This is a genomic window from Streptomyces sp. NPDC111656, from assembly GCF_055656965.1.
This window is the reverse complement of record NZ_JBVKCA010000009.1, coordinates 56,097-112,670: the sequence shown is the minus strand read 5'-3', so window position 1 is coordinate 112,670 and position 56,574 is coordinate 56,097. Positions and strand designations below refer to the sequence as shown.

Annotated in this window: 51 protein-coding genes and 2 pseudogenes (2 of these 53 running past the window's edge); 27 read left to right on the top strand and 26 right to left on the bottom strand. The window is 71.2% G+C overall.

Annotation, left to right across the window (positions count from 1 at the left end; translation table 11 throughout):
* From ACZ7M3_RS26415 to ACZ7M3_RS26405, 3 genes are all read left to right on the top strand, one after another.
* Positions 1-209, top strand: the 3' end of a protein-coding gene (locus ACZ7M3_RS26415) for a hypothetical protein (protein ID WP_472066103.1). The gene continues 2,002 nt to the left of window position 1, outside the view; 209 of the gene's 2,211 nt are visible here — the last part of the coding sequence; the start codon falls outside the window, past its left edge; it ends in the stop codon at positions 207-209.
* Positions 210-523: 314 nt separating this feature from the next.
* Positions 524-1,243, top strand: coding sequence for a hypothetical protein (locus ACZ7M3_RS26410; protein WP_472066101.1), 720 nt, complete (start codon positions 524-526; stop codon positions 1,241-1,243).
* Positions 1,244-1,469: 226 nt separating this feature from the next.
* Entirely contained in the window at positions 1,470-2,546 is a 1,077-nt protein-coding gene (locus ACZ7M3_RS26405; RefSeq protein ID WP_472066099.1) for a LacI family DNA-binding transcriptional regulator, read from the top strand.
* Here the strand turns inward: ACZ7M3_RS26405 and ACZ7M3_RS26400 are convergent.
* The 3 genes from ACZ7M3_RS26400 to ACZ7M3_RS26390 all read right to left on the bottom strand — a co-directional run bounded on the left by ACZ7M3_RS26400 (position 2,524) and on the right by ACZ7M3_RS26390 (position 4,453).
* On the bottom strand, positions 2,524-3,177 hold the full coding sequence (locus ACZ7M3_RS26400; protein ID WP_472066097.1) for a ThuA domain-containing protein: 654 nt from the start codon (positions 3,175-3,177) through the stop codon (positions 2,524-2,526). The genes ACZ7M3_RS26405 and ACZ7M3_RS26400 overlap by 23 nt on opposite strands.
* A gap of 243 nt (positions 3,178-3,420) precedes the next feature.
* On the bottom strand, positions 3,421-3,990 hold the full coding sequence (locus ACZ7M3_RS26395; RefSeq protein WP_472066095.1) for a hypothetical protein: 570 nt from the start codon (positions 3,988-3,990) through the stop codon (positions 3,421-3,423).
* Between the two features lie 61 nt (positions 3,991-4,051).
* Positions 4,052-4,453, bottom strand: a complete 402-nt coding sequence (locus ACZ7M3_RS26390) for a DUF3592 domain-containing protein (RefSeq protein WP_472066093.1) — start codon at positions 4,451-4,453, stop codon at positions 4,052-4,054.
* 158 nt (positions 4,454-4,611) lie between these two features.
* Here ACZ7M3_RS26390 and ACZ7M3_RS26385 point away from each other — a divergent pair, with 158 nt between their 5' ends.
* Positions 4,612-5,016, top strand: coding sequence for a VOC family protein (locus ACZ7M3_RS26385; RefSeq protein WP_095852022.1), 405 nt, complete (start codon positions 4,612-4,614; stop codon positions 5,014-5,016).
* Here ACZ7M3_RS26385 and ACZ7M3_RS26380 read toward each other — a convergent pair.
* Together ACZ7M3_RS26380 and ACZ7M3_RS26375 are read right to left on the bottom strand one after the other, a co-directional pair.
* Positions 4,999-5,685, bottom strand: a complete 687-nt coding sequence (locus ACZ7M3_RS26380; RefSeq protein ID WP_472066091.1) for a helix-turn-helix domain-containing protein — start codon at positions 5,683-5,685, stop codon at positions 4,999-5,001. The two genes, ACZ7M3_RS26385 and ACZ7M3_RS26380, sit on opposite strands and share 18 nt — an antisense overlap.
* 10 nt (positions 5,686-5,695) lie before the next feature.
* Entirely contained in the window at positions 5,696-6,631 is a 936-nt protein-coding gene (locus ACZ7M3_RS26375) for an AraC family transcriptional regulator (protein WP_472066089.1), read from the bottom strand.
* A gap of 103 nt (positions 6,632-6,734) precedes the next feature.
* On the opposite strand from ACZ7M3_RS26375, the gene ACZ7M3_RS26370 reads away from it, so the two are divergent.
* A complete protein-coding gene (locus ACZ7M3_RS26370; protein WP_472066087.1) occupies positions 6,735-7,586 on the top strand; it encodes an NAD(P)H-binding protein in 852 nt (283 codons plus the stop codon).
* A gap of 105 nt (positions 7,587-7,691) precedes the next feature.
* Here ACZ7M3_RS26370 and ACZ7M3_RS26365 read toward each other — a convergent pair whose 3' ends face one another.
* The gene (locus ACZ7M3_RS26365; RefSeq protein ID WP_351313356.1) at positions 7,692-8,855 is read right to left on the bottom strand and encodes a YihY/virulence factor BrkB family protein; all 1,164 of its coding nucleotides are present in this window, start codon (positions 8,853-8,855) and stop codon (positions 7,692-7,694) included.
* A 17-nt stretch (positions 8,856-8,872) separates the two neighbouring features.
* On the opposite strand from ACZ7M3_RS26365, the gene ACZ7M3_RS26360 reads away from it, so the two are divergent.
* From ACZ7M3_RS26360 to ACZ7M3_RS26290, 15 genes are all read left to right on the top strand, one after another.
* Entirely contained in the window at positions 8,873-10,507 is a 1,635-nt protein-coding gene (locus ACZ7M3_RS26360; protein ID WP_472066085.1) for an acyl-CoA dehydrogenase family protein, read from the top strand.
* Between the two features lie 381 nt (positions 10,508-10,888).
* Positions 10,889-12,295: a GAF domain-containing protein gene (locus ACZ7M3_RS26355; protein ID WP_472066083.1), complete on the top strand. Its 1,407-nt coding sequence runs from the start codon at positions 10,889-10,891 to the stop codon at positions 12,293-12,295.
* Between the two features lie 81 nt (positions 12,296-12,376).
* Positions 12,377-13,756 (top strand): hypothetical protein, encoded by a 1,380-nt coding sequence (locus tag ACZ7M3_RS26350; RefSeq protein WP_472066081.1) that lies wholly within the window; start codon positions 12,377-12,379, stop codon positions 13,754-13,756.
* A gap of 279 nt (positions 13,757-14,035) precedes the next feature.
* The gene (locus ACZ7M3_RS26345; protein WP_472066079.1) at positions 14,036-14,608 is read left to right on the top strand and encodes a GNAT family N-acetyltransferase; all 573 of its coding nucleotides are present in this window, start codon (positions 14,036-14,038) and stop codon (positions 14,606-14,608) included.
* A 161-nt stretch (positions 14,609-14,769) separates the two neighbouring features.
* Positions 14,770-14,853: a putative leader peptide gene (locus ACZ7M3_RS26340; protein ID WP_309486338.1), complete on the top strand. Its 84-nt coding sequence runs from the start codon at positions 14,770-14,772 to the stop codon at positions 14,851-14,853.
* Between the two features lie 136 nt (positions 14,854-14,989).
* Positions 14,990-16,684 (top strand): nitrite/sulfite reductase, encoded by a 1,695-nt coding sequence (locus ACZ7M3_RS26335; RefSeq protein WP_190174467.1) that lies wholly within the window; start codon positions 14,990-14,992, stop codon positions 16,682-16,684.
* On the top strand, positions 16,681-16,860 hold the full coding sequence (locus tag ACZ7M3_RS26330; protein ID WP_452965255.1) for a hypothetical protein: 180 nt from the start codon (positions 16,681-16,683) through the stop codon (positions 16,858-16,860). Before ACZ7M3_RS26335 ends, ACZ7M3_RS26330 begins: the two co-directional genes overlap by 4 nt.
* Entirely contained in the window at positions 16,857-17,585 is a 729-nt protein-coding gene (locus tag ACZ7M3_RS26325; RefSeq protein ID WP_472066076.1) for a phosphoadenylyl-sulfate reductase, read from the top strand. The genes ACZ7M3_RS26330 and ACZ7M3_RS26325 overlap by 4 nt, the downstream gene beginning before the upstream one ends.
* The gene (gene cysC, locus ACZ7M3_RS26320) at positions 17,582-18,154 is read left to right on the top strand and encodes an adenylyl-sulfate kinase (protein ID WP_402038271.1); all 573 of its coding nucleotides are present in this window, start codon (positions 17,582-17,584) and stop codon (positions 18,152-18,154) included. Before ACZ7M3_RS26325 ends, cysC begins: the two co-directional genes overlap by 4 nt.
* Positions 18,151-19,089, top strand: coding sequence for a sulfate adenylyltransferase subunit CysD (cysD, locus tag ACZ7M3_RS26315; RefSeq protein WP_355422233.1), 939 nt, complete (start codon positions 18,151-18,153; stop codon positions 19,087-19,089). The genes cysC and cysD overlap by 4 nt, the downstream gene beginning before the upstream one ends.
* 2 nt (positions 19,090-19,091) lie before the next feature.
* Complete coding sequence (locus tag ACZ7M3_RS26310) at positions 19,092-20,447, top strand: sulfate adenylyltransferase subunit 1 (RefSeq protein ID WP_472066074.1); 1,356 nt, start codon at positions 19,092-19,094, stop codon at positions 20,445-20,447.
* Between the two features lie 232 nt (positions 20,448-20,679).
* Positions 20,680-21,795 carry an aliphatic sulfonate ABC transporter substrate-binding protein gene (locus ACZ7M3_RS26305; protein ID WP_472066072.1) on the top strand — a complete coding sequence of 372 codons (1,116 nt, stop codon included), beginning with the start codon at positions 20,680-20,682 and terminating at the stop codon, positions 21,793-21,795.
* Positions 21,796-21,831: 36 nt separating this feature from the next.
* On the top strand, positions 21,832-22,620 hold the full coding sequence (locus ACZ7M3_RS26300) for an ABC transporter ATP-binding protein (protein WP_067376000.1): 789 nt from the start codon (positions 21,832-21,834) through the stop codon (positions 22,618-22,620).
* On the top strand, positions 22,607-23,527 hold the full coding sequence (locus ACZ7M3_RS26295; RefSeq protein ID WP_472066070.1) for an ABC transporter permease: 921 nt from the start codon (positions 22,607-22,609) through the stop codon (positions 23,525-23,527). Before ACZ7M3_RS26300 ends, ACZ7M3_RS26295 begins: the two co-directional genes overlap by 14 nt.
* A gap of 7 nt (positions 23,528-23,534) precedes the next feature.
* Positions 23,535-24,275, top strand: a complete 741-nt coding sequence (locus tag ACZ7M3_RS26290) for a sirohydrochlorin chelatase (protein WP_351700936.1) — start codon at positions 23,535-23,537, stop codon at positions 24,273-24,275.
* Positions 24,276-24,279: 4 nt separating this feature from the next.
* Here the strand turns inward: ACZ7M3_RS26290 and ACZ7M3_RS26285 are convergent, their stop codons facing one another.
* From ACZ7M3_RS26285 to ACZ7M3_RS26270, 4 genes and pseudogenes are all read right to left on the bottom strand, one after another.
* Positions 24,280-26,880, bottom strand: coding sequence for a fibronectin type III domain-containing protein (locus ACZ7M3_RS26285; RefSeq protein ID WP_472066067.1), 2,601 nt, complete (start codon positions 26,878-26,880; stop codon positions 24,280-24,282).
* Positions 26,881-27,016: 136 nt separating this feature from the next.
* Positions 27,017-27,643, bottom strand: coding sequence for a TIGR03086 family metal-binding protein (locus ACZ7M3_RS26280; RefSeq protein ID WP_472066065.1), 627 nt, complete (start codon positions 27,641-27,643; stop codon positions 27,017-27,019).
* Between the two features lie 10 nt (positions 27,644-27,653).
* Positions 27,654-27,866: pseudogene (locus tag ACZ7M3_RS26275) on the bottom strand (ketopantoate reductase C-terminal domain-containing protein); the annotation flags it as partial.
* 44 nt (positions 27,867-27,910) lie between these two features.
* Positions 27,911-28,612, bottom strand: a pseudogene (locus ACZ7M3_RS26270) (RNA-guided endonuclease TnpB family protein); the annotation flags it as partial.
* Between ACZ7M3_RS26270 and ACZ7M3_RS26265 the strand changes: the two are divergent.
* Complete coding sequence (locus ACZ7M3_RS26265; protein ID WP_472066063.1) at positions 28,525-29,091, top strand: aldo/keto reductase; 567 nt, start codon at positions 28,525-28,527, stop codon at positions 29,089-29,091. The pseudogene ACZ7M3_RS26270 and the gene ACZ7M3_RS26265 sit on opposite strands and share 88 nt — an antisense overlap.
* 61 nt (positions 29,092-29,152) lie before the next feature.
* Here ACZ7M3_RS26265 and ACZ7M3_RS26260 read toward each other — a convergent pair whose 3' ends face one another.
* Positions 29,153-29,530: a nuclear transport factor 2 family protein gene (locus tag ACZ7M3_RS26260; protein ID WP_472066061.1), complete on the bottom strand. Its 378-nt coding sequence runs from the start codon at positions 29,528-29,530 to the stop codon at positions 29,153-29,155.
* Positions 29,523-30,071 carry a DUF1697 domain-containing protein gene (locus ACZ7M3_RS26255; RefSeq protein WP_472066059.1) on the bottom strand — a complete coding sequence of 183 codons (549 nt, stop codon included), beginning with the start codon at positions 30,069-30,071 and terminating at the stop codon, positions 29,523-29,525. Before ACZ7M3_RS26255 ends, ACZ7M3_RS26260 begins: the two co-directional genes overlap by 8 nt.
* Before the next feature lie 276 nt (positions 30,072-30,347).
* Here ACZ7M3_RS26255 and ACZ7M3_RS26250 point away from each other — a divergent pair, with 276 nt between their 5' ends.
* Positions 30,348-32,612 (top strand): MMPL family transporter, encoded by a 2,265-nt coding sequence (locus tag ACZ7M3_RS26250; protein ID WP_472066057.1) that lies wholly within the window; start codon positions 30,348-30,350, stop codon positions 32,610-32,612.
* 78 nt (positions 32,613-32,690) lie between these two features.
* Here the strand turns inward: ACZ7M3_RS26250 and mgt are convergent, their stop codons facing one another.
* From mgt to ACZ7M3_RS26230, 4 genes are read right to left on the bottom strand one after another with little or no spacing between them, the layout of a single operon-like run.
* Entirely contained in the window at positions 32,691-33,890 is a 1,200-nt protein-coding gene (mgt, locus tag ACZ7M3_RS26245) for a macrolide-inactivating glycosyltransferase (RefSeq protein WP_472066055.1), read from the bottom strand.
* Positions 33,891-33,936: 46 nt separating this feature from the next.
* Positions 33,937-35,241, bottom strand: a complete 1,305-nt coding sequence (locus ACZ7M3_RS26240; protein WP_472066053.1) for an ABC transporter substrate-binding protein — start codon at positions 35,239-35,241, stop codon at positions 33,937-33,939.
* A gap of 44 nt (positions 35,242-35,285) precedes the next feature.
* A complete protein-coding gene (locus ACZ7M3_RS26235; protein ID WP_472066051.1) occupies positions 35,286-36,119 on the bottom strand; it encodes a carbohydrate ABC transporter permease in 834 nt (277 codons plus the stop codon).
* Positions 36,116-37,051 carry a carbohydrate ABC transporter permease gene (locus ACZ7M3_RS26230; RefSeq protein ID WP_472066049.1) on the bottom strand — a complete coding sequence of 312 codons (936 nt, stop codon included), beginning with the start codon at positions 37,049-37,051 and terminating at the stop codon, positions 36,116-36,118. Before ACZ7M3_RS26230 ends, ACZ7M3_RS26235 begins: the two co-directional genes overlap by 4 nt.
* A gap of 215 nt (positions 37,052-37,266) precedes the next feature.
* Here ACZ7M3_RS26230 and ACZ7M3_RS26225 point away from each other — a divergent pair, with 215 nt between their 5' ends.
* Positions 37,267-38,130, top strand: coding sequence for a phosphotransferase enzyme family protein (locus ACZ7M3_RS26225; protein WP_472066048.1), 864 nt, complete (start codon positions 37,267-37,269; stop codon positions 38,128-38,130).
* Position 38,131: 1 nt separating this feature from the next.
* On the opposite strand, the gene ACZ7M3_RS26220 is transcribed toward ACZ7M3_RS26225, so the two are convergent.
* The 4 genes from ACZ7M3_RS26220 to ACZ7M3_RS26205 form a co-directional block, all read right to left on the bottom strand.
* Entirely contained in the window at positions 38,132-38,854 is a 723-nt protein-coding gene (locus ACZ7M3_RS26220; RefSeq protein WP_472066046.1) for an exonuclease domain-containing protein, read from the bottom strand.
* 130 nt (positions 38,855-38,984) lie between these two features.
* Positions 38,985-40,223 (bottom strand): SAV2148 family HEPN domain-containing protein, encoded by a 1,239-nt coding sequence (locus ACZ7M3_RS26215; RefSeq protein WP_190173009.1) that lies wholly within the window; start codon positions 40,221-40,223, stop codon positions 38,985-38,987.
* Positions 40,224-40,336: 113 nt separating this feature from the next.
* Positions 40,337-41,656 (bottom strand): copper amine oxidase, encoded by a 1,320-nt coding sequence (locus tag ACZ7M3_RS26210; RefSeq protein WP_472066044.1) that lies wholly within the window; start codon positions 41,654-41,656, stop codon positions 40,337-40,339.
* A 96-nt stretch (positions 41,657-41,752) separates the two neighbouring features.
* On the bottom strand, positions 41,753-42,568 hold the full coding sequence (locus ACZ7M3_RS26205) for a Tat pathway signal sequence domain protein (RefSeq protein ID WP_388516525.1): 816 nt from the start codon (positions 42,566-42,568) through the stop codon (positions 41,753-41,755).
* 180 nt (positions 42,569-42,748) lie between these two features.
* On the opposite strand from ACZ7M3_RS26205, the gene glgX reads away from it, so the two are divergent.
* Together glgX and treY are read left to right on the top strand one after the other, a co-directional pair.
* On the top strand, positions 42,749-44,857 hold the full coding sequence (gene glgX / locus ACZ7M3_RS26200) for a glycogen debranching protein GlgX (protein WP_472066042.1): 2,109 nt from the start codon (positions 42,749-42,751) through the stop codon (positions 44,855-44,857).
* Between the two features lie 60 nt (positions 44,858-44,917).
* Entirely contained in the window at positions 44,918-47,320 is a 2,403-nt protein-coding gene (gene treY, locus ACZ7M3_RS26195) for a malto-oligosyltrehalose synthase (protein WP_472066040.1), read from the top strand.
* Here treY and ACZ7M3_RS26190 read toward each other — a convergent pair.
* Positions 47,280-48,473 carry a cytochrome P450 gene (locus ACZ7M3_RS26190; RefSeq protein WP_472066038.1) on the bottom strand — a complete coding sequence of 398 codons (1,194 nt, stop codon included), beginning with the start codon at positions 48,471-48,473 and terminating at the stop codon, positions 47,280-47,282. The two genes, treY and ACZ7M3_RS26190, sit on opposite strands and share 41 nt — an antisense overlap.
* A gap of 406 nt (positions 48,474-48,879) precedes the next feature.
* On the opposite strand from ACZ7M3_RS26190, the gene ACZ7M3_RS26185 reads away from it, so the two are divergent.
* Positions 48,880-50,130, top strand: a complete 1,251-nt coding sequence (locus tag ACZ7M3_RS26185; protein WP_261689190.1) for a M14 family zinc carboxypeptidase — start codon at positions 48,880-48,882, stop codon at positions 50,128-50,130.
* 98 nt (positions 50,131-50,228) lie between these two features.
* Here ACZ7M3_RS26185 and ACZ7M3_RS26180 read toward each other — a convergent pair whose 3' ends face one another.
* The 3 genes from ACZ7M3_RS26180 to ACZ7M3_RS26170 form a co-directional block, all read right to left on the bottom strand.
* Positions 50,229-50,645, bottom strand: a complete 417-nt coding sequence (locus ACZ7M3_RS26180) for an SSI family serine proteinase inhibitor (RefSeq protein WP_472066036.1) — start codon at positions 50,643-50,645, stop codon at positions 50,229-50,231.
* On the bottom strand, positions 50,642-52,009 hold the full coding sequence (locus tag ACZ7M3_RS26175; protein WP_472066034.1) for a M14 family zinc carboxypeptidase: 1,368 nt from the start codon (positions 52,007-52,009) through the stop codon (positions 50,642-50,644). The genes ACZ7M3_RS26180 and ACZ7M3_RS26175 overlap by 4 nt, the downstream gene beginning before the upstream one ends.
* Positions 52,010-52,159: 150 nt before the next feature.
* The gene (locus ACZ7M3_RS26170; protein WP_472066032.1) at positions 52,160-52,711 is read right to left on the bottom strand and encodes an FHA domain-containing protein; all 552 of its coding nucleotides are present in this window, start codon (positions 52,709-52,711) and stop codon (positions 52,160-52,162) included.
* 260 nt (positions 52,712-52,971) lie between these two features.
* Between ACZ7M3_RS26170 and treZ the strand changes: the two genes are divergently transcribed.
* Positions 52,972-54,717: a malto-oligosyltrehalose trehalohydrolase gene (gene treZ / locus ACZ7M3_RS26165; RefSeq protein ID WP_472066030.1), complete on the top strand. Its 1,746-nt coding sequence runs from the start codon at positions 52,972-52,974 to the stop codon at positions 54,715-54,717.
* 27 nt (positions 54,718-54,744) lie between these two features.
* Here the strand turns inward: treZ and ACZ7M3_RS26160 are convergent, their stop codons facing one another.
* Both ACZ7M3_RS26160 and ACZ7M3_RS26155 read right to left on the bottom strand, forming a co-directional pair.
* A complete protein-coding gene (locus ACZ7M3_RS26160; RefSeq protein WP_472066028.1) occupies positions 54,745-55,674 on the bottom strand; it encodes an aminoglycoside phosphotransferase family protein in 930 nt (309 codons plus the stop codon).
* Between the two features lie 67 nt (positions 55,675-55,741).
* On the bottom strand, positions 55,742-56,574 hold the 3' portion of the coding sequence (locus ACZ7M3_RS26155; protein WP_472066026.1) for an aminopeptidase P family protein. It continues 307 nt past the right edge of the window; the window shows 833 of its 1,140 coding nt (coding positions 308-1,140); its start codon lies beyond the right edge, outside the window — the gene reads right to left on this strand; the stop codon is at positions 55,742-55,744.

The following is a 56,574-nucleotide window of genomic DNA, read 5'->3' as shown; positions in this document are numbered from 1 at the left end:
GACTCGGTGCGGCACAGATGCGTCTGGTGTGTACGGACACGGGCACCCTGCTCTGGCTCAAGCGCGGTCGGCTCGTGTGCCCCACCGTCGGACCGGCCGGGACCCAGCTTCAACAGTCCGGCTACTACAACGACTTCGCCGCCACCCGTGACGGACGGCGGATCGCGACGCTCGACACCGCGGGCCGACTCGACGTGTGGGAGACATGACGACGACCGGGGCACGGAGACGTGCGGGAACGGCCTCCGAAGGGACGCCTGGGCGTGCCGGAACGGCCTCCGAAGGGGGCGCGCGGTGGCACACGTCCTCCCCAGCACGCGCCCCTTGTGAAACGCACTCCGATTGCCGGAGCGGAAGTGCCGAGCGTGCCCACACGCGGCCTTTCGGCTGACTAGCGTGACCGTCACATTTTGTATCCGGGCGGGCCGACCTGGCCTGCCCGGACGCATGTCACCAGCACACGAACCGGGACGCGACCGGTCCCGGCCGGTCCGCCGGTCCGCCGCTCCACAGAGGGACAACTGTGAATCTCGACAAGCAACAACGGGGCGCCCCCGAGCCGCCGCCCGCTCCACGCCGTCAGCGGGGCATTCCGCGGTGGGTCGAACTGCTCGTCCTCGCCGCGACGGCCGTGGGTGGCTTCTTCGGCGGGCAGGTGGTCGTGGTCAACAAGGATTCCGGCGGTGACGCGAAGCCGTCGGCCGAGGCCACCGTGACCGCGACCGTGACAGCCACCTCGACCGTCACGGCGAGCCCCTCCGCGACCACGCTCGCCGGGGGCGAGACACCCACCGACGACCCGAGCGACCCCTCCGGGAGCCCCGCCCCGGGCCGACGAACCTTTCTCGCGGATCTGGGCGTGGTGGACGGCGGGGGCTCGGTGAACGCCTCCCCCGCCACGCTGCTCGGCCGGAGTTACCCGAAGGCCGTCCGGCTCAACTGCGACGAGGCCGGAAAGAGCGCCGTGTACAACGTCAGCGGCTACAAGACCCTCCAGGCCTCGGTGGGCATCGCCTCCGATTCGTACAACGCCATCGGGTCGGTCGGCTCCGTCTCCCTGACCAGCGCCTCCGGGAACCCGATCGGCCGCCCCGTGGAGACCCGCTCCAGCTCCGTCACGAAGCTCTCCGTCGACATCTCCGGGCAGGACCAGGTGAAGATCACCTGCGTCATGACGAAGACCGGCTCGGAGGGCATGTCCTACTTCACCACGGCGCTGGGAGACGCCGTCCTGATCGCCTGACCGTGCCCGGTCGCACGGCCGGCACGACCCGGCGCACGTTCGGTATTTCGAGAGTTTCAGCCCGCGAGGAGTCCCGTGGACTTCCGTCAATCCTTTCCTCTTCACGCCGTATTGAGGCGGGCTTAGTGTAGAAAGCGGTTGCTACGCGATCGCGGTGCCGGTCGCGCGAGCAGTGCTGTTCGAAACTTTCGACGGGCCCTCGGGCGGGCCGGGGAGGCGGGCTCTCATGGTGCGTACGGGAAGCGTGGCCGGGCCGACGCTGGCGGTCGTCGCCCGTGCGGCGGGGGTGTCGGTGCCGACGGCGTCGAAGGTGGTCAACGGCCGGGAGGACGTGGCACCGGAGACCCGCCGCCGGGTGACCGAAGCGCTCGACCGGCTCGGCTACGTCCGCAGACCCCGCTTCGAGGCGGCAAAGCCGCCGGGGCTGGTCGACCTCGTGGTGCACTCGCTGGAGAGCTCCTGGTCGGGCGCGGTGCTGCACGGGGTGGAGGGCGCGGCGCACGACGCGGGCCTGGAGGTGGTCGTCTCGGCCGGCCTGCCCCGGACCGGGGGCGGGCGCCCGGAGCGCGACTGGCTGGACAAGCTCACCACGCGGGGCTCGGCGGGCGTGCTGTTCCACCTGGCCGAGCTCACCTCGTCCCAGTACGCCTGGCTGGAGCAGCACCGCATCCCGTTCGTGATGATCGACCCGGTGCTCGAACCGCCGCCCGGTGTGGTGTCGGTGGGCGCGGCCAACTGGCAGGGCGGGGTGCTGGCGACGGAACACCTCCTCTCCCTCGGCCACGAACGCATCGGCGTCATCGGCGGCTTCCGCCGCAGGATGTGGGGCGGCGCCCGGGTCGCCGGCTACCGCTCGGCCCTCGCCTCGGCCGGGATCGGGCACCGTCCCGAGTACGTCCGTTACGGCGGCTTCACCGAGACCGGCGCCCACCGCCGCATGCGGGAACTCCTCGACCTCCCCGAGCCGCCCACCGCCGTCTTCGTCTGCTCCGACCGGATGGCCCTCGGCGCCTACCAGGCCTTGGCCGAACGGGAGTTGAGCGTCCCGGACGATTTCAGTGTGGTCGGCTTCGACGACCTTCCCGAGTCACGCTGGGCCACCCCGGCTCTCACCACCGTGCGCCAGCCGCTCTCCGAGATGGCCGCGACGGCACTGCGCCTGCTCGTGCGGATGATGGCGGGCGAGCAACCCGAGGGCACACGGACGGAGTTGTCGACGCGTCTGGTGGAACGGGCGAGTACGGGGCCGGTACCGACCGGTCGGAGGGCGGCCGAATCGCTCAGAGGGCGGCCGCCCAGGTGATGCCGCCGAGCAGATGCGCACGGAAGTCGGGGTCCTCGTACGCCTCCGAGGCGTGCCCGAGCGCGGTGTAGAAGACCCGGCCCGCGCCCTGTTCCCGGCACCACACGAGGGGATGGTCCCGGCCCATGCCGCCGCCCTCGTACGAGGATTCGTCGGCGGAGGCGAGGACGCGGACCGCACCGCGCGGGTTGGCGCGGAAGTCATACCACTCGTCGGTGAACTCCCAGACGGCCGCGAGGTGTTCGGTCGCGGGATGTCCGCGGTCCTCGACGACGGCCTTGCCCGGCTGGCACTCGGGGTGCCGGTCGAAGCGCGCGCCGAGGAGTTCGCCGTAGTACGGCCAGTCGTACTCGGTGCAGGCGGCGGCGTGCACTCCGACGAACCCGCCGCCACCCTCGACGTACGCCGCGAGCCGGGTCCGTCCGGGCGGGGTGAGTACGTCCCCGCTGGTGGAGAGGAAGACGACCGCCGCGTACGGGTCGAGGGGCGTCTCGAACGCGGCCGGGTCCTCGGTGGCGTCGACGTCGAAGCCGTGGGTCGCGCCCAGGGAGCGTACGGCGGCGACGGCGGCCGGGATGGAGTCGTGCCGGTAGTCGGTGGTGCGGGTGTAGACGAGAACGCGGGTGGTCATGGGCGCGAGCCTATGTCCGGGGATCGTCTTCGGCTGCGGGGTGGGGGCCGGTCCTCGGACGCCGGACGGGCTCAAGGCCTTCGGGGGCGCGGGGCTGTGTATATATGCGGCTCCGCCGCGGGGCGCGATCAGCCCCCAGCGGCCCGCAGGCCGCGATGCTCAACCCGAGGTCCCCACCTCGTTGTCGGGTGCCCCGTCCCCCGTCGACGGCACGTCGCCCCGCTCCACGGGCGCCGTGGCTGTTCACGCCGGTGGCAGGACGGCGGCGAGTTCGGCGTCGCTCGGGCGGTGGGCGGAGTGGAGGGCGGAGCGAAGGACGGCCCGCGTCACCTTCGTCGCGTCACCGCTCACTTTCAGCACATGGCCCTTCTCGACGAGCGCGTACTCGTGGCGGCCCCCACCGGCGCGGTACCACGCGTCGCCGTCCCGCTCACACACCGTCCGCTCGCCCGCCATGCCGCCGACCGGCTGCTTCGGGCAGGACCGCGCCGTCATCGTGCCCCGTTCCACGGACAGTTGGATCTGGGCGTTGGTCTCCTTCGCCCAGTACACGCCGGAGAAACCGTCGTCGCCGTACACGCCGACCGACTGCTGGGCGAGGGTGAAGCCGGGCGCCTTCGTGACATACACGAGTTCCGGTGCGATCCCCAACGCACTCACATGTGCGTCGAGTTCGGCCCGGCTCGGCACGGCGACCGACGCCGACGCGTCCACCCCGCTCCCGGCCCCCGCCTTCTCCGTCCCGCACCCCGCGAGCAGTACGGGAAACAGCAGCACCACCGGGAGCAACAGCACGCGCACGGATCGGATCATGACGCCCATCCTGCCGCACAGGCGTTCCACAGGTGTTCCTCAGTGCGCATACACGTACACCTCAATGCACGACGATGAAGACGCCCACCGCGAGGAAGACCGCTGCCGCGCACGCCATGACGACCACCGGCCCCGTCATGTGCCGCCACATCCGCACCCTGGCCCGCTGCGGGTTGTGCGGCGGGTAGATCACGGGCACGGTCAGCCCGGTGGCGAGCCCCATTCCGGATCCGCGCATCCGGGGCTTGAACTCCACTCGGTGGCCCCGGTGGTCCAGGAACTCGATGACCGGCACCCATTCCGGCCCGTCCTCACTGTTGACGCGGACGTTGTCGACCACGACGCCGTGGGTGTGGCGTCCGTGACGGCGCAACCGGCGCATCTGGACGCCTTCCGAGAGCGCGCAGCCGAGGAGGAGCACGCCGGCTCCCCCGCACATGACGGCCCCGAGTGTGCCTGACATGCCTTGGCCTTCCCTCCGCACCGGTAACCCGTACTTGATCTGTCCCGGCCACAGGAGACGCGCTCCTTCGTGAGTTCGGTTCCCGTCCCTCCGCCCGCGGAGGGACTCTGTCCGATTCGTTCAAGACCCGTTTCCCGCGCCCTGCCTACGGTGTCCCCATGACTCCACGATTCGCCGTGATCGGCCTGGTCGCCTCCGACATGGCCGCCACGCTCGCCTTCTACCGCCGCCTCGGGCTCGTCTTCCCCGAGGGCGCCGAGGACCAGCCGCATGTCGAGGCCGAACTGCCCGGCGGGTCCCGGCTGGCGATCGACACCGAGGAGACGGTCCGTTCGTTCCATGCGGGGTGGCGGCCGCCGGCCGACGGGGGCGGCCGGATGTCGCTCGCCTTCGGCTGCGACGGCCCGGCGGAGGTCGACTCGGTCTACGAGGACCTGGTCGGCGCCGGGTACCACGGCGAGCTCAAGCCGTGGGACGCCTTCTGGGGGATGCGGTACGCGGTCGTGCACGACCCGGACGGCAATGGCGTCGACCTGTTCGCGCCGCTACCCGCGCCCGAGTAGTTCCCCCAGCAGCATGCCCGCCAACTCCCGTACGTCCCGCGCCAGATGGGCCTGGTCGGCGAAGCCGGAGCGGGCCGCCGTCTCCGCGAAGGGGACCCCGGCGCGGGCGAGGGCGAGCGCCCGTTGCAGGCGCAGGACGCGGGCGAGGGTCTTGGGGCCGTAGCCGAAGGCGGTCAGTGAGCGGCGGTGCAACTGGCGTGCGCCCAGGCCGAGTCGGTCGGCCGTCGCCGCGATCGACCGGCCCGCGTCCAGGGCCGCCACGACCTCCCGCAGCAGCGGGTCGGGGGGATCGGTGACAGCCGCCCGGTCCAGTGCCACCTGCTCCAGCGCGGTCACCGGGTCGGCGGCCGCGGCGACCCGCGCGGTGCGGCGCCGTACCTCCGAGGCCGGCCACAGGTCCGCCAAGTCGACGCGCAGGTCGCGCAGTTCATGGGCGGGTACGCCGAGGAACGTCGGCCCCGTGCCGGGGTAGAAGCGGATGCCCGCCCAGTGCCCGGCCGCGCCCTCGGGAACGTACGCCCGGGTGTCGGGCCCGGCGACGAGCAGTCGCCCCTCGTGCCAGAGCAGGTCCATACAGCCGTCGGGAAGTACGGCCCCCGCCGTGGAACCGGACGTTCCACGGGACCACACGACGGCGCCCGGCAACCGGGCAGGCCGCTCCATGTACATGCACGTCAGGTTACGCCGCCCGCGTCCGGTGCTCCTGCGGGCTGACCCCGTACACCCGTTTGAAGGCGCTGGACAGGGCGAACGCGCTGCCGTAACCGACGTGGCGGGCGATCGCCTCAAGGGTGTCGTCCGTTTCGCGCAGCCGGTCGGCGGCCAGGGCGAGGCGCCAGCCGGTGAGGTACGTCATCGGGGGCTCGCCCACGAGTTCGCTGAAGCGGCGGGCCAACGCGGCCCGGGACACCCCGGCCTTCGCGGCGAGCGTCGCCACCGTCCAGGGGTGTGCCGGGTCGTCCTGGACGAGCCGCAGCACCCGGCCGACGACGGGGTCCGCGAGCGCCCGGTACCAGGCGGGGGCGGCGGCCTCCGGACGGGAGAACCAGGCGCGCAGCGCGGCGATCATGAGGAGGTCGAGGAGCCGGTCAAGGACCACCTCCTGGCCGGGCTCGTCACGGACGATCTCCTCGGTGAGGATCGCGGTGAGCGGGCAGTCCCACACGTCCTGGGTCAGGGAGAGCAGCGGCGGCAGGGCGTCGAGCAGCCTGCCGTTGATCTCGCCCCGCATCAGGTACGTCCCGATCAGCAGCACCGTGGAGCCGTCGAGCCGATCGCCCCAGGTGCGAACGTCCAGGTCCCACTGGCCCTTCAGGGACCGCCCGTCGGGGTAGGTGCACTCGCCGCCCGGCAGGATCACCGCCTGCGGCAGGGTCCCCGGGCCGTCCGCGCAGGTGTACGGGTCAGGGCCGCGGGCGATCGCGAGGTCACCGGCCCGCAGGAACACGCGCTCCCCCGCGTCCGGCACGACCCAGGCCTCGCCGCGCACCACGAGCATGATCGTGAGGGGGGCGCGGTCCTCGACGCGCACGCACCAGGGCGGGTCGAAGCACGCACGGATCATGAAGGCGCCGCGTGCCCGGGGGCCCTCCAGCAGACCGGCGAGTGCGTCCATGGCGTCAGCGTAGACGTCCGAGGGGAAGGGACGTAGACGTCCGCTTATGGGAATGAGTTCCTCGGCGATGGGAGTCCTGCGCGGGCGGCGATTCACTGTCGGTATGACGCAGAACAGGGCACGCGAAGAGCACGTAGGGGACATGACGGTGCTGGTGACGGGCGCCACGGGGCGTACCGGGCGGCGGGTGGCCGAGGCCGCGCGGGCGGCGGGGCTGAAGGTGCGGGCGGCGTCCCGTGCGGCGGGGTTCGACTGGACGGACCGGTCGACGTGGGCGGACACCCTGCGGGGTGCCGACGCGGCGTATCTCGTCCACCCCACGGACGTCGGCTCGCCCGACGCGGCCGAGATGGTCGGGGGTCTGGCACGGGAGGCGGTCGGGCTGGGGGTGCGGCGGCTGGTGCTGCTGTCCTCGCGGGGTGAGGAGCGGGCGCGCCCGGCCGAGGAGGCGCTGCGGGCGTCGGGCGCGGACTGGACGGTCGTACGGGCCGCGTGGTTCGCGCAGAACTTCAGCGAGGGGCCGTTGGTGGAGGGGCTGCTCCGCGGAGAACTGGTGTTTCCCGCCGGTGAGGTGCGGGAGCCGTTCATCGATGTGCGGGACATCGCGGACGTCGTGGTGGCCGTGCTCACGGGGGGCGACCGGTATGTCGGGCAGGAGCTCGCCGTCTCCGGGCCCCGGCTGCTGAGTTTTCGGGAAGCGGTGGGGGAGATCGCGGCGGCGACGGGGGGTGAGCTGACGTATCTCCCGGTGACGGCGCGCCAGTACGGCGATCAGCTGGCCGGGTTCGGGGTGCCGGCACAGGAGGTCGAGTTCCTCGTCGAGCTCTTCGAGAGCCTGCTCGACGGGCGTAACTCCTACCTGTCGGAGGGTGTGCGGGAGGTCCTGGGGCGGGAGCCGCGCGATTTCACCGCGTTCGCTCGGGAGGCGGCGGGGGCGGGGGCCTGGAAGGGGTAAGGCTCCGCGCCCGGAGCCCCGCGGTGCGTTCTTCGGGTGCGGGTCGGTGGCTGGGCGCGCAGTTCCCCGCGCCCCTCGGGCGGGGGGTTCGCCCCGCCTCCCGTCCTACTCGTCCGCGCAGTGGTCGTCGTCGTTGCTCTTGCGGGGGTGGTGGGAGCTCTTGACGTGGGTGCGGAGGCGGGAGGTCACATCCTCCGGGGGGAGGAAGCGGGACCAGCGTTCCGGGAACTCGGAGGGCATGTCCGGGTCGTCGGGATCGGGGTCGGCGGCGCGGTGGGCGGCGGCGCGGGCGACGTACTCGGCGGCCTGCTCCTGGCGCAGGCGCTCGTTCGCGGCGCGGGCCGCGGCCGTGGCGGCGGCCGGCCAGACCCGGTCGATGGCCGCGTTGACGGCGGCGCCGACGAGGACGGCGAACGCGGACACACCGATCCACAGCAGGACGGCCACGGGGGCGGCGAGTGAGCCGTAGATCGTCGGGCCCTCGACCGTGCTCGTCAGGTAGATACGGAGCAGGAAGCTCCCGAAGACCCACATGGCGAGGGCGACCAGGGCGCCGGGCACGTCCTCCACCCAGGGTGAGCGCACGGGCACCGACACGTGGTACAGCGTGGTCAGGAAGACGACCGAGAGCACGATGACGACAGGCCAGTACAGGACCTGTACGAGCGTCGCCGACCACGGCACGATCTGCACCACCGCGTCCGGGCCCGCGACCATCAGCGGCAGCGCGATCGAGCCGATCAGCAGCGCCACGATGAACAGCAGGAACGACATCACGCGGGTCGCCACGATCCCCCGGGTGCCGTCGAGGCCGTACATCACGGTGATGGTGTCGACGAAGACGTTCACCGCGCGCGAGCCCGACCACAGGGCGAAGAGGAAGCCGAGGGAGATGATGTCGGGCCGGCCGCCCTTCATCACGTCGTGAAGGATCGGTTCGGCGATCTGGTGGACGCCCTTGTCCGTGAGGACCGTGCGGGATGCCTCCAGGATGTTGGACTCCAGGCTCGCGATCGAGTGCGCGCCGGTCCAGTCGTCCACGTAGCCGAGCAGTCCGATCATGCTCAGCAGCAGGGGCGGCACGGACAGGAGTGTGAAGAAGGCGGCCTCGGCCGCCAGCCCCAGGATCCGGTACTCCATGCAGGAGTTGACGGTGTCCTTGAGCAACAGCCAGGCGGTCCTGCGCTTCGACACGTTCCTGTACAGCGCGCGAGCGCGGTGAAAGCGGCCCACGGGAGACCGTTCAGGTGTTTCTTTTGCCTGGTGCACGTCCTTACCGTATCCGTATGGCAGCCAGCACCCACACCGTGACCAACCAGGCTCCGCCCCTGGTCGGATATGACGTCTTTGCCGCCGACCGGGCCCTCGTGGAGGCGGTCGAGCGGCACCTGGATCCAGGACTTCTCGACGAGGCACGCGAGGAGCTGTCGCTGCTCGGGCGCACGACGGGCTCCGCGCAGGTACAGGAATGGGGGGTGCTGGCCAACGAGAACCCGCCGAAGCTGCGCACCCACGACCGCTACGGCAACCGCATCGACGAGGTCGATTTCCATCCCGCCTGGCACCGACTGCTCGGCAAGGGGGTCTCGGCGGGGCTGACGGCGGCCTGGAGCCGTCCCGGCGGTCACCTCAGGCGCGCGGCCGGCTTCGTCGTGTGGTCGCAGGCCGAGGCGGGCCACGGCTGCCCGCTGTCGATGACCCACGCGGCGGTGCCCGCCCTGCGCACCGACCCGGCTCTCGCCGCCCTCTGGGAACCACTGCTCACGTCCACCGTCTACGACCAGGGGCTGCGGCCCGCCTCCCAGAAGGCCGGTGTGCTCTTCGGGATGGGCATGACGGAGAAGCAGGGCGGCAGTGACGTACGGGCGAACAGGACCGAGGCGCGACCGCTCGCCGAGGACGGGACCTACGAGCTGACCGGGCACAAGTGGTTCTGTTCGGCGCCGATGTCGGACGGGTTCCTGGTGCTGGCGCAGGCACCGGGCGGGCTCACCTGTTTTCTGGTGCCGAGGGTGCTGGAGGACGGGACCCGCAACGTGTTCCGCATCCAGCGGCTCAAGGACAAGCTCGGCAACAAGTCGAACGCGTCGAGCGAGGTCGAGTTCGACGGGACCTGGGCGCGCCGGGTCGGGGACGAGGGGCGCGGGGTGCGCACCATCATCGAGATGGTCGCGGTGACCCGGCTGGACTGTGTGCTCGGCGCCGCCGCCGTCATGCGGCAGGCCGTGGCGCAGGCCGTGCACCACTGCACCTACCGGGAGGCCTTCGGCGGCAAGCTGATCGACAAGCCGCTGATGCGCAACGTGCTGGCGGACCTGGCGCTGGAGTCGGAGGCGGCGACGACGCTGGCGATGCGTCTGGCGGCGGCGTACGACGACGGCGGCGAGGACGAGCGGGCCTTCCTGCGGCTCGCGGTGCCGGCCGCCAAGTACTGGGTGACCAAGCGCTGCACCCCGGTGGCGGTGGAGGCACTGGAGTGCCTGGGCGGCAACGGGTACGTCGAGGAGTCCGGCATGCCGAGGCTGCTGCGCGAGTCGCCGCTCAACTCCATCTGGGAGGGAGCGGGCAATGTGCAGGCCCTCGACCTGCTGCGCGCGATCCAGCGGGAGCCGCAGGCGCTGAACGCGTTCCTGCAGGAGGTGGGCCGGGCCCGCGGCGCCGACCACCGGCTCGACGGCGCGATCAAGAACCTGCTGGGCGAACTCGCCGACCTGGACGGTATCGAGGGTCGCGGCCGCAGGCTCGCGGAGCGGGTCGCGCTGGTGCTGCAGGGGTCGCTGCTCGTCCAGTACGCGCCCCCGGAGGTCGCCGACGCGTTCTGCGCCTCACGGCTGGGCGGCGACTGGGGCTCGGCCTTCGGCACCCTGCCGCACAGTCTCGATCTGGCCACGGTGGTGGAACGGGCCCGACCGGTTTCCTGAGCAGTTTGCTGAGGAGCTTCCTGAGCTGTTCCTGAGCCGGTCTCCGCACCGGGCGCGGGGGTGGTGCTGCGCCGACACGGCACCACCCCCGCTCTCTGGCCCCGTTGTGAGGAGCGCGAACGCCGCACGGGCGGCGTTGCTCAAGTTTCCGACCCCGTACGGCTGTTCGCCAGGGTTGCAGGGGGTTGCAACTTTTCCGGCCTCTGTGGCCGGACTGTGTCCCTCCGTCGACGCCGCGCGGCACTATGAGAACAGCAGTCAGTACGGGCCCGGGTGACCGTGGCCGAAAAAAGGCCGGGCAGTGGTGGGCCACAGGTGCCCCGAACCCGTCGGTCCTTCGGTCCGTCGGCCCGTCCGTCCGGGGAGGATGGGGAGGATTCCGTGGCGCACTCGCCGATCGACGTGACGCGGCTCGCCGCCCTGGACGCCGCCCAGGCGGCCCGTGTCCTGCGCGAGGTGCGCGACGCCACGCTCTCCGGACAGCCCGCCCGCCTCGCGCCACGCCCGGTGATCGAGCAGTCCTGGGAGCGCATGCTGCGCAGCGGAGTCGACCCCGACCACGACTTCCGGGCCGGGCTGCTGGTCCGCGACGAGGTCGAGCGGCGGCGCCAGACCTCACCGCTGCGGCATGTCCTGCCGGTGCTGCGCGAGGGCCTGCTCACGGTCGCGGACGTCGCACACCACATCATGGTGGTCGCGGACGCGGAGGGCCGGGTGCTGTGGCGGGAGGGCAGCGCGTCCGTGCTGCGCAAGGCCGACGGGTTCGGCTTCGAACTCGGGGCGGACTGGCGCGAAGGCGTGGTCGGTACGAACGGTGTGGGCACCCCGCTGGTCGCCCGGCGCCCCGTGCAGGTCTTCTCCGCCGAGCACTTCGTGCGCACCCACCACTCGTGGACCTGCACCGGCGCTCCGATCACCGACCCGCGCGACGGCAGTCTGATCGGCGTCGTGGACGTGAGCGGGCCGCTGGACACCCTGCACCCGGCGACGCTCGCCCTGGTCGGCTCGGTGGCCAAACTCGCCGAGGCGCGCCTGCGCGAGCTGCACCTGACCTCGTTGGAGGGGCTGCGCGCGGTGGCGGCGCCGGTGCTCGCCCGGCTCGGCGGGCGCGCCCTCGCCGTGGACCAGGACGGCTGGACGGCCGCGGTCACCGGGATGCCGTACACCGGACGGCTCGCGCTGCCCAAGGCGCTCGCTCCCGGGCGGAGTTGGCTGCCGACGCTCGGACTGTGCGTGGTGGAACCGCTACCCGGCGGTTGGCTGCTGCGGGCCGCCGACGAGCCGGTGCCCCGGCGGGCCGCGCGGATCGTCCTGGACCTGGCGCACCCGCGGCGCTCCTCGGTGACCGTCTCCTCCGAAGCGGGCTCCTGGTGCCACGAACTGAGCCCCCGCCATGCCGAGTTGCTGTACCTGCTGGCCGTCCGACCCGCCGGGCGCAGCGCCTCCGGGCTCGCCGACGACCTGTTCGACGACCCCGGTCGTACGGTGACGGTGCGGGCCGAGATGTCGCGCGTACGGCGGTATCTCGGGGCTTTTCTGGAACACCGGCCGTATCGTTTCTGCGAGGCCGCGGAGGTCGAGTTGGTACTCCCGGAGGACCCCCGGGACCTGCTCCCCCACTCGACGGCGCCGGCGGTGCGCAAGGCGCGGAAACACGGGCCCCCTTGTACCGCACCGGGGCCCGACGCGTCACCCGACCGGCCGAATATGCCCCCTGCGAGAGGCAAGGAGCGTATTTCGGGACCGTCTTCCGGGGTCCTCGACCAGGCACATGGCTCTCTGACGTAGCATCCCTCCACAGGCCACCCCACCCGTCTCTCCGTCAATGTTCTGATCATGAGGGGCAGTTGGCCTTCCTCGGGAGGACGCATGAAGCACCGCGGCAGACACCGTCGTAGGCGAAGGGGACAGGCGCTGCGCGCCACCCTGGCCGGAACCGCCCTCGCGCTCACCGCGGCCGCCACGCTGATCAGCACCTCCCAGGCCACGGGCAGCAACAGTCCGGGCGCGCTGACGCCGCTCACGTCGACCGCCGAGACCAGCAGGCTCCAACTGCACGAGAATCTGGTCGCCGGGGACACTCTCAGCACGCTCAGCCGGAACATGGGCGGGAACGTCGGGGTCTCCGGCGTGCTGGCGAGCGCCGACCACACGATGCGCGACGAGGCCGACTGCTCCGGGACCGAGCGGGCCGCGCTGCCGCTCGAACCGGTCGCCACCCGCGCGTACTGCTGGGCCGCGGACGACGCGCGGAGCGTGCAGTGGGCGCCCGCCTCCGTCACCACCTCCGGTGACGCCGACCTGGACGGCCGGTGGGGCGACCAGCGGGTCATCCTGGCGGGCTGGAACCACGACGACCGGGCCGCGGGCGCCTCCGCCACCGACCGGGGTCTGGCCCGGGTCGCCTTCATCGACGCGAGCGACCCGGCGGCGCTCAGGTACCGCTGGGTGCTGCTGGTCGCGCCGCGCGACGGCGGCAGGGACTTCGGCGCGGTCCGTTCCCGGCTGGGCGGCATGGTCTGGTACCAGGGCAAGCTGATCGTCACCGCGCAGAACGGCGCGGGGCAGGACGACTCCTTGCTCGTCTTCGACCTGCACCACCTCCTGAAGGCGGGCGTGGACAGCGGGGCGATCGGCAGGGTGCGGGGCGGCTACTCCGCGGACGGCTACCGGTACGTGCTGCCGGCCGTCGGCTCGTACAGCCCGGCGGGCGGCACGTGCGGCTCGGGCGAGGCCCGGGCGAACCCCTGTTTCGGTTCCCTGTCGCTGGACCGCACCTCGACGCCGGACAGCCTGGTCGCCACCGAGGCGGCGCCGGCCGACGGCACGGAGCGGACCCGGATCTGGCGGTACTCGTACAGCACCGTCGCCGGCCGGGCGGGGTTGCTCGGCAGCGACTCCCTGGGGCGGGTCGATGCGCGCGAGGCCTACACGACCAAGGCCGCGGGGCTCTCGGGTGTCCTCTCCTATACGCCGGCCGGGGCGCGCAAGGCCGACTGGTACGTCGGTCACGCTCCCGCCAGCGGTGGTCGGCACGGCACGCTGTGGCGGCAGAGCGGACACACCGCCGAGGCGGTCCAGTGCACCGGTGACCAGTCCTACGCTTGTTGGGGCCAGCACACCGCCTCCCTGTCCTACTGGCAGGAGACCGGCGAACTGTGGACCCTCACCGGCGCCGACCCCGACACGACACCGGAGCGCGTCCTGTACGCGGTCCCGTTGACCGCGGTGAACAAGTCCCTGGGCTAGAGCCCCGGGGGGTTCTTCGCCCCCGCCGCCCCTACCCGTCCCATCCTTCTGGGACTCCGCCCCAGCCCCCGCCAGGGGCGCTGCGCCCCCTGGACCTCCGCAGGGGTTCTTCAGGGGCGCGAGGAACTGCGCGAACGGCCCCCACCGGCCCGCGGCCGAAGAACACACCCGGGGGCTCTGGGGGCGGAGCCCCCAGGGATGGGACGGGTAGGGGCGGCGGGGGCGAAAACATCTGGCCCACTTTGGAGCGCGGCGCAGCCCCGTGGTTCCCTGGCCTTCATGAGCAACGTCACTGTGACCACCTGGTCCCTGGAGCAGAGCGCGTCGAGCGACCTGCTCCCCGCGATCACACCCGACGGCGACGTCCGGATCGTGCGCTCCGAAGTCCCCTCGCCCGAGTTCAACCGCTTCCTGTACGCCTCCGTGGGCGGAGACATCCGCTGGACCGACCGCCTGAGCTGGACGTACGCGCAGTGGCAGGAGGTCCTGGACCGCCCCGGCGGGGAGACCTGGGTCGCCTACGACCGGGGAACGCCCGCGGGCTATGTCGAGCTGGACCCGCAGGACGACGGCGTCGTGGAGGTCGCGTACTTCGGGTTGATCCCCGCCTTCCGGGGCCGGCGGATCGGCGGGCACCTGCTCTCGTACGGGGTGGCGCGGGCCTGGGACCTGGCGGAGCGCTGGCCGGGGCGGCCCGAGACGAAGCGTGTCTGGCTGCATACATGCAGCAAGGACGGGGAGCACGCGATGGACAACTACCTGCGCCGCGGCTTCAAGCTCTTCGACACCAAGGTGGAGGAGGAGCCGGAGGTCGCCACGCCCGGACCCTGGCCGGGCGCGCGAGCGGTCTGACCTGCCGCGGGCCGCCCCTCGGGCGGTCACCGGGCCGCCGGATCGTCCATTCCTGCCCAGCCGTGTGACCGACGACACCTTTGTCTCGCCCTTCGGGACAAGGGTGTCCACATGATGGATGACGGTGGACTGGCCCGAGATCCCCGTGACACGCTTCCGTCATGTCTGGAACTGGAATTGCCTTGGTGAGTCGGCGGCACGTCGACCTCGGCCGCATGTCCAGCGCCATCTGTCCGGCGAGCTGACAGCCCCGGCCCAGCCGACATTCTCCCTTTTGCCCCTCTCTGCGCAATGACGCGCGCGTACTTTCCGTATGCGCCCATATGCGCTGTCGAGAGCCGCTCTCCTTCCTGTCCCGCAGTCCCGAAGGACGTATCAACCATGGCCGCCACCCCGCAGAATCCCGCCGCCGCGCCCCGCCGCAAGGTGAGTCGTCACCGCGGCGAGGGTCAGTGGGCCGTGGGTCACTTCACCCCGCTCAACGGAAACGAACAGTTCAAGAAGGACGACGACGGTCTCAATGTGCGGACACGCATTGAGACGATCTACTCGAAGCGCGGCTTCGACTCGATCGACCCCAACGACCTTCGTGGACGTATGCGCTGGTGGGGGCTGTACACCCAGCGCAAGCCCGGGATCGACGGCGGCAAGACCGCGATCCTGGAGCCGGAGGAGCTGGACGACAAGTACTTCATGCTGCGCGTCCGCATCGACGGCGGCCGGCTGACCACCGACCAGCTGCGCGTCATCGGCGAGATCTCGCAGGAGTTCGCGCGCGGCACCGCCGACCTCACCGACCGCCAGAACGTGCAGTACCACTGGATCCGCATCGAGGACGTCCCCGAGATCTGGAACCGGCTCGAGGCCGTCGGGCTGTCCACCACCGAGGCCTGCGGTGACACGCCCCGCGTCATCCTCGGCTCGCCCGTCGCCGGCATCGCCGAGGACGAGATCATCGACGGCACCCCGGCCATCGACGAGATCCACCGCCGGATCATCGGCAACAAGGACTTCTCGAACCTGCCCCGCAAGTTCAAGTCCGCGATCTCCGGCTCGCCGCTGCTCGACGTGGCGCACGAGATCAACGACATCGCCTTCGTCGGCGTGAACCACCCGGAGCACGGCCCCGGCTTCGACCTCTGGGTCGGCGGTGGCCTCTCCACCAACCCGAAGATCGGCCAGCGCCTCGGCGCCTGGGTCCCGCTGGACGAGGTCCCGGACGTCTACGAGGGCGTCATCTCGATCTTCCGCGACTACGGCTACCGGCGCCTGCGCACCCGCGCCCGGCTGAAGTTCCTGGTCGCCGACTGGGGTGTGGAGAAGTTCCGCCAGATCCTGGAGGACGAGTACCTCGAGCGGAAGCTCGTCGACGGTCCGGCCCCCGACCAGCCGGTCGCCCGCTGGCGCGACCACGTCGGTGTGCACCGCCAGCAGGACGGCCGCTTCTACGTCGGCTTTGCGCCGCGCGTCGGCCGCGTGGACGGCACCACCCTCACGAAGATCGCCGAGCTGGCCGCGGCGCACGGCTCGGGCCGGCTGCGCACCACCGTCGAGCAGAAGATGGTCGTGCTCGACGTGACGGAGGACCAGGTCGACTCGCTGGTGGAGGGCCTCGAAGCCCTCGACCTGACCGTCAGGCCATCCACCTTCCGGCGCGGCACCATGGCCTGCACCGGCATCGAGTACTGCAAGCTCGCGATCGTCGAGACCAAGGCGCGCGGTGCTTCCCTGATCGACGAACTCGAGCGCCGCATCCCCGAGTTCGAAGAGCCCATCACCATCAACATCAACGGCTGCCCGAACGCCTGCGCCCGCATCCAGGTCGCGGACATCGGTCTCAAGGGCCAGCTGGTCCTGAACGACCAGGGCGAGCAGGTCGAGGGCTTCCAGGTGCACCTGGGCGGCGCGCTCGGCCTGGAGGCCGGCTTCGGCCGCAAGGTCCGTGGCCTGAAGGTCACCTCGGACGAACTCCCCGACTACATCGAGCGGGTCCTCAAGCGCTTCCAGGCGGAGCGCGAGGACGACGAGCGCTTCGCCACGTGGGCCGCCCGTGCGAGCGAGGAGTCGCTGTCGTGAGCGAGCGAGCGGCTCCCTTCTACTGCCCCTACTGCGGCGACGAAGACCTCCGTCCGAGCGAGCAGGGCCACGGCGCGTGGGAATGCGCGGCGTGCAACCGAGCCTTCCAGTTGAAGTTCCTCGGGCTGCTCTCCCGTGGGATTCAGCGCAACGAAGGTGGAGGGGACGAGACATGACGACGATTCAGAAGGATCGGGAAGATCGGGAAGGCCGTACGGCCGCGGACCTGCAGCGCCTCGCCGAGCAGGCGGGGCGCGACCTCGAGGACGCGTCGGCCCTGGAGATCCTCCAGTGGGCCGTCGAGACCTTCGGCAAGACGTTCTGCGTGACCTCCTCCATGGAGGACGCGGTCGTTGCCCACCTCGCCTCCCGCGCCCAGCCGGGGGTCGACGTCGTGTTCCTCGACACCGGTTACCACTTCCCCGAGACCATCGGCACCCGGGACGCGGTCGAGGCCGTGATGGACGTCAACGTCATCACCCTCACCCCGCGTCAGACCGTCGCCGAGCAGGACGCCGAGTACGGCCCGAAACTGCACGACCGCGACCCCGACCTGTGCTGCGCCCTGCGCAAGGTCAAGCCCCTGGAAGAGGGCCTGACCAGGTACGACGCCTGGGCGACCGGACTGCGCCGCGACGAGTCCCCGACCCGGGCGAACACCCCGGTCGTCGGCTGGGACGAGAAGCGGCAGAAGGTCAAGATCTCGCCGATCGCCCGCTGGACGCAGGACGACGTGGACGCGTACGTCGCCGAGCACGGCGTCCTCACCAACCCGCTGCTGATGGACGGCTACGCGTCCGTCGGCTGCGCGCCCTGCACCCGCCGTGTGCTGGAGGGCGAGGACGCCCGCGCCGGCCGCTGGGCGGGACGGTCCAAGACCGAGTGCGGGCTGCACGGATGACCACGACCACCCAGATCTCCCAGGAGCAGCAAGTGACGACCGGAGCCACCATCTGGCTCACGGGTCTGCCGAGCGCCGGCAAGACCACCATCGCGTACGAGCTGGCAGGCCGGCTGCGCGCCGAGGGCCACCGTGTCGAGGTGCTCGACGGCGACGAGATCCGCGAGTTCCTCTCGTCGGGCCTCGGTTTCTCGCGCGAGGACCGCGACACGAACGTGCAGCGGATCGGCTTCCTCGCCGAGCTGCTCTCCCGCAACGGCGTCAAGGCGCTCGTCCCGGTGATCGCGCCCTACGCCGACAGCCGCGAGGCGGTCCGGGGGCGTCACCAGACCGGCGGCACCCCGTACCTGGAGGTGCACGTGGCGACGCCGGTCGAGGTCTGCTCCGTACGCGATGTGAAGGGGCTGTACGCCAAGCAGGCCGCGGGGGAGATCTCGGGGCTGACCGGCGTCGACGACCCGTACGAGGAGCCCGCGTCACCCGATCTGCGCATCGAGTCGCACACCCAGTCCGTGCAGGAGTCCGCGGCCGCGCTCCATGCGCTGCTCACCGAAAGGGGTCTCGCATGACGACCGTCGCCAGTGTCTCCGAGGAGACGGACAGCAGCCCGTACGCGCTCTCGCACCTGGACGCCCTGGAGTCGGAGGCCGTCCACATCTTCCGTGAGGTCGCGGGCGAGTTCGAACGGCCGGTGATCCTCTTCTCCGGCGGCAAGGACTCCATCGTCATGCTGCACCTCGCCCTGAAGGCCTTCGCCCCCGCCGCGATCCCCTTCACCCTGCTCCACGTCGACACCGGACACAACTTCCCCGAAGTCCTCGAATACCGCGACCGCACTGTCGAGAAGCACGGACTGCGGCTGCACATCGCCTCCGTACAGGACTACATCGACCGCGGAGTCCTGCGCGAACGCCCCGACGGCACCCGCAACCCCCTGCAGACCGTGCCCCTCACCGAGAAGATCCAGTCCGAGCGCTTCGACGCCGTCTTCGGCGGCGGACGCCGCGACGAAGAAAAGGCCCGCGCGAAAGAACGCGTGTTCTCACTGCGCGACGAGTTCTCCCAGTGGGACCCCCGACGCCAGCGCCCCGAACTGTGGCAGCTCTACAACGGCCGCCACGCCCCCGGCGAACACGTCCGCGTCTTCCCCCTGTCCAACTGGACCGAACTGGACGTCTGGCAGTACATCGCCCGCGAAGGCATCGAACTGCCCGAGATCTACTTCGCGCACGAGCGCGAGGTCTTCCAGCGGTCGAACATGTGGCTGACCGCCGGCGAGTGGGGCGGCCCGAAGGACGGCGAGACGGTCGAGAAGCGGCTCGTCCGCTACCGGACCGTCGGCGACATGTCCTGCACGGGCGCCGTCGACTCCGACGCGACCACGCTGGACGCCGTGATCACCGAGATCGCCGCCTCCCGGCTCACCGAGCGGGGCGCCACCCGCGCCGACGACAAGATGTCCGAGGCCGCGATGGAAGACCGCAAGCGCGAGGGGTACTTCTAGACATGACCAGCACCACCGAACCCACCGAGCCGCTGTCGGTCGAGCAGTTGTCGGCGACCACGCTCCTGCGCTTCGCCACCGCCGGTTCCGTCGACGACGGCAAGTCCACGCTGGTCGGACGACTGCTGCACGACTCCAAGTCGGTCCTGACGGACCAGCTGGAGGCCGTGGAGCGCGCCTCGGCGAGCCGCGGCCAAGACACCCCCGACCTCGCCCTCCTCACCGACGGCCTGCGCGCCGAACGCGAGCAGGGCATCACCATCGACGTCGCCTACCGCTACTTCGCGACGGCGCGCCGCCGGTTCATCCTCGCCGACACCCCCGGGCATGTGCAGTACACCCGGAACATGGTCACCGGCGCCTCGACCGCCGACCTGGCCGTCGTCCTCGTCGACGCCCGCAACGGCGTCATCGAGCAGACCCGCCGGCACGCCGCCGTCGCCGCGCTGCTGCGCGTCCCGCACGTGGTCCTCGCCGTCAACAAGATGGACCTCGTCGAGTACAAGGAGTCCGTCTTCGCGGCGATCGCCGAGGAGTTCACGGCGTACGCCTCCGAGCTGGGCGTTCCCGAGATCACCGCGATCCCGATCTCGGCGCTCGCCGGTGACAACGTGGTGGACGCCTCCGCGAACATGGACTGGTACGGCGGCCCGACGGTCCTGGAACACCTGGAGACGGTCCCGGTCAGCCACGACCTGGGGCACTGCCACGCCCGTCTGCCCGTGCAGTACGTGATCCGCCCGCAGACCGCCGAGTACCCCGACTACCGGGGGTACGCCGGTCAGATCGCCGCCGGCAGCTTCCGGGTCGGCGAGAGCGTGACCGTGCTGCCCTCCGGGCGCACCACGAAGGTCGCCGGGATCGATCTGCTGGGCAAGCCGGTCGACGTGGCATGGACCCCGCAGTCGGTGACCCTCCTGCTGGAGGACGACATCGACGTCTCGCGCGGCGACCTGATCGTGCCGAGCAAGGACGCGCCCCCGACCACGCAGGACGTCGAGGCGACCGTCTGCCACGTGGCCGACCAGCCGCTCACCGTCGGCCACCGGGTGCTGCTCAAGCACGGCACCCGCACGGTGAAGGCGATCGTCAAGGACATCCCGTCCCGGCTGACGCTCGACGACCTGTCGCTGCACCCGCACCCGGGCCAGCTGGTCGCCAACGACATAGGCCGCGTCAAGATCCGTGCCGCCGAACCGCTTCCGCTCGACTCGTACGCCGACTCCCGGCGCACCGGCGCGTTCATCCTGATCGACCCGGCGGACGGCACCACGCTGACCGCGGGCATGGTCGGCGAGTCGTTCGCCGCGCCGCAGCCGGTCAAGGACGAGGGCGACGACGACGGGTGGGACTTCTGACATGACGTCCACCGACTTCTACTCCACGTTCGCCAAGGAGGGCGGCCGCGTCGGCAGCGGCGCCCTCGGCAGCGGGCAGGGCGGAGTGGCGCGATGTGCGCAATGACGTACGCGCACTGCCTGCGCGCCCTGTCCCCCCACCCGACGTCCCGGATGCGACGACGAAGACCTGCCGACCTCCCGGCCACGACCTGAAAACGTGACCGCCGGGCCAACGAGAGGAACACCTCCCGTGCCTGCCATCCGCTCGAACCTTGTACGCCGTGGCATAGCCGCCGCCGTCGCACTCCCCCTGCTCGCGCTCGCCGCCTGCAGCTACGGCTCCGAGTCGAAGAGCGACTCCTCCTCCAAGGAGAAGGTCGCCGCCGGATCCTCGAAGATCGACGGCCTCGACACCGTGAAGATCGGCTACTTCGGCAACCTCACGCACGCGACCGCGCTGGTCGGCCGCCAGGAAGGCCTCTTCCAGAAGGCGCTGGGCGGCACGAAGGCGGAGTACTCCATCTTCAACGCGGGCCCCTCCGAGATCGAGGCGCTCAACTCGGGCTCGATCGACATCGGTTGGATCGGCCCGTCGCCCGCGATCAACGGCTTCACCAAGTCCCAGGGCAAGAGCCTGCGCATCATCGGCGGTTCGACGTCCGGTGGCGTGAAGCTCGTGGTGAACCCGAAGAAGATCAAGTCCCTGAAGGACGTCAAGGGCAAGAAGATCGCGACCCCGCAGCTCGGCAACACGCAGGACGTGGCGTTCCTCAACTGGATCGCGGACCAGGGCTGGAAGGTCGACGCGCAGAGCGGCAAGGGCGACGTCTCGGTCGTCCGAACGGACAACAAGATCACCCCGGACGCCTACAAGTCCGGCTCCATCGACGGCGCCTGGGTGCCGGAGCCGACCGCGTCCAAGCTGGTCGCCGAGGGCGGCAAGGTCCTGCTCGACGAGGCCTCGCTGTGGCCCGACAAGAAGTTCGTGATCACGAACATCATCGTGTCGCAGAAGTTCCTCAAGGAGCACCCGAAGGTCGTCGAGGCCGTGCTGACGGGCTCGGTCGACACCAACAAGTGGATCAACGCCAACCCCGACCAGGCGAAGGCGGCGGCCAACGCCCAGCTGAAGGTCGACTCCGGCAAGGAGCTCCCGGCGAAGGTGCTCGACCCGGCCTGGAAGTCCATCCAGATCACCAATGACCCGCTGGCCGCCACCCTCAACACCGAGGCGGAGCACGCGGTCAAGGCGGGCCTGCTGGAGAAGCCGGACCTGAACGGGATCTACGACCTCACGCTCCTGAACAAGGTCCTGGGGGCCGCGGGCGAGAGCACGGTCGCCGACGCCGGTCTCGGCGTCAAGTAAGGACCCACACCGATGAGTTCCCAGGAGGTGACGACCATGGCCACGACCCTCGCCAAGGCCGCCGACGGCGCCGAAGTGGTGGAGCACGCCGCCCGGATCGAGCATGTCTCGAAGTCCTTCGCCGGACCCGCGGGGCCCCAGCTCGTCCTCGACGACATCACCCTCGATGTCGCGCCGGGCGAGTTCGTCACCCTCCTGGGGGCCTCGGGGTGTGGGAAGTCGACGCTGCTCAACCTGGTCGCGGGCCTCGACGCCCCGACCGCGGGCAACATCACGACCAACGGGCGTCCGGCCCTGATGTTCCAGGAGCACGCCCTCTTCCCGTGGCTGACCGCGGGCAAGAACATCGAGCTCGCGCTGCGGCTGCGCGGCGTCGCGAAGTCCGAACGCCGCGACCGTGCGGAGGAGTTGCTCGAACTCGTCCGGCTGAAGGGCGCGTACGGGAAGCGGGTGCACGAGCTGTCCGGCGGTATGCGCCAGCGCGTCGCGCTGGCCCGCGCGCTCGCCCAGGACAGCCAGATCCTGCTGATGGACGAGCCCTTCGCGGCGCTGGACGCCATCACACGGGACGTCCTGCACGACGAACTGACCAGGATCTGGCGCGAGACCCAGCTGTCCGTCCTCTTCGTCACCCACAACGTGCGTGAGGCGGTGCGGCTGGCCGAGCGGGTCGTCCTGCTGTCCTCGCGCCCCGGCCGGGTGGCCCACGAGTGGCGGGTCGACATCCCGCAGCCGCGTCGTATCGAGGACGCGGCCGTGGCGGAGCTGTCCGTCGAGATCACCGAACAACTGCGTGGGGAGATCCGCCGCCATGGCCAGCACTGAGACGAAGGCCGACGCGGCCGGCCAGCCCGTCAAGGACAGCACGGGCAGCGACATGGCGGGCCTGGAAGCGGGCCTCGACGCCCTGGAGACGACCGCGCATTCGGGTCGGCCGGGCTTCCGCCAGACCTTCGTCGAGAAGATACTGCCGCCGCTCGTCGCCATCGCCCTGGTGCTGGTGGTGTGGCAGGCGCTGATCTCGTTCAAGGTCGTCACCGACCCGAGCAAGCTGCCCTCCCCGTCCGACGTCTGGGACGAGGTCAAGAACGCCTGGCTCGAGGGCACGCTGCTCGGTTACATCTGGACGAGTGTCTCGCGCGGTCTGGTCGGGTTCCTGTTCGCCCTGGTGATCGGTACCCCGCTGGGTCTGCTGGTGGCCCGGGTGAAGTTCGTCCGCGCCGCGATCGGCCCCATCCTCTCCGGCCTCCAGTCGCTGCCGTCCGTGGCCTGGGTGCCGCCGGCCGTCATCTGGCTGGGCCTGAACAACTCGATGATGTTCGCGGTGATCCTGCTCGGTGCCGTCCCGTCCATCGCCAACGGCCTGGTGTCGGGCGTGGACCAGGTGCCGCCGCTGTTCCTGCGGGCGGGCCGCACGATGGGCGCGACGGGCCTGCGCGGGACCTGGCACATCGTGATGCCGGCCGCGCTGCCCGGCTATCTCGCCGGTCTGAAGCAGGGCTGGGCGTTCTCCTGGCGCTCCCTGATGGCGGCGGAGATCATCGCCTCCTCCCCCGACCTGGGCATCGGCCTCGGTCAGCTGCTGGAGAACGGCCGCACCGCCAGTTCCATGTCGATGGTCTTCCTCGCCATCTTCCTCATCCTGTTCGTCGGTATCGCCATCGACCTGCTGATCTTCAGCCCGCTGGAGCGGTGGGTGCTGCGCAGCCGCGGTCTCCTGGTGAAGAGCTGAGCCCGTCATGACGAGTCGTCCGGTCCTCCTGGTCATCGCCCACGGCAGCCGCGATCCGCGTCATGCCGCGACGGTGCACGCCCTCGTACGGCGTGTGCGGGCCCGGCGTCCGGGCCTGCGCGTGGAGACCGGCTTCCTCGACTTCAACATCCCCTCGGTGCCGGCGGTGCTGGAGTCCCTGGCGGCGGAGGGCGTACGCGATGTGGTCGCCCTCCCCCTTCTCCTCACCCGCGCTTTCCACGCGAAGGCGGACATCCCGGCGGTCCTGCGGGAGGCTCCGGCGCGGCTGCGCATCCGCCAGGCGGAGGTGCTCGGCCCCTCCCCCCTGCTGACGGCGGCGCTCGAACGCCGGCTGTACGAGGCGGGGCTGACCCCCGCCGACAAGTCCTCGACGGGGGTCGTGCTGGCCTCCGCGGGGTCCACCGACCCGGAGGCGATCGCGGTGATCGCAGAAATCGCGCGGGAGTGGCGGCACACCGGTTGGTGCGCCGTGCGGCCCGCGTTCGCCTCCGCATCCCTTCCGCGCACCGAGGACGCGGTGCGCGAACTGCGCGCCCTCGGTTGCGCACATGTCGCCGTCGCCCCCTACGTCCTCGCCCCCGGCTTCCTCCCGGACCGCATCGCCCGCGGGGCCGCCGAGGCGGACGTACTGGCCGACGTACTGGGCCCGGCGCCGGAGGTGGCACGGGTCCTGCTGGAGCGGTACGACGAGGCACGCGTCCCGGTGCTGGCGGCGCTCGGCGCCTGAACTCTCACGCCTTGGTGGTGGCCGTCACGGTGGCCGCCGGTCCCGTGCCCGCCGCCGTCACCGTCGCGATCGTGACGGTGTACGAGGTCCCAGGACTGAGGCCTGCGATCACCCGGAACATGCCCTTCGCGGAGGGCTGGCCGACCAACACGTCCCGGCCCGTGACGTCGATCGGGGCGCGGCCGTCGGAGACGGTGACGCGGTAGCCGACGACCTTGGCGTCGCCGGTCGCCGTCGGCGGGGTCCAGGCCACGGTGGCCACGGTGGACGCCGTACGCAGCTTGGGGCCGGTCGGTGCGCCCGGCAGCGCGGTCACGGCGGTCGGGGTCAGCGGGAGCGAGGCGAGCGACGGGGCACTGGTGCCGTGGGCGTTGCTCGCGGTGACGGTGACCGTGAGCGGGCCGGCCGACGCGGGCAGTCCACCGATCCGTACGACCGCCGTGCGCTTGAACTCGGCCGCACCGACGGCCTGTTCACCCACCTGGCGTCCGGACGCGTCGTACGCCCGCGCCGTGTAGCCCGTCACCGGTGAACCGCCGTCCACGAAACTCGGGTTGAAGGTCACGTACAGAGCGTCGACGCCCACCGTGCTCGTACCGACACGGGAGGGTGCCTCCGGGGTGGAGACGGCGCCGACGCGGCGGGTCAGCAGTCCACGGTGGGCGGGTTCGAGTCCCGCGTTGCCGATGATCTGCGACGGTACGTCGGACGGAGCCGCCATGATCTTGTTGCCGGTCGTCACCAGTCCCTTGTTGTCGCCGTCGGCGGTTCCCTCCTCCCACCAGTTGTCCTTGACGAGGGTCGGGTCGTTGTTGCCGAGGGTGTCGCGGTAGTCGGTGTGACGGGAGGCGACGTTGGCGTAGGAGGCGTTGTAGAGGACGTTGCCCTCGACCGTCTCGTAGGTGCAGCCGTTGTCGGTGTAGACGTTCTTGCCCAGGCCCCACTGGTCGTGGATGACGTTGCCGGTGACCTTCTCGCCGTCGGCCAGGGAGGTGCCCGTCAGTCCCTGGGTGTAGATGCCGCCGCCGTCGTCGAGCATCTGCATGTAGTCGAAGATCAGGTTGTCGCGGACCGTGTTGTCGTGGCTGGGGTTGGGGGTCGCCGGGTCGCCGATCTTGTCGGGCCAGCCGCCCCAGCCGAGCGAGACGGCACTGTAGCCGACGTGGTCGATCTGGTTGTGGGCGATCGTGGTGCTCTGGGTCCAGCCGTTGAGGATCGCCACGCCGCCGTGGAACTCGCGGGGCAGGCCGTAGAGGTGATTGTCCGTCACCTGCACCCCGGAGGCCGGGGTTTGCCCGTCCACTCCACCGATCTCCAGTCCATTGCCGGAGATGTCGGTGAAGACGCTGCCGCTGACCGTGGAGTCCTTCGAGCCGGTGCCCAGGTCGAGGCCGGCGGCGCCGAGATGGGCGAAGACGTCGTCGCTGAACGCGATGCGCTGCCCGTGGGTGAAGGAGACGTTGCCCGGCATCTTGGTCCAGGACGCGAAGGGGCAGGTGCCGCCCTCGACGTACTGGCACAGGCCCTGGGTCGCCCAGCCCTTCTCGCCGGTGATGGTGTAGCCCGCCTGGATCTCGGAGAAGCCCTCGGGCCCCGAGGGGGTGAGCCAGGTGGCGTAGCTGAACTGCAGGCCGCGGAAGGCGAGATCGTGGACGGGCGCGGTGGCCGTGCCCCGTCCGTCGATCAGTTTCTCGGCCTGTGCCGCCTCGACGTCGGCGCGCGCGAGGTTCTCGCCCTTGCGGGGCAGGTAGTAGACCCGGTGCGCGGTGCGGTCGAGGTACCACTCGCCGGGCTGGTCCAGGAGTTCGTAGGCGTTCTCGATGTACGTCGCCCTGCCGCCGTTGGTGAGGTGGCCGGGCCCGACCATGCTGACCGTGCGGCCGGGGATGTCCGGGAACTCGACTCGCTTGTTGGAGTTGTCCCAGCACGGCTGGACCATCGTGATCGTGGTGCCCTCGGCGGCAGCGATGCGGCAGCGCGGCTCGGTCCACTGGCCCAGGCCGTTGCGCTCGACGTTCCACAGGGACTCGCCGCTGGTGTAGACGAACTCGGCGTCGGAGGGGTGCTTCCAGTGCGCGAGGGTGTCGGAGGACGCCGTGTATCCGGTGGCGGTCTGGGTGAGGGTCACCGGCACGGCCCCGCGGGCGCGCTGGGCGCGCACCCCGTCGACGTACAACTGCCGGGTGTCGGTGAGGCCTTGGGGAGCGGGCGCGGACCACAGGCCCGGCCTCCCGGCGACCGGGCGCCAGCCCTGGACCTGCCGGCCACCGCTGACGACGGTGTTCCCGGTGCCCTGCCAGATCACCTGGTGGCCGCCGGTGCCCGAGTCCCGGGCGTCGAGGGTGAGGGGTGTGGTCCGCCGGTAGGTACCCGAGGCGAGGTGGACCGTCAGGTCGCCCTTCATCCCCGTGACGCGCTCGCGGACGAGGTCGCGGGCGCGTTCCAGGGTGCGTACGGGGTGGTGGGCGGTGCCGTTCGCGTGGTCGTTCCCGCTCGGGGAGACGTAGAGGTCGGAGGTCGCGGGCTGGGCGGAGGACACGGCACCCGGAATTCCGAGGGCCAGGACCGTGGAGATCAGGGTGACTAGGGCGGCTCTTCGGCGCATGGGCATGTTCCCCTCCCGTGGGATCAGCCTGTACCCAACGCCGAGAAAGGTAGGATCTATGATGCGTCACCGTCAATGAATGCGACAGGAACGGCGTAACTCCCTTCTGCCGGGCATCGATTCATCCGAGCAGCGTTCATGTCCCCGACCGCTGTTCAGTCGAAGGACGTCGGTCCTGCCGCGGATCCCGGCCGCTGTGCGCCAGGGCCCGATCGAACAGGGGTGCGTCGTCGGGAACCGGCACCGGGTCGGCGAAGCCGTCGTACTGGCGGTACAGGTCGGCGTGCGTGTCGACGACGTCCAGAACGAACCGGGCCGCGCCGTCCGAGATCCGCAGCTCCTGGCCGGTGGCCGTCGCGACGTCCCAGCCGTGCACCGCCATCTCCTTGACGATCATCGAGGCGATGTCGGCGGCGGGCAACTTCGCCATCCCGAGGTCCACCTCGCCCTCCCACACCGCGGGGTCGTCCCAGGCGGCCACGGCACGGTCGAGCTGCTCGGCGTACGCCCGCGCCCAGCCGGGATCCACCGTGAAGTCGCGGCCGGTCAGCTCCTCAGGGAGCTGCTTGCGCAGCGCACGATGCTCCAGGCCGTGCGAGGTGTAGAGGACCCAGTGGTTCACCAGGGCGCGCAGGTCCCAGTCCGGGCAGTGCGTGGGACCCGGCTCCGCCAGCTGCGCCGCCGTGACACCACCGGCCACCCGGGCGGCCTCGGCGGCGCATTCCACCATGTACGGGTGCACGTTCTTGTACGGATTGCTCATGCGCTCCACGCTAGGGACGCGGCGCGCGCTCCTCTTGAACAAACGCGACAGCCTCGTCGGCCAGGCGTACGAGCTCCGCGACGGGCAGCGACCCCGCCGCCCTGCGCTCGCGCGCGAAGGTGTTCGCGAGCCGCTGGAGCAGCTCGTTGAGCGGGGTCGGCACACCGTGCAGCCGCCCGAGGAGGACGATCTCGCCGTTGAGGTAGTCACCCTCGATGGCGCCACCGACCGCTCCCGCTCCGATGATGATTTGACCTGCTCCTCGGGCTAAAGCCCAAGGATTCCGGCCTTCCGGTCCGGTGCCGTGCCACATAGCGGCACGGCACCGGACCGGATTCCGTGGCTTCCTGCTTCTTCGCGCTGCGCCAGAACCTTAGGTTCTGGTCTTACCTGCGCTCGACAGGCTGTCACCGCCAGTCCGGCGGCCTGTTTGACGTTCTTGGCGGCGTTGTGGTCCCGGTCGTGCCGGGCACCGCAGTACGTGCAGGTCCACTCCCGTACGTGTAGAGGTTTGGGCCCGTCCTTGATGCCGCAGACCGAGCACACCTGACTGGTCGGCTCGAACCGGCCGACCTTCACGAACGCGCGCCCGTACCGCTGCGCCTTGTACTCCATCATCGCCAGGAAAGACGCCCATCCGGCGTCATGGACGGACTTGCCGAGCCGGCTGCGCGCGAGCCCCTTGACCGCCAGGTCCTCCACCGCGACCGCTTGGTTCTCGCGGATCAACTGGGTGGAGAGCTGGTGGTGGAACTCCCGGCGGGTATCGACCACCTGCGCATGCGCGCGGGCAACTCGGAGGCGGGCCTTCTCCCGGTTCCTGCTGCCCTTCTGCTTACCCGTACGCCGAGGGCCTGTTGATCGCGACCAAGGGCGGCGTCGTGCGCACCAGCGACCGCGCCTGGCACGTCGACGGGCGACCCGAGCGGTTGCGGGCGATGTGCGAGGCGAGCCTGCGGCGGCTGCGGCTCGAGTCGATCGGCCTGTACCAGTTGCACCGGCTCGACCGGGCCGTACCGATGGCCGAACAGCTGGGCGCACTCGACGAGTTGCGCGCGGAGGGCAAGATCCGGCACATCGGTCTCGACTCGGTCACCGCCGAACAGCTGGAGGAGGCACTGGAGTTGACGGACATCGCCTCGGTCCAGAACCGCTTCAACCTGCTCGACCGCGACTCGGAGCCGCTGCTGAAGCGGTGCGAGGCGCGCGGCATCGCCTTCCTGCCCTGGTTCCCGCTGGGCAACGGCTCCCTCACCGTCGCCCCGGAGTGCGCCCGGATCGCCGCCGCGCACGGGGCGACACCGGGGCAGATCGCCCTGGCCTGGCTGCTGCACCGCTCCCCGGTGCTGTGCCCGACCCCGGGCACGGGATCCCTCGCGCATCTGGAGGAGAATCTCGACGCGGGCGCGGTGCGGCTGACCGCCGAGGACATGGCGGCGCTGGGTTGACCCTGCCCCTGGGGCAAGGACGAGATCGTCTCGTACACCACCTAGGGCGGCGCACGAAAGGTCACGCTGGTTCGGACCTGAACGGTGTGCCCTGGTGGAAGTACAGGCGCCAGCCGTCCTCCGTCCGCCGCCACAGCGAACTCCGGTGCACCCGGCGGCCGTTGTCCTCCTCCGTGTCGAAGGTGAGGTGGACCAGGTCCGGTGCGAGCTGGACGCCCTTCATCCGTGAGGCGGTGAGGGGCCGCGACCCGGGCGCGGCGTTGCCGGTCAGTTCGGCGAGGACGGAGGCGCGGTCCCACAGCCGCCCGGAGCTGCCGAACTCGTAGAAGTCGGGGTGGAGCAGTGCTCCGAGCCGCTCCGGCGAGCGGCGGACCTCCGCGTCGAGCAGCCTCAGTTCGCCCATGATGGCGGCCTCCACGGCGGGGTTGTGCTCAGGCATCGGTCAGCTCCTCGAGTTTGACGACCGTGTTCCAGTTGCGGGTGGTGGCGGTGACGCCCTTGAGGAGGCGCGGCTTCGACAGGGCCTCGGCGAGCTTGGAGCGTCCCAGGCCGTCGGGTGCGTACAGATAGAGCGCCCGGTCGCCGAGGCGGAACTCCTCCGGCAGGAACACCGCCGGGTCGACCGAGGCGAAGCGCCCGGGGTCGACGGGGCCCGAGAAGTAGGTGACGTGCAGCTGCTTGGCCTCCAGTTCGGCGGCCGGGAACGGGCACGCCTCCCGTACGCCCCTCAGATAGGCGTGGTCGCGGACCAGTACGCCGACGCCGAAGCCGAAGTGCTTCTCCATGGCCTCGGCCAACTCGGCCGCCAGGGACTCCTCGTCCCCGCGGTCGGTGGAGAAGACGGCGTTGCCGCTCTGGAGATACGTCTGTACGTCGCCGTGGCCGAGTTCCCCGAGCAGTGTGCGGAGCTCAGCCATCGGCACCTTCTTGTTGCCGCCCACGTTGATCCCGCGCAGCAGTGCCGCGTACGTCGTCGTCATCCGCACACCATAGGACGGCCGTCGGGCCCAGGCGGATCAACACCCGCACCCCGGTCTCGTTCGGCGACCGCACCCTGATCCGGATCCCCGAGAGGCCCGGATAGGTGTAAGGGGCCCCTGTCCTCCCCAGTGCGGAGGCGACGGGGTCCGCGGGGAGGAGCCGGAGGTCCCGGGGTTCACCAGGCAGTACGAGGAGACGCTCTTATCCGCCCCCTACCTTCATAAGCAGAGGTGACGGCAGGGGGCTGTCACCGTGCACAAGGGGGCAGGCCCGTCATGGGGAACGGAGACATACGGGTGCGGGGCATCGCCGCGCGGGCAGGCGGCTGGAGCGCCCGGCACCGATGGGCCGCCGTGGGAATCTGGGTGCTGTTCGTCGTCCTGGCGATGGGGCTCGGCTCGGCGGCGGGCCGCGTCGACGTCAAGGAGAGCGATCAGCTCAAGGGCGAGACACACACCGCCGCGAAGATCATCGAGGACTCGGGGATCGAGGAACCGGCCAGTGAGAGCGTCCTGATCCAGGGGAAGGACGCGAACGTCAAGACGACCGACGCCGACTTCCGCGCCGCCGTCACCGCCGTCGTCAAGGCCGTCGAGGGGACCGGCAAGGTCACGGACGTGACCTCCCCCTACGACACGAAGACGATCTCCAGGGACGGGCGCAGCGCGCTCGTGCAGTTCGACATACGGGGCGACGCGGAGACCGCGGGCGACCGCGTCGAGCCGGTGCTGAACGCCGTCAAGGGCGTCCAGAAGGACCATGCGGGGCTGCGGATCGAGGAGATCGGCGGCGCCAGCATGCAGAAGACCTTCTCCGACGCGTTCGGCGACGACTTCAAGAAGGCCGAGTACTCCGCGGTGCCGGTGGCCCTCGGTATTCTGCTGATCGCCTTCGGCGCCCTGGTGGCGGCGCTGCTCCCGGTGGCGCTCGCGGTCACCGCGATCATGGCGACGATGGGCCTGATGGGCATCGTCAGCCACCTCCAGCCGATGAGCGACACCGCCAACTCCGTGATGCTCCTGGTGGGTCTGGCCGTCGGCGTCGACTACTGCCTGTTCTATCTGCGCCGTGAGCGCGAGGAGCGCGAGGCCGGCCGGGACGCCGGTGCCGCGCTGCGGATCGCCGCCGCCACCAGTGGCCGCGCCATCGTCGTCTCCGGTGTCACGGTGTGCGTGGCGATGGCCGGCATGCTCTTCACCGGGCTCGCCGAGTTCGAGGCGATGGGGCTGGCCTCGCTGATGGTCGTGGCGGTCGCCATGGTCGGCTCGGTCACCGTGCTGCCCGCGCTGCTCTCGCTGCTCGGCGAGCGGGTCGAGAAGGGCCGTCTGCCGTTCCTGCACCCGGACAAGCGGCGGGCCAGGGGCAAGCGCGTCCGGTCCGCCGAGGAGGGCAGCCGGTTCTGGAGCGCGGTGCTGCGGGTCGTCCTCGCCAAGCCCGCGGTCTCGCTGGTCGTCGCGGCCGGTGCGCTGCTCGCCATCGCCGCTCCCGCCCTCGGCATGAAGACCCAACAGCTCACGCTCGACAAGGAGTTCGGCAACTCGCTGCCGATCGTGGGGACGTACAACCGGGTCAACGACGCCTTCCCGGGCGGCTCCGAGCCGGCCGAGGTGGTCGTCAAGGCACATGACATCAACGCCGCCGACGTGAAGTCCGCGCTCGCCGACTTCCGTACGCAGGCCATCAGTTCGGGTGCCTCGCGCGGCCCGGTCGACATCAAGGTGCACGCGGCGCAGAACGTCGCCTTCGTGTACGTGCCCCTCGTGGGCGGCTCCGACCAGGACAAGGCGGAGAAAAGCCTTCAGCTGCTGCGCGACAAGGTGCGGCCCGACACGCTCGGCAAGGTCGAAGGTGTCCAGGCGCCAATCACGGGTCAGGTCGCCGGATCGCACGACTTCAGCGACCAGTTGCTGGGCTCGGTGGCCCCGGTCTTCGCGTTCGTGGTCGTCTTCGCCTTCCTGCTGATGCTGCTCTCGTTCCGCTCGCTGACGATCGCGATCACCTCGATCGTGCTCAACCTCCTGTCGGTCGCGGCGGCCTACGGCATCCTGGTCGCCGTCTTCCAGCACGGCTGGGGCGCCTCGCTGGTCGGCGCGGAGGGCGTGGGCGCCATCATCACCTGGCTGCCGCTGTTCCTCTTCGTGATCCTCTTCGGGCTCTCGATGGACTACCACGTGTTCGTGGTCTCGCGGATCCGTGAGGCGCGTCTGCGGGGCCGGGACACCAAGGACGCGATCCGGCACGGGGTGGTCACGACGGCCGGTGTCGTCACCAGCGCCGCCGTCATCATGGTCGCCGTCTTCGCGATCTTCGGGACGCTGTCCATGCAGTCCATGAAGCAGATGGGTGTGGGCCTGGCGGCCGCGGTGCTCATCGACGCGACGATCATCCGCGGGGTGCTGCTGCCGGCCGTGATGGCGCTGCTCGGCGAGCGCAACTGGTACCTGCCGAAGTGGCTGAACCGGCTGCCGGACTTCACCCACGACGAGTCGCCGGAGGCCGTGCTCCCGCCGGCCCGGGAGGGCGAGCGGGCCGGGGTGTGACCCCGTGACCGCGTAGGCATCAGGGCCTGTTGGTTCCCCAGGGGACCAGCAGGCCCTTTGTCCATGCGCCCCTCTCGCCTACGCGCCCGCCGACAGCTCGGCCTCGATGAGGTCGGCCGCCCGCCCGGTGCCGTCCTCCCCCGCCATCTCCTCCCGGATCACCGCCAGGCGGCGCGCCACCTCGGGATCCTCGACCAGGGCGAGGACCGCCTCCCGCAGGGTCTCGGCCGTGGCCTCCGTCACCGGCAGGTGACGGGCCACGCCCAGCGCCTGGAGCAGGTCGGCGTTGCCGAACTGGTCGACGGCCTGCGGTACGGCGACCATCGGGGTGCCGGTGGCCAGCCCCTCCTGGCTGCCGCCCGCACCGGCGTGCGTGATGAACGCGTCGGCCTGGCGGAGAACCGCGAGCTGGGGCACCCACGGGTGGACCTCCACGTTGCCGGGCACCTCCCCCAGCTCCGTGGGGTCGACGAAGCGGCCGATCTGCAGCACGACGTGCCAGCCCGGCAGCCCGCCGAAGGCCTCGACGCACGTGCGGTAGAAGGCGGGCTGCTTGGTGAAGGTGGATCCCAGCGACACGAGCAGCACCTTCTCGGCGTCCGCGGGCCGCCGCCAGTCCCCCTGCGAGGCGCGGTCGCCCTGGCAGGCGCCGACGAAGGCGTACCGCTTCTCGTCGACGCGGTCGGCGTTCGGCTGGAGGGCCTTGGGGATGAGGACGAGGCACCGGTCGGGGCGGCCCATGAAGTCCTCGACGCTCAGGTCCATGCCGTTCTCCGCGATCCAGCGCGCGAAGGTGTCGTAGAACGCCTTGCCGCGCGGGGTCCGCTTGAGCGGCTCGAACAGCGGCTTGCCGACCTCCTCGTCGTATCCCTCCCAGGCGACGAGGTTCGGGGAGAGCTGCACGATCGGAACACCCCAGCGGTGGGCGAGCACCCGGGCCGGGTACGCGGTGATGTCGTACAGCACAAGGTCCGGTTCATCACCCTCGTAGGCCGCCGCGAGTTGCGGCTCGGCCTGCAGGGCGTCCGTCAGGAACGGCTCGAGGTTGTCGATCAGCTCGGTCCCCCATGCCTCCGGGTCGTCGTCCGTGGGCAAGGTCGAGTGCCACAGCCTCGGCTCGGCCCCCGTCTCGGCGACCTTCTCGGCGAAGGCGGGCGGAATCGCGTACGTCACGCGGTGACCGCGCGCCACGAGCTCGCGGATCACCTCGATGCTCGGGTTCACGTGCCCGTGGGCGGCGATGGAGAACATGGCGATGTGAGCGGGGCGAGTGGTCATACGACGACCCTAGACAAGACGAGACGTCTCGTCCAACCTGTTTTTGTCACCTCTGATAGCGGGCCAGCACCAGGTTCCCGTCCCTCACCAGCCGCTTTCTCAGTTCGGCGAGCCCGATCGCCCCGCTGTAGTACTCCTGGAACGCGGGGGTCGCCACCTTGTCCTTCCACTCGGGATAGCCGCGCACGGACTGGGCGGGGGCCGGGCGGAGGTGGGAGGCGAGGGCGGCGCCGGTCGCCCAGCCGTTCTTGGCGGTGTGCAGGGCGGGGTCCTTGAGAGCCTCGGTCCCCGTGGGCAGCATCCAGTCGCCGAGGGCGAGGCGGACCATGTTCTCCGGCCGGAGCAGGAAGTCGACGAACGCGGCGGCCTCCTTCTTGTGCGGGCTGTCGGCGGCGATGGACAAGGTCTGCGGGCTGACGCCCTGGGTCAGCCCGTCCGCGCCGGCCGGGGCGGGCAGCACCTGCCAGTCGAAGCCCTTCGGCGCCTGCTGCACGATCTGCTGGCGGTAGGAGAACCCGAGCGGCACCATCGCGTACTTCCCGCCGAAGAAGCCGGGCAGTGTGTCGGAGCCGCCCATGCCGAGCGTGGCACTGGAGGCGCTCCGGTCCGTGTTCACCTCGTCGTGCACGGTCCGCGGCACCACCGCGTCGGCCGTGTCGAAGTGGACGGTCATCTTGCCGTCGGCGCCTCGGTGGAACAGCTGTCCGCCGGTGGACAGGGAGAGGTTGAGCGTCGCCGAGACGGGTTCCCTGAGCGGCCAGGCGACGCCGTACCTGCCCTTGCCGCTCAGCCGCTTCGCGACCGCCCGGAACTCGCCCCAGGTCCACGGCCGTTCGGGCGTCGGAATGCGGACGCCGGACGCCTTCAGCCATCCGGCGTTGGCGATCAGGACGCGTGGCTCCTGGAGGAAGGGCACGCCGTAGACCCCGTCCCCGAAGGTCGCGGCGTCCCAACTGTGCTGTGGAATGTCGGACTTGAGCCGCGCGGGCAGCAGCGTGCGCAGATCGGCGAGATAGCCGCCGTAGGCGAAGTCCGCGAGGTCGTCCGAGGCGTCGTGGATGATGTCCGGCGCCTCGCCGCCCTCGAAGGAGGTGAGCAGCTGGTCGTGGACGCTGTCCCAACTTCCCTGGACGTACTCGACCTTGACGTCCGGATGGGTGGCGTTCCACTCCTTCACCAGCGCCTTGTTCGCGGCGACGGACTCCTGCTGCCAGGCCAGGGACTGGAAGCGCAGGGTGATCCGGCCGCCCTGCGATCCGCCGCCGCCACCGGAGCAGCCCGTGCCCAGCAGGAGCAGCAGCCCCATGACCAGCGCGACGCATCCGCTCGCGCGCACGGGCTTCCGACGCATCGGCCCCCCACGCACCGGCTTCCCACGCACCGGATCCCCGCGCATCAGCTCTTCACCGCCCCGGCGAGCATGCCGCCCGTGATCCGCTTCTGGATGACCGCGAAGACGACCAGGGACGGCAGGGTCGCGAGGGTCGCCGCCGCGGCGAGCGGGCCGAGGTCCGCGACCCCCTCCGCCCCGATGAAGTGTGTGAGGACGACCGGGAGGGTCTGCTTCTCGGGGGTCTTGAGCAGCACGAGCGCGAAGAAGAACTCGTTCCACGCGCTGATGAACGCGAACAGCGCCGTCGCCACGATGCCGGGCGCGAGCAGCGGAGCCGTGACGGAAAGGAGCGTCCGCGCCCTTCCCGCGCCGTCGACCGCCGCGGCCTCCTCCAGCTCGGCGGGCACGGCCCGTACGTACCCCACCAGCATCCACAGCGCGAACGGCAGCGCCCACACCACATACACCATGATCAGCCCGAGTAGGGAGTCGATCAGCCGAAGGTTCTTCAGGACCAGGAACAGCGGGATGATCACGAGCACGAACGGGAATGCCTGGCTGACCACGACCCACCCCGTGGCGGCCTTCGCCATCGGGGTGCGGTGGCGCGCCATGACGTAGGCCATGGGGGTCGCGATCAGTACGGCGACGACCGCCGCGCCGAGGGCGGCGAGCAGCGAGTTGAGCGCGGCGTGCAGCAGCGGCTGCTCGTCGAAGGCCTGGCGGAAGTTGGCGAGGGTGGGGCTCCGGGGGATCCAGGTGGGGTGGAGACTGGCCAGCTCGCGCGCCGGTTTGAACGCGGTGGAGATCAGCCAGAGGAAGGGGAAAGCCAGGAAGACGAGATAGGCGAGCAGGGCGAGGTACTGGCCGGCGCGGGCCCCTTTGCGGGTCTTCACGCGTCCTCGTCTCCCTTCAGCCGGCCTGCCAGCCGGATCGCGAGCAGCACCGAGATCACCGCGACCATCACGCAGCCCATGGCCGCCGCGTAGCCGAACTGCCCGTAGCGGAAGGCCTCTTCGTAGGCGAAGAGCATGGGGAGCCGGGTCCGGCCGCCGGGTCCGCCGTTGGTCAGCACATACACCAGGGCGAAGGAATTGAAGTTCCAGATGAAGTTCAGCGCCGTGATGGCGAGGGCGATCGGTCTCAGGGCGGGCCAGGTGACGGTCAGGAAGCGGCGCCAGGCGCCCGCACCGTCCATCGCGGCCGCCTCGTGGAGTTCGCGCGGGGTGTTCTGCAGCCCTGCCAGCAGCGCGACCGTGGTCTGCGGCATGCCCGCCCAGACGCCGACGACGATCACCGCGGGCAGGGCGGTGCCGAGACCGCTCAGCCAGTCGTGGCCGTCGCCGAGGCCGAAGTCGCGCAGGGTCTCGTTGAGGATGCCCGCGTCGGGGTTGTAGACGAGCCGCCACATGATGCCGACGACGACCTCCGGCATGGCCCAGGGAATGATCGCGAGGGCGCGGGCGAGCGGACGCAGGCGGAGGTCCTGGTCGAGCAGAAGCGCGAGGCCCAGGGCGAGGAGAAACTGCGGCACGGTCACCCCGACCGCCCACAGCAGTCCGATCCGGAACGAGTCCCAGAACAGGGTGTCGTGCAGCAGGTCCTGGAAGTTGAGCGCCCCGATCCACCGGGTGGGCGCGGTCCGACCCGACTGCGCGTCGGTGAACGCCAGCGCGATCCCGTAGAGCAGCGGTCCGACGCTGAGCACCAGGATCGGGATCAGCGCGGGCAGCACCAGGAACCAGGCTCCGTGGTCGACGGGGCGCCGCCTCCCGCCCGTATCGGGGGTGCGCGTCGCCGGCCGCCTGGTCGCGCTCGCCAATGTCATGGAATCGGCTCCTTTGCGCGACTCGTGGCGGTCTGGCCGTCGCGGCGGCCCCCGTCATGGTCCTGACGAAGACGGAGGTCGTCAAGACACCTCGCACGCGGTCCGACCTGTGCGAATGCGACACTGGCCGACGGATGGCGGGAACGCGACGCCTTACCCGAAGGTCGTGCACGAAGGTCGTGCACGGGCTGTGCGCGAGGACACGGAGGCGAAGGATGGACGAGGCACGGGCGCGGGACGTACTGGCCGCGGCCGAGGTGGCGCCCGGGCCGGCGCGGGACGCGACGCTCCTCGCCCTGGGCGAGAACGCGGTGTTCGCCGCCGGTGACCTGGTGGTCAAGGTGGGACGCGATGCCGAACTCCTCGACCGCGCCCGGCGGGAACTGGACATCGCCGCGTGGCTCGCCGAGGCGGGCGTCCCCGCGGTGCGGGCGGCCGCGACCGAGGCTCTGCTGGTGGACGGCCACCCGGTGACGGTGTGGCACCGGCTGCCCGATCCCGTACGCCCCGCCGAGCCGCGGGATTTGGCCGAACTGCTACGGGTGGTGCACGCACTGCCCTCCCCCTCCTTCCCCCTGCCGCCCCGCGAGCTGCTGGGCGGGGTGGAGCGCTGGCTGCGGCTCGCGGGCGAGGCGATCGACCCCGCGGACGCGGCATATCTGCGGGCGCGGCGCGACGGCTTCGCGGACGCCGCGGCCGCGCTCACCCCGCATCTCGCGCCGGGCCCGATCCATGGCGACGCGCTGCCCCGCAATGCGCACGTGGGTCCCGACGGCCCGGTCCTGGTCGATCTGGAGACCTTCTCCGCCGATCTGCGCGAGCACGACCTGGTGGTCATGGCGCTCTCCCGCGACCGCTACGGGCTGCCCGCCGAGGCGTACGACTCCTTCACCGAGGTCTACGGCTGGGATGTGCGCGCGTGGGAGGGCTGCTCCGTGCTCCGGGGCGCCCGCGAGACCGCCAGCTGCGCCTGGGTGGCCCAGCACGCGCCGAGCGATCCGAAGGCCCTGGCCGAGTTCGAGCGGCGGGTGGCGTCGCTGCGGGACGGGGACGAGACCGTGCGCTGGTACCCCTTCTGACCTAGACCTTCTGGTCCGCCAGGTCCCGCATCGGCCATGCCCCGTCGACCACCGCGTCCGTCTCCCCCTTGCGGCGCAGGAAGCTCTGGAAGTCGGCCGCCCACGCGGCGTACCACTCGATCTGGCGGCGGTGCAGCTCCGCCGGGCCGAGGGCCGCGACCTTCGGGTGGCGGTCGGCTATCGCACGGGCGAGCCGGGCCGCGGCGAGGGCGTCGGCCGAGGCGTCGTGGGCGGAGTCCAGCGACACGCCGTACTCCGTGCAGACCGCTTCGAGGTTGCGCTTGCCTCGGCGGTAGCGGTCGACGGAGCGGTCGATCGTGTACGGGTCGACGACCGGCGCGGGGTCGGTCCCGCCCAGCCGCTCGCGCAACGACGGCAGCCCGTACCTGCGCAGTTCGGCGGAGAGCAGGGTCAGGTCGAAGGCCGCGTTGTACGCCACGACCGGGACGCCGCTCTTCCAGTACCCGGTGAGGACGCCGGCGATCGCGTCGGCGACCTGGTCGGCGGGCCTGCCCTCCGCTGTCGCCCGCTCGTTCGAAATCCCGTGCACCGCCACCGCGTCCGCCGGAATCTCCACGCCCGGATCGGCCAGCCACTCACGGCGCCCTATCGGCTCTCCGTCCTTGACCTCGATCACGGCACCCGTGACGATGCGCGCCTCGCGCGGATCGGTCCCGGTCGTCTCCAGGTCGAAGCCGATCAGCAGCTCCCGGTGCCAGCCCATGGGCGGCCCCCCTTCTTCGTGGTGCTTTCCCCCAGTGGTCTCCACGATCGCACGAGCCACTGACAGTCCGAGGACCGCGCTCCGCTTCCCGCGCCGGACACCACGCCACGACCCCGGTCGAGGCAACACTTCAGGACACCGGACGCGAATCCGCCCAAGCCACCTCGAACTCCTCGCGGTATGTCGGAAAGAGACCCTCTTCGCCGATCTCGTCCGGTTTGACCACCCGGCCGCCACCGCGCAGCACCAGCACCGGCGCCTCCATGCCGCGGGCGCGGCGCAGATACGACTGCACGATCGCGATGCCGTCGGAGCCGTCCCCGTCGACGAGGTACGCCGTGAAGCGCGGCGTCTCGTCGTACACCTGGATCTCGAACGCGCCGGGGTCGCGCAGCCGGGCCCGCACCCGCCGCATGTGCAGGATGTTCATCTCCACGGCCCGGCTCAACTCGCCCCGCTTGAGTCCGAGTTCGCGCTCGCGCCGCTTGACCGCGCTGGATGCCGGGTTCAGGAAGAGCAGCCGCACCCGGCAGCCCGTCTCGGCGAGGCGTACGAGCCGCCGCCCGGAGAAGTTCTGCACCAGCAGGTTCAGACCGATGCCGATGGCGTCGAGGCGGCGGGCGCCGCCGAAGAGATCCTCGGCGGGGAACTGGCGCAGCAGTCGCACCCGGTCGGAGTGCACGCCGACCACGTCCGCGTACCGGTCGCCGACCAGGTCCTCGACGGCGTCGACGGGCAGTCGGCGCGCGGAGGGCACGTCGCTGCCGGCACCGAGGATCTCCAGGAGCTTGGCCGCGGCGCGCTCGGCCTGTCCCAGGACCGCCTCGGACAGGGCCCGGTTGCGGGAGACCACGTTCCGGGTGACTTCCAGTTCGTCCAGCGCGAGTTCGACGTCCCGGCGCTCGTCGAAGTATGGCTCGAAGCACGGCCAGTGCTGCACCATCAGCTCGCGCAGCTGCGGCAGGGTGAGGAAGCTGAGCACGTTGTCGTCTGCCGGGTCGAGCAAGTAGCCCTTGCGGCGGCTGACTTCGCGCACGGCGACCGCACGCTGCACCCACTCCTGCCCGGCGGGTCCGGCAGCGGCGACCACCCAGTCGTCGCCGTGGACGGGCTCGTAGATGGGACGCAGAACAGCGGCCACGACCGCGCGCAGCCGCTGTTCGACCAGGTTCAGCCAGATGTAGGCACGGCCGGCTCGCTGGGCGCGCGTACGCACCTCACGCCAGGCGTCGGCGCCCCAGTCCAGTTCCGGTCCAATGGATCCCATCTCCATCGGCCGTGCCAGGGACACCGCGCCGGGTGGGACATCTGTGGAGTTCCCCTCGTGACCCTCGTCACCAGGAGGCAACTCCAGCCCTCCCGAGCCCACCCGCGCACCGCCTTCCGCTCCCCCGAGCTCTTCCGTGGGTCAGCCCCACTCAACGATCAAGGAAGGGTACTCCGGGAGCGGCGGGCGGTGCAGCCCGATGGACAGGTCGTTTCTCAACTACCGTTTTCCACATGCCCGTTCTGGTTGGCGAGCTCCGGCGGAGTGAGCGGATTCATAGCGGTGACGTCGCGCGGAGCAAGGGAGAAGCCCTGCCAGTGGACCGGCATCGGCTGCTGGTCCTCGTCGCGCGCTATGTGGTGGAAGCCCACGTTGACCCACACGATGGGGTGGGTGAGCGTCTGTCCATTGACGTACTTGTCGACGGACTTGCCCGCTCCGGCGCCGCAGTTGAGCAGGTTGTCGGTGGCGAACTGCTCGCACTTCTTGTACTCGGTGAAATACACGTCGTGCTTGGTGAAGGGGCGGCCGAGGTACTTGGTGGTGGCGCCCGGGACGATCTCGTAGCTGCGGGCGTGGTTGTCCTTGTTCTTGCCCGTGTCGCTGACGACGCGCCACCAGCGCATGTTCGCGGCGTCGCCCGCGAGTTCCTTGGTGACCTTGGTGCGGGTGGTCTTGTTGGTCGGGCCCTCGTTGCCGTTGCGGGGCGGGCTGACGACGGAGTCGTACTGCTCGACCTTGTTCTTGGAGGAGCCGTCGAGCCCGAAGTCCAGCCGCCAGAAGACGTTGTGGCTGTGGCTGGTGGCGTAGGCCTTGGCGCCGTTGCCGATGGGCCAGCCGCGGCCGTCGCCCGCGTCGTAGTCGCCGGGCGAGAGGCTGCCGGTGGCACCGATGTTCATGTTGATGGTGCCGTCGTCCTGGAAGCGCCACTCGGTGATGTACTCGTACCAGCCGACCTTGTTGGCGGTGTAGATCAGCAGGTCCTTGCCCTGGGTCTGGTAGACCTTGTTGCCCGTGTCGGCCTCCATGCGGTAGGCGTGGCCGCGCGAACGGGTGGTGGTGCACAGGCCGTTGACGTTCGGGTGCTGCGGGTCCCAGGCGTTGGGGATCTTCACGGTCTTGATGGTGCCGCCGGGACACTCGCCGGGCGCCATCTTCATCAGGCCCTGGCCGAAGCCGGCGCCCGTGAGGTCGTCGTACTCGGCCTTGCCGTCGTCGTAGGGGACGTGGATCTGGCCGAGCTTGGCACTGGTGAGGACCTTGATCGGCTGGGCCTCGCCTTTGGGCTGGTACGAGATGTTCTCCAGGACGAGCCCGGCCTCGCTCTCGTAGTGCCAGCACATGCGCCAGGTGGTGCCGGTGGAGAGCTTCTGCTCGATCTTGTACGCCGTGCTGCAGCCGGGGGCCGCCGCGGGCGCGGCCTTGGGCTGGGCGACGGCCGGACCCGCGGCCGTCGTCGCGCCGACGGCGAGTGCGGCCACCGAGAGACCGACCGCCGTCCGGCTGCGGGCACGACTGATTCTGTTCACGCGCATGACGAAGAGACTCCTTGCGAAAGCATGCGAAAGAAGGAGGTGAGTGGGAAAAGTGAACCCAGGCGGCTCAGCCGCCGGGAGCACGTCGGCCGCGGCTCAGCCGAGCTTGCCGACCTTGCGGGCGCTCAGATCGATCACCAGTTGACGGGCATCAATCCAGGACCCGTTCCTGACCTTCGGGAACAGCCTCACGCAGCGGTGCTCGCCGCACTTCGCGAGCAGGGCGGGCTGAGCGCCCGAGGTCGCCCGGTAGACCATGCTGTTGAGCGTCAGCTGGTCGGGCGAGGTGAGTTCCTTGCCGGTGGCGTCCTTGTAGTCGGCCCGCAGGCCCGCGCCGAGCGGGTCGGCGATCAGCAGTTTCGCGGCCTCGACCATCTCGTCGCGGCTGATGGGCGGCTGGACACCGTGCTGGGTGTCCGTCCGCTCGACCTTCCCACTGCCGAGGTTGACCGTCTTGGTGACGAGCGTGTCGTCCTTGTAGTCGTAGAACGTGACGTCCGCGCGGCGCGGCGCGTTCGGGTCGTCGAGTTCGTTCTCCTCCGGGTCGGCGAGGTCGACACCGATGCGCTGCGGGCCGCGCTGCCCCTCGACGTTCTCGCCGGAGGTCAACAACTGCCGGTTCAGCGCGATCTGTTCGACCCGCTTGGTCTCGTCGTCGGTCAGCGGGTCACGGCCGGTGCCCTTGTCGCCCTCGGCCGGGGCCCGCTCGACGACACCGGGCTCGACGGCCGTCTGCCCCTGTCCCTGCCCCGCCTGCTGTGCGGCCTGGTTGCCGCCGCGCAGGCCGCCCGAGCTCTCATCGGCCCCCGCCGAGCCCGGAAGGGTGATCCCGACCATCACGGCCGTCCCGGCCACCGCGACGGCCGCACCCGCCACCACCTTTCCCAGATGGCGGTGCACTGTCTTGCGCACATTTCCCCCTCTACTCCCTCTGTTTCTCCGGGAGTGATCTGAGCCCCACTGGTTCGGCATACGACGTATGCCTGGTCAGCGGGTAAGAGGGACATAAGTCATAGGAGGTTCCCTCAGTTTCGGGGAGACTCGACTCCGAGTTGCCCCCAGGGGCGCGGCACTACTGGAAGAGTCATATCCATGCAGGTCTGGCCTGGAGAGGCATATCCACTCGGTGCCACGTACGACGGCGCCGGTACCAATTTCGCGGTCTTCTCGGAGGCCGCCGACCGGATCGAGCTGTGTCTGCTCCAGGACGACGGCTCGGAGACGGCGGTGGAACTGCGCGAGAGCGACGCGTTCGTACGGCACGCGTATCTGCCGGGGATCATGCCCGGGCAGCGGTACGGGTTCCGGGTGCACGGACGGTACGCGCCCGAGCGCGGACAGCGTGTCAACTCCGCGAAGCTGCTGCTGGATCCGTACGCGCGTGCGATCAGCGGCTCGATCAAGTGGGGCGAGGAGGTGTACGGCTATCCGTTCGGCGCGCCCGACAAGCGCAACGACCTGGACTCGGCGCCGCACACCATGACCTCGGTCGTGGTCAACCCGTACTTCGACTGGGGCGACGACCGGCGCCCGCGCACCGAGTACCACCACACGGTGATCTACGAGGCCCACGTGAAGGGCCTGACGATGCGGCACCCGGCGCTGCCCGAGGAACTGCGCGGCACCTACGCGGCGCTCGCCCACCCGGCGATCATCGAACACCTGACGGCGCTGGGTGTCACGGCGCTGGAGCTGATGCCCGTACACCAGTTCGTGAACGACCACCGGCTGGTGGAGATGGGCCTCAACAACTACTGGGGCTACAACACGATCGGCTTCTTCGCCCCGCACAACACCTACGCGTCCTGGGGCGACCGCGGCCAGCAGGTCCTGGAGTTCAAGTCGGCGGTCCGGGCGCTGCACGAGGCCGGGATCGAGGTCATCCTGGACGTGGTCTACAACCACACCGCCGAGGGCAACCATCTGGGTCCGACGCTGTCCTTCAGGGGCCTCGACAACGCCTCGTACTACCGCCTCGCGGACGACCCCCGCTACTACATGGACACCACGGGGACCGGCAACTCGCTCCTCATGCGTTCCCCGCACGTGCTCCAGCTGATCATGGACTCGCTGCGCTACTGGGTCACCGAGATGCACGTCGACGGCTTCCGCTTCGACCTCGCGGCCACGCTGGCCCGCCAGTTCCACGAGGTGGACCGGCTGTCGTCGTTCTTCGACCTGGTCCAGCAGGATCCGGTGGTCTCCCAGGTGAAGCTGATCGCCGAGCCCTGGGACGTCGGCGAGGGCGGCTACCAGGTGGGCAACTTCCCGCCACTGTGGACCGAGTGGAACGGCAAGTACCGTGACACCGTACGGGATCTGTGGCGCGGCGAGCCGCGCACGCTGGCGGAGTTCGCCTCCCGGCTGACCGGCTCCTCCGACCTCTACCAGGACGACGGCCGCCGTCCGCTGGCCTCCATCAACTTCGTCACCTGCCACGACGGGTTCACGCTCAACGACCTCGTCTCCTACAACAACAAGCACAACCAGGACAACGGCGAGGACAACCGCGACGGCGAGAGCCACAACCGGTCCTGGAACTGCGGCGCCGAGGGCGACACCGACGACGCGGCCGTACTCGCGCTGCGGGCCCGTCAGAAGCGCAACTTCATCGCGACGCTGATGCTCTCCCAGGGCGTGCCGATGCTCAGCCACGGCGACGAGTTCGCGCGCACCCAGAACGGCAACAACAACGCCTACTGCCAGGACAGCGAGCTGGCCTGGGTGCCGTGGCCCGAGGACGACGGCGAGCTGCTGGACTTCACGCGCGCGATGGTGTGGCTGCGCCGCGACCACCCGGTCTTCCGGCGGCGCCGGTTCTTCCACGGCCGACCCGTCCAGGGCACCCACGACGAGCTGTCCGACATCGCGTGGTTCACCCCGGCGGGTACCGAGATGACCCAGCGCGACTGGGGCTCCACACAGGCGCAGGCGCTGTCGGTCTTCCTCAACGGCAACGCGATCTCCGAGCCGGGCCCGCGCGGTGAGCACATCGCCGACGACTCCTTCCTGCTGATGTTCAACGCCTCTCCCAAGCCCCTGGAGTTCGTGGTTCCGGTCAACCACGGGCGACAGTGGCAGGTGGTCGTCGACACGGCCCTCCCGGACGGGGTGGCGGCGGGCACGGGCGCGAAGGTCCAGGCCGGCGACCGGCTGACCCTGCTCGACCGGAGCCTGACCGTGCTGCAACGGCCCGCGTAGCCGGTCATTCGGACGTACGTCGATGACACGAAAGGGGGCGAGGCGGGTACGTAGGTTTCCATGACACCTGAGCGTCCCGAACGGGAGATCCCGGCCCCGGTGGTACCCGCTGCGCCCACCGCCACCTACCGGCTGCAGCTGCAGCCGGATTTCCCCTTCGGGGCCGCCGAGGCCGCCGTGCCGTACCTGGCCTCGCTCGGCGTCTCCCATCTGCACCTGTCCCCCGTCCTGGAGTCGGTCCCGGGCTCGACGCACGGCTACGACGTGGTGGACCACGCGCGTGTACGGGATGAACTGGGCGGCGAGGAGGGGCTGCGCTCCCTCGCCCGCACGGCACGGGAACACGGGCTCGGCCTGGTCGTGGACATCGTGCCGAACCACATGGCGATGGCCCCGCGCCACAACCACGCCCTGTGGGAGGTGCTGCGCGAGGGCCCCGAGTCGCCGTACGCGCGCTGGTTCGACATCGACTGGGACGCCGGGGGCGGCCGACTGCTGCTGCCGGTGCTCGGGGGCCGGCTCGGCGCGGAAATCGGCCACCTGAAGGTGGACGGCGACGTACTGCGCTACTACGACCACGTGTTTCCGCTGCGCGAGGGCACCGCGGGAATGCCGCTGCCGGAACTCCTCGACGCCCAGTGGTACCGCCCGGCCTGGTGGCGACTGGCCCGCACCGACCTCAACTACCGCCGCTTCTTCAGCATTTCCGAGCTCATCGGAGTGCGCGTCGAGGACCCGGAGGTGTTCACGGCGACCCACGCGAAGATCCTGGAGCTGCTGGACGAGGGTGTGGTCGAGGGACTGCGCATCGACCACCCGGACGGCCTCGCGGACCCCGACGTCTATCTGCGTCGCCTCCACGAGGCGACCGGCGGGCGCTGGACGGTGGTCGAGAAGATCCTCGCGGACGGCGAGCCGCTGCCCGCCGCCTGGCCCGTCGCGGGCACCACGGGCTACGACGCCCTGCGGCACGTCGACGGTCTCTTCACGGACCCGGCGGGCGCGGGGGAACTCCTCGGCCAGTACCGGCGGTTCGCGGCCCCCCAGGCCGATCGGGGCGGCAGCTGGGAGGCGACGGTGCGCCGGGCGGCGTACAAGGTGATCACGCACGAGCTGGCCACGGAGTTCGACCGCCTCACGCGCGTGGCGAACCGGCTGTGCGCCGCCTCCCCCGACCCGGAACCGCGCGACCACGCCCCGTGGGCCCTGGGCACCGCGCTGCGGGAGCTCCTGGTGCGCGTCGAGGTGTACCGGCCGTATCCGTCCACGGACGCCTCCCTGGTCGTGACGGAGGAGGCCGCCGAAGAGGCCCGGGCGGTCTTCACGGTGCCGGAGGAGGCGCACGCCGTGGACGTCGTGCGGGACCTGCTGCTCGGGCGGGCCGGTGACGGGCCCGAGCACGCGGAGTTCCGGGCGCGGTTCGCGCAGACCTCGTCCGCGCTGCGGGCGAAGTCCGTGGAGGACACCGCGTTCTACCGCTATGTGCCCCTGCTGTCGGCCAACGAGGTGGGCGGGAACCCGGGCGCTCCGGCCGTGTCCCCGGAGGACTTCCACGCCTACTGCGCGCGCGTGCAGCGCGACTGGCCCGCCACCGGCACCGCCCTGTCCACCCACGACACCAAACGCAGCGCCGATGTCCGCGCCGCCCTCTCGGTGCTCACCCAGTGCCCCGAGCGATGGGCGGACGTGCTGGCGGAGGTGACCCGCGAGGGGACGGGCGTACCCGACCCCCAGCCGGCGTGGGCCGCGTGGCAGACGGTGTTCGGGCTGGGTCCGGCCGACGCGGAACGCGTCCAGGGGGCACTGCTCAAACACGTCCGGGAAGCAGGGCTGCACACCTCCTGGACCGAGCAGAACCCCGCGTACGAGGAGTCGGTGGCGTCCTTCGTCGCGGCGGGCCCCTGCGGGCCGCCCGGGCGGCGCGTGGCGGACTTCCGGGCCTCGCTCGCCCCGCACGTCCGGGCGAACGTCCTGGGGGCCGCTCTGGTCCAGCTGACGATGCCCGGGGTGCCCGACGTCTACCAGGGCACCGAGGGCGAGTACCTGGCGCTGGTGGACCCGGACAACCGGGAGCCGTTCGCGCCCCTGGAACAGGCTTCGGCGAAGGCCGCGCTCACCACGGCGGCGCTGCGGCTGCGCGGGCGGCGCCCCGAGGTCTTCGGCGACGCGGCGACGTACGTGCCGCTGGCGGCGGAGGGGCCGGGCGCCACGCACTGCACGGCGTTCGTCCGCTCCGGGGAGGTGATTTCCGCCGTCACCCGGCTTTCGCTGCGCCTGGCGGAGGCGGGCGGCTGGCGCGACACCAGGCTCGCGCTCCCGGAGGGACGATGGACGGACGTGCTCACCCCGGAGCGGGAGTTCACGGGGCACACACGTGTGGCGGAGCTTTTCGAGCGGTTGCCGGTGGTCCTTCTGGAGCGGGTCAGCGCAGACGGACCAGCAGACTCCGGGGAGATCGGCTGATCAGGCCGTCCGCGACAGGGTGGAAGCCCGGGGATCTGCGCAGCTCCGGGAGGGCGGCGAACAGGGCGCGCAGGCCGTGTTCCGCGGTGAGCCGGGCGAGCAGCGCGCCGGGGCAGAAGTGCCGTCCGGAGCCGTACGCGAGCTGGCCGGGGTCGGGCCGGAAGACGTCGTAGCGGTCCGGGTCGGCGAACCGGTCCGGGTCGCGGCCCGCGGCGCCCAGCAGACACGCCACGGTGGCGCCCACGGGTACCGCGCCGACCGGCTCGACGGCCCGGCGCAGCACGATGTGCAGCGGGGGATCGCGGCGCAGCGACTCGGCCCAGGCCCCGGCCGTCAGCTCTGGGCGGGCGCGGACCAGCGCCAGCTGGCCGGGGTGGTCGAGGAGGTTGGCGAGGAACGACGCCAGCGCGTGCGCGGTCGCCTCGCCGCCCGCGCCGAGGAGCGTCCCGGCGATCCCCGCCACGGCCTCGTCGGCCAGCGGGCGCCCGTCCGCCCGCGCCGTGCACAGCGCCGAGAGCAGATCGTCGCCCGGGTCGGCGCGCCGACGGGCGATGTACGGGAGCAGGAAGGCGTCGAGCTCGGGGTGGTGGCCGCCGAGGTGGTCGAGGCCGGTGCGGCACCAGGCGTGCACGCGCGCGGTGTCCTCGTACGGCAGCCCGAGCGCGGCGACGGCCGCCGCGGTGGGCAGCCAGTGGCAGAACTCGGCGACGAGGTCGGCCTCCTGGCGGTCGGCGAGGCGGCGGGCGAGGACGTACGCCGTCCGTTCGACGCCGGCCGTCAGCGCGGTCAGGGCGTGTCCGCGGAACGCCGGTGAGACGAGCGCCCGGTGCGCGCTGTGCGTGCCGCCCTCCAGGTGGGCCAGGGTGCGTCCGGGCGGCGGGGCGACGAGCCGGGGGTCGGCGAGGGCGGCGCGTACATCGGCGTACCGGCTGACCAGCCACGCGCCGAACGGCCGGTCGTACACGAGCGGGAACTTCTGGCGCAGGGTGCGGTACAGGGGGTACGGATCGCGTTCGATGCCGGGGGTGAGCAGGCTCGGGGGGTCGGGCAGCCGTCGTACCACGGGCGGTCGTGTCGAGGTCGCGAGCGGGGCGACGGGGGCGATGAGCGCGATCGACGCGCCTTCTGCGGGAAGGCCATGAGGACACAACACCGCGGGCCTCCCACCTCGGGTCTGCGCGCCGGGGAGCGGCACGTGGTTGTTCCCAGCGGACCACCACGGCCCCCCGACCGCAGTCCTCGTACGCCCGTACGGGTGACACCGAGGCTCGACCCTGGGACCGGCTCGCGACCGCGCACGCTCCCAGGGCTCGCACCGGACGGACAGACGGCGTGTGGGGTGGGCGACTACGAGCGGGCCGCGCCGGGACTCCCGAGGTCGGCCCCCGGCCCTCGGACCTGCACGAGCTGCGCCGCGTACGCCCCTTCCGGCGCCGCCCGCCCGTCCCGGCGGAGATCAATGCCACCTGGCGTTCCTGGGCGCCGCCCCGCCATCTCCTTGACAGTTCCCCCAGACCGTGGAGTACTGCGGAAAGCGACGCAGGGCGGACAAGTCGGGGGTGAGTCTCCTGCCGGAGTTGCGCTACCCCAGTGTGACCGAAATCGTCTCGTCCGCTCGGACGTTGGCGGCTCACCGTCCCGGGCTGTGCGCCCTCAGACAGATCGGCGTCTCGCGCGCGGGCAGGCCCCTCCATCTGCTGTCCGTCGGTCACGCCGAGCGCGCGGTCCTCGTCGTGGCGGGCGCCCACGCGAACGAGCCGACCGGCGGTTCGACGCTCCAGGCCCTGGCCGAACGTGTACTGCACGAGCGGGAGTTGCGGGCCGACACCTCCTGGCACTTCCTCCTCTGCGCGGACCCGGACGGCGCGAGCCTGCATGTGACACCGGCCCCGCGCACGCTGTTCGACTACCACCTCGGGTTCTTCCGTCCGGCCGGCCCCGAGCAGCCCGAGTGGTCGCCCTCCGTCCTGCCGCCCGACCGGCTGCCCCCGGAGACCCGCGCCCTCACCCGGGTCATCGACGAGCTGCGGCCCTACCTCCAGGTGACCCTGCACGGCACCGACCTCGGCGGCAGCTGGGTGCAGCTGACCAAGGACATCCCGGGCCTCGCCGAGCCCTTCGCCAAGTCCGCGGCGGAACTGCACATCCCCGTGGAGACGGGCGCCTCCGACGCCGCCGGCTGGCCCGCTTCCGGACCCGGGGTGCATGTGATGCCGGCGCCGGGCTCGGACGCGGCGTACCCGAGCATGCCCGACGACGCCCGGCACAGCACCTGGTACCACACCCACCGGTACGGCGGTCTGACGGCGGTCGTCGAGGTGCCGATGTGGGCCAGCGACCTCGTGGACGACCCGGCGCCGCATCCCGCACCGGATGCGGCGATGCGACGCCTGGCACACCGGCTGCTGCGCGACGCGCTCCAGGTGCAGACGGTTCTCACGGAAGTCCTGCCGAGGCTCCCCGGCCCCGACGGGCCTCTCCTGCGCGCCGCGAAGTGGGCACTGGAGCTGGTGCCGGGCCTGGCCCACGACTGGGTGCGGACGCCGCCTCCCGACCCGACGATGGCGTACGTCGGCAGTGTCGACGCGTTCGGGCGCCGGCTCCCTTTGCGGGCCGCCGCGATGCTGCTGCGGGTCCTCCAGGAGGCCGACGACCGGGCGGCGCCGCGCCTCGAGCGCCTGGTCGCCGCATGGAGCGACGCCTTCGCCGAACGCTTCCGGGCCCGTTGGGTTCCCCTGGAGCACCAGGTCGAGCACCAGTCCCGCACGGTGGTCGCGGCGGCGCTGCATGCGCGGGACGGCGCGGCTTGACGTCTGACGGATGACAGATGACAGATGACGGATCACGTCCGACGGATGACGGATACCGGATGACAGATATCGTCATCTGTCATTCATCCGACGTCACCTCAGCCCGACCACGCAAACACCGCCCCCGTCTCAGCCCCCATCACACACGAGTTCGAGAATGTGTGCGAGTACGTCACCTGCCGCCCCTCCCACTCCCCGCGCGCGGAGGCGGTGACCGGGCCGTAGATCATCGAGCAGATGGTGTCGGGCCTGGTCAGGATCCGGGAGATGTCTCCCCCGGCGGTGGCGAGTTCGGCGCAGGCCTCGGCCGCGCGGGCGTGGCCCTGGGGCGGGTCGCAGAGCAGGAGCGTGCCGCGGATGCTGCTGGCGTGGGTGTCGCCGGTGGTGAGGGTGAGGTAGAGCCAGTTGCCGGGGAACGCCTGGTGGGACGTCGCCTGGGCCGGGGTCGCGCCCAGGGTGAGCAGCGCGACGGTCGCGAGGAGCGCGTGGCGTACCGCGTGGATGTTTCTCGTCATTCCCGGTGCATCGGCAGCGCGGCCTGCGAACCCCACCCCGCCTCACCCGAATGGGAGCGCAAGGGCGCGTACCGCGCGGCGAGTTCGAACGCGGCGATCACCACGCGCGCCTGGTACTCGACCTGGCGGGCGACCGGGATCCAGCGCGCGCCACAGCCCTCGCGGTAGTCGGCGCACCATGCGTCGATCAGCCGGTCGAGCTCCGGCAGCGCCCCGCTCGGGTCGCGCCCGGAGCCGGTCACGAGCTGGTGCATCAGCCCGGCCGTGCGCAGGGCGACGCGGCGTCCGGCGAGGCGCAGGGCGGTCAGGCGGGCCGTGTCGAGCGGCGGCAGGGGGCGCGCGCCGACGTCGTGCATGTCGGGGTCCCAGGAGTCCGCGAGACCGGGGCCGACGAGTAAATAGTCGTCGATGGGGGCGAGGAGGCAGGCCGCGTCCGGGGAATTATCGAGGCCGGGGCGGATCCGCCCGAGGATGCCTTCCAGGAGCCGTGTGTCGTGGCGCAGTGTGTGGCTGACGGAGCGCAGCACCGCGTCGGCGTCGGCGGGCCGGGTGGCGTCCTCCACGGCCGCCACGCCCCACATGGGGGCCTCGACGACGGCGGTGACGGTGCCGTAGCGGTGCGGATGGAACCAGGTGGACTCGACGGCGGCCTCGGTGATGGCGGCGGCCAGGTCGCCGGGGTGCGGCGGCGGGATGCGGTAGACGGCGGGGCCGAGCCTCGGCCAGTACAGGGTGTCGTAGGGCCCGAGTTCACGCGGGATGCCGAGGCGGGCCGCGGTGTGGGCGACGCGCTGGGCGAGTCCGGGCAGTTCGCGGGTCAGTTCGACGAAGGCGCCGCCGACGTCGACGCCGTGCAGAGAGCACTGGAAGACCGGCCGCAGTTCGTCCTGGAGGTCGAGGAGGGCGCGGGTCTCGGGGAGGGTGGCGCCCGCCGCGCCCTCGGGCAGCCACTCGGGCTGTTCGAGGAAGCCGGGGCGAAAGAAGCTCCGGAAGTAGTGGCCGAGGGTGTACGGGCCGGACAGCCAGGCCTCGTTGCGGCGGGCGCCGTCGGGATCGAGACAGAGCAGCAGGTTCCAGGTGGCGTCGGCGCCCTCGCGGAGCCGGGGGTCGGCGAGCGCCCGTTCGGCCAGGCGCAGGGCCGTGGCACCGCCCACGGGTTCGTTGGCGTGGGGTCCGGCGACGACGAGGGCCTGGCGGCCGCCGTGTCCGACGGACAGCAGCCACAGCGGGGTGCCCGCCCGTGACGTTCCCACGCGGCGCAGTCGGGCGTCGCGCGGCCGACGGGCGACGAGCGCGGCCGCACGGGCGCCCAGCTCGTCCACGGTCGGGTAGCGGAGGAGGGGCGGCAGGGCACACCTCCACAAATGTGGTGCCGTCGATTCACCTGATGTACATGGTGTACGCACAGTCAGTCACGGCTGTGGAGGTACGTCAACACCGTCGAACGTAAGGGAATTCAAGGAAATCGCTGAGTGAAACCGAGGCCAAGGCTCATGCGAGTGCGGGTCGGTCGGTCAGGAGCACGAGAGGCGGAAGGACATGCGTCCGAAGCTGATCTGGTCGCCTTCTTTGACGACGGCGGCGCTGATCACCCGCCGTCCGTTGACGGTCGTCCCGTTGGTCGAGCCGAGGTCGCGCAGCACCCACAGGCCGCCCTGGCGGCTCAGTTCGGCGTGGACGCGGGAGACCGTCTCATGGTTGAGCCGCAGTCCGCTCGCGGGGTCGCGGCCGATCCGCAGGGGGTAGTTGTTGCCCGGGTGGGGCAGCAGCAGTTTGGGGAGCCGCTCGGCCTGCCAGGCCCTGCGCAGCCGTACGGTGAAGCCGGAGACCGCCTCGACGGTGCCGAACACCAGTTTCGACCAGCGACTCTCGGTGGGCAGGTCGGCGATGAGCACGGCGAGTTCGTCGGAGCGGCGGGCGGCGAGCGCCAGTTCCATCCGGCGGACGAACGTGTCGTGCGAGAGGCGCCCGAGGGCGACGCCGTCACTGAGCGCCTTCAGCGCCCGGTCGCGCTCCGCGTCGGACAGCCGCGCGGGGTACGTGTGGAACTCGAAAGACGACGTCACGGAGGTGATTGTCGGTCAGTAGGAGCGGGGTGTCCAGAAGACCCGGAAAAGGCCGCTGCCGCCGACAGGTGGGTTCCACGCGTCCATCACGTGGCAAACACACGGCAAAAGGGTGGATTCGAAAGCGAATTGATCTCGTGTGAAGCACCATGGACGTGCTACGTCACGACATGTTGCGTCACACGTCGCGCTCTGTCACGAAGAGCGGACTACGGACAGCAGGCAACGGGCAACGGAGAGCGGACAAGGGGGAACCGTCTGTGCGGTTCGAGGTGTGGGCACCGGAGGCCGACCGGATGACGCTCCACTGCGCGGGCGCCACGCGCGCGCTGGAGCGCGATCCGGAGCGCGCCGGATGGTGGACGGGCGACGCGGACGCGCAGGACGGCACGCGGTACGGGTTCGCGGTGGACGACGGCCCCGCGCTGCCCGATCCTCGTTCGCGGCGACAGCCGGACGGCCCGGACGGACTGAGCGCGGTGGTCGACCAGGCCCGGTACGCGTGGCGCACCGAGTGGGCGGGGCGCCCGCTGCCGGGCGCGGTCCTCTACGAGTTGCACGTGGGGACGTACACCCCCGAGGGAACGCTCGACGCGGCCGCCGGACGGCTGGAGCACCTCGCTGAACTGGGCGTCACCCACGTCGAGTTGATGCCGCTGTGTCCGTTCCCCGGGCGGCACGGCTGGGGGTACGAGGGGGTCTCCCTGTGGGCCGTGCACGAGCCGTACGGGGGCCCGGAGGCGCTGAAGCGTTTTGTCGACCGGGCGCACGAACTCGGCCTGGGTGTGGTCCTCGACGTCGTGCACAATCACCTCGGCCCGTCCGGGAACCACCTCCCCGCGTTCGGGCCGTACTTCACGGACACCCATCAGACGCCCTGGGGCTCCGCGGTGAACCTGGACGCGCCGGGTTCGGACGAGGTGCGCGCGTATCTCGTCGACAGTGCCCTGGCCTGGCTGCGGGACTTCCGGCTGGACGGGCTGCGCCTGGACGCGGTACACGCGTTGCGGGACACGCGCGCGGTGCACTTCCTGGAGGAGTTGTCGACGGCCGTGGACGCCCTCGCCGACGACCTGGGCCGGCCGCTGTTCCTGATCGCGGAGTCGGATCTGAACGACCCGCGGCTCGTCACCGCGCGCGCGGAGGGCGGTCTTGGACTGCACGCGCAGTGGAACGACGACTTCCACCACGCGCTGCACACCGCGCTGACCGGTGAGGGGCAGGCCTACTACGCGGACTTCGCGCGGTCCCCGTTCGCGGCGCTCGCGAAGACGCTGACGTCCGGCTTCTTCCACGACGGTACGTACTCGAGCTTCCGCGGCCGCCACCACGGCCGCCCCCTGGAGCGTACGCGCGTCTCGGCGCACCGGCTGCTCGGCTACTCCCAGACCCACGACCAGATCGGCAACCGTGCCCAGGGGGACCGGCTTTCGGCGTCGCTCTCCCCCGGCCTGCTGGCCTGCGCGGCCGCGCTGACGCTCACCGGGCCCTTCACCCCGATGCTGTTCATGGGCGAGGAGTGGGCGGCGGGCACCCCTTGGCAGTTCTTCACCGACCACACCGATCCCGAGCTCGCTGAGGCCGTACGGCGGGGCAGGCGGCGGGAGTTCGCGGCCCACGGCTGGGCCGAGGAGGACGTCCCCGACCCGCAGGACCCGGCGACCCGCGACCGCTCCTGCCTGGACTGGTCGGAACCCGAAAAGGCACTCCACGCGCGTGTGCTGGCCTGGTACCGCGACCTGATCGCCCTGCGCGGGCGTCAGCCCGACCTCGCGGACCCCGATCTCGCCGCCGTCAAGGTCGCCCACGACGACCAGGCCCGCTGGCTGGCCCTGCGGCGCGGGGACGTGCGGGTGGCGGTCAACCTCGGCAAGGAGGCCGCCGCGATCCCGCTGGGGCTGCGCCACGCGCGCGTGCTGGCCGCGTGGGAACCGGTCGAGGCACCGGACGCGCACGGGTTGTGGAGCGTGCCCGGCGAGTCGTGTGTGGTGCTGACGCAGGCGTGAGCGTCTGTCGGCTTCGCGCGGTCGGACTCAGTCGTCGCCCGGCAGTTCCGTGACCCGTTCGAGGAGGATCGGCTCCCAGGCCCGCCCCAGTTGGGTCCGCAGCAGCGGGAGCGTGCCTTCGCCGCGGCCCCGCAGGCGCTCGGCGAGGCTGATCACCGTGTCGCAGCGGGACAGCCACAGGCCGCGCAGACAGGGGCGGGCCCCGTAGTCGGCGAGGGTGGCGGCGCGTACGGCGGCGGGGGCGCCGACGGCGATCGCGAGCCCGGCGATGTCCTCGGCGGGGTCCCCGAGGACCGCGTCGGCCCAGCCCAGGACGCCGCGCACCCGCCCGTCGGCGCTCACCACCAGGTGATCGCCGTTGAGGGCGTGGTGGACGAGGACGGCGGCCGCGGTCTGCGCGGCCAGCTGACCGGCGGCGGGACGGGTGAGCTGGGCGAGGCGTCCGGGGTCGAACTCGTCGGCGGCGGCGAGCCCCTCGGCGGCCCGCTCCGCGGCCGTCCGCAGCTCCTCCAGGGAGCGGGGCGCGGCCCGTGGCACCCCGAGCGCCTCGGCCTGCCGTACGGGCACCTCGCGCAGCCCCGTGAGCAGTCCCGCGAGGTCCGCCTCCCCGACCGCGGAGACGTCCTGCGCCTCGCCCGAGCGGCCGGGAAGCCGGGTGTCCAGGGTGTAGGTCAGGCCGCCCGCCCAGTCGCCGTGCGCGACGCTGGTGGGCACCGCGACCCCGACGAGCGGGCGGACCAGGTCGCGCAGCCGCAGCTCGCGGCGCCGGCGCACGGCGGTCTCGCGGTCCGGGGCGAGCCGCAGCACATGACGGGTGCCGACCCACCAGGTGGAGTGCTCACCGCTCTCGGTGACGGGCCGGACGTCGGGGCCCGCGGCCGCCGCCTCGCTGTCGGCGAGCAGCGAACGGACCAGTCGGCGGACGGTGTCCGCGGTCGGTGTCGGTGCCTGGGTCATGGTCGCGCCGTTGCCGTCGGGGGCCTTGGACTGCCGGGAGGCCCAGGGGAGTACTCCTGGTGGCCGGTCAGTCGACGATCGCCATCTCGCGGGACGTGGTGTTGAGGCGCCATCCGCCCTCCTCGGTCACCGTCACGATGTCCTCGATGCGTACCCCGAAGCGGCCGGGCAGATAGATACCGGGCTCCACGGAGAAGCACATCCCGGGCACGAGGGGCAGTTCCTCGCCCTCGATCATGTACGGCGGTTCGTGGGTGGTGACGCCGATGCCGTGCCCGGTGCGGTGGATGAAGTACTCGCCGTACCCCGCCTCGGTGATGACGGCGCGGGCCGCCCGGTCGACGTCCTGGCAGGCGGCCCCCGGCCGGACCGCCGCGACGCCCGCCTCCTGCGCGGCGCGCACGACGTCGTGCACCCGGCGCTCCTCGAGGTCCGGCTCGCCGACGTGGACCGTGCGGGAGGTGTCGGAGCCGTAGCCGTGCTTGAGACCGCCGAAGTCGAGGACGACCATGTCGCCGCGCTCGATGACGCGCTCGCCCGCCTCGTGGTGCGGGTTGGCGCCGTTCGGGCCCGAGGCGACGATGGTGAAGTCGACCTGGGAGTGCCCGAAATGCCGCAGCAGCTCGGCGAGGTCGGCGGCGACGTCGGCCTCCCCGCGCCCCGCGAAGGGCACCTTCCGGATCTCCTCGTACGCGGCGTCCGCGGCCGCCCCGGCCTCCGCCAACCGCGCCACCTCCGCCGCGTCCTTGACCGCCCGCAGCATCGGCAGGGCCTCGGTGAGGGCCACGTATCGCGTGTTCGGCAGCTGCCGCTGGAGGCCGAGCAGATGCAGGGCCCAGGAGTTGTCGCTGACGCCGAAGCGGCCCTCGCTCCCGACCAGGGACGCGGCCGCCGCGTACG

Coding starts and splice junctions, on each gene's coding strand:
- ACZ7M3_RS26370 (WP_472066087.1), top strand. CDS start 6,735: ATGACGCAGAACAGGGCACGCGAAGAGCACGTAGGGGACATGACGGTG.
- ACZ7M3_RS26390 (WP_472066093.1), bottom strand. CDS start 4,453: ATGTCAGGCACACTCGGGGCCGTCATGTGCGGGGGAGCCGGCGTGCTC.
- ACZ7M3_RS26350 (WP_472066081.1), top strand. CDS start 12,377: ATGAAGCACCGCGGCAGACACCGTCGTAGGCGAAGGGGACAGGCGCTG.
- ACZ7M3_RS26295 (WP_472066070.1), top strand. CDS start 22,607: ATGGCCAGCACTGAGACGAAGGCCGACGCGGCCGGCCAGCCCGTCAAG.
- ACZ7M3_RS26395 (WP_472066095.1), bottom strand. CDS start 3,990: ATGATCCGATCCGTGCGCGTGCTGTTGCTCCCGGTGGTGCTGCTGTTT.
- cysC (WP_402038271.1), top strand. CDS start 17,582: ATGACCACGACCACCCAGATCTCCCAGGAGCAGCAAGTGACGACCGGA.
- ACZ7M3_RS26310 (WP_472066074.1), top strand. CDS start 19,092: ATGACCAGCACCACCGAACCCACCGAGCCGCTGTCGGTCGAGCAGTTG.
- ACZ7M3_RS26225 (WP_472066048.1), top strand. CDS start 37,267: ATGGACGAGGCACGGGCGCGGGACGTACTGGCCGCGGCCGAGGTGGCG.
- ACZ7M3_RS26405 (WP_472066099.1), top strand. CDS start 1,470: ATGGTGCGTACGGGAAGCGTGGCCGGGCCGACGCTGGCGGTCGTCGCC.
- ACZ7M3_RS26220 (WP_472066046.1), bottom strand. CDS start 38,854: ATGGGCTGGCACCGGGAGCTGCTGATCGGCTTCGACCTGGAGACGACC.
- ACZ7M3_RS26360 (WP_472066085.1), top strand. CDS start 8,873: ATGGCAGCCAGCACCCACACCGTGACCAACCAGGCTCCGCCCCTGGTC.
- ACZ7M3_RS26230 (WP_472066049.1), bottom strand. CDS start 37,051: ATGACATTGGCGAGCGCGACCAGGCGGCCGGCGACGCGCACCCCCGAT.
- ACZ7M3_RS26340 (WP_309486338.1), top strand. CDS start 14,770: ATGTCTGGAACTGGAATTGCCTTGGTGAGTCGGCGGCACGTCGACCTC.
- ACZ7M3_RS26260 (WP_472066061.1), bottom strand. CDS start 29,530: ATGCCTGAGCACAACCCCGCCGTGGAGGCCGCCATCATGGGCGAACTG.
- ACZ7M3_RS26160 (WP_472066028.1), bottom strand. CDS start 55,674: ATGACCCAGGCACCGACACCGACCGCGGACACCGTCCGCCGACTGGTC.
- ACZ7M3_RS26255 (WP_472066059.1), bottom strand. CDS start 30,071: ATGACGACGACGTACGCGGCACTGCTGCGCGGGATCAACGTGGGCGGC.
- ACZ7M3_RS26290 (WP_351700936.1), top strand. CDS start 23,535: ATGACGAGTCGTCCGGTCCTCCTGGTCATCGCCCACGGCAGCCGCGAT.
- mgt (WP_472066055.1), bottom strand. CDS start 33,890: ATGACCACTCGCCCCGCTCACATCGCCATGTTCTCCATCGCCGCCCAC.
- ACZ7M3_RS26375 (WP_472066089.1), bottom strand. CDS start 6,631: ATGGACGCACTCGCCGGTCTGCTGGAGGGCCCCCGGGCACGCGGCGCC.
- ACZ7M3_RS26385 (WP_095852022.1), top strand. CDS start 4,612: ATGACTCCACGATTCGCCGTGATCGGCCTGGTCGCCTCCGACATGGCC.
- ACZ7M3_RS26380 (WP_472066091.1), bottom strand. CDS start 5,685: ATGTACATGGAGCGGCCTGCCCGGTTGCCGGGCGCCGTCGTGTGGTCC.
- ACZ7M3_RS26280 (WP_472066065.1), bottom strand. CDS start 27,643: ATGAGCAATCCGTACAAGAACGTGCACCCGTACATGGTGGAATGCGCC.
- ACZ7M3_RS26180 (WP_472066036.1), bottom strand. CDS start 50,645: ATGACGAGAAACATCCACGCGGTACGCCACGCGCTCCTCGCGACCGTC.
- ACZ7M3_RS26250 (WP_472066057.1), top strand. CDS start 30,348: ATGGGGAACGGAGACATACGGGTGCGGGGCATCGCCGCGCGGGCAGGC.
- treY (WP_472066040.1), top strand. CDS start 44,918: ATGACACCTGAGCGTCCCGAACGGGAGATCCCGGCCCCGGTGGTACCC.
- glgX (WP_472066042.1), top strand. CDS start 42,749: ATGCAGGTCTGGCCTGGAGAGGCATATCCACTCGGTGCCACGTACGAC.
- ACZ7M3_RS26210 (WP_472066044.1), bottom strand. CDS start 41,656: ATGCGCGTGAACAGAATCAGTCGTGCCCGCAGCCGGACGGCGGTCGGT.
- cysD (WP_355422233.1), top strand. CDS start 18,151: ATGACGACCGTCGCCAGTGTCTCCGAGGAGACGGACAGCAGCCCGTAC.
- ACZ7M3_RS26400 (WP_472066097.1), bottom strand. CDS start 3,177: ATGACCACCCGCGTTCTCGTCTACACCCGCACCACCGACTACCGGCAC.
- ACZ7M3_RS26325 (WP_472066076.1), top strand. CDS start 16,857: ATGACGACGATTCAGAAGGATCGGGAAGATCGGGAAGGCCGTACGGCC.
- ACZ7M3_RS26300 (WP_067376000.1), top strand. CDS start 21,832: ATGGCCACGACCCTCGCCAAGGCCGCCGACGGCGCCGAAGTGGTGGAG.
- ACZ7M3_RS26345 (WP_472066079.1), top strand. CDS start 14,036: ATGAGCAACGTCACTGTGACCACCTGGTCCCTGGAGCAGAGCGCGTCG.
- ACZ7M3_RS26335 (WP_190174467.1), top strand. CDS start 14,990: ATGGCCGCCACCCCGCAGAATCCCGCCGCCGCGCCCCGCCGCAAGGTG.
- ACZ7M3_RS26285 (WP_472066067.1), bottom strand. CDS start 26,880: ATGCGCCGAAGAGCCGCCCTAGTCACCCTGATCTCCACGGTCCTGGCC.
- ACZ7M3_RS26240 (WP_472066053.1), bottom strand. CDS start 35,241: ATGCGTCGGAAGCCCGTGCGCGCGAGCGGATGCGTCGCGCTGGTCATG.